At 63.9% G+C, this 55,328-nt stretch carries 55 protein-coding genes, 2 tRNA genes and 2 pseudogenes (1 of these 59 running past the window's edge); 38 read left to right on the forward strand and 21 right to left on the reverse strand.

What is annotated here, in order from left to right:
• Positions 1-72: 72 nt before the first annotated feature.
• Together SO180_RS23355 and thrS are read right to left on the reverse strand one after the other, a co-directional pair.
• A complete protein-coding gene (locus SO180_RS23355; protein ID WP_449381184.1) occupies positions 73-636 on the reverse strand; it encodes a nitroreductase family protein in 564 nt (187 codons plus the stop codon).
• Positions 637-729: 93 nt separating this feature from the next.
• A complete protein-coding gene (gene thrS / locus SO180_RS23360; RefSeq protein WP_449381185.1) occupies positions 730-2,772 on the reverse strand; it encodes a threonine--tRNA ligase in 2,043 nt (680 codons plus the stop codon).
• Positions 2,773-3,080: 308 nt separating this feature from the next.
• Between thrS and SO180_RS23365 the strand changes: the two genes are divergently transcribed.
• Positions 3,081-4,259 carry an MFS transporter gene (locus tag SO180_RS23365; RefSeq protein WP_449381186.1) on the forward strand — a complete coding sequence of 393 codons (1,179 nt, stop codon included), beginning with the start codon at positions 3,081-3,083 and terminating at the stop codon, positions 4,257-4,259.
• Positions 4,260-4,364: 105 nt separating this feature from the next.
• The gene (locus SO180_RS23370; RefSeq protein ID WP_449381187.1) at positions 4,365-4,760 is read left to right on the forward strand and encodes a hypothetical protein; all 396 of its coding nucleotides are present in this window, start codon (positions 4,365-4,367) and stop codon (positions 4,758-4,760) included.
• Positions 4,761-4,794: 34 nt separating this feature from the next.
• Here the strand turns inward: SO180_RS23370 and SO180_RS23375 are convergent, their stop codons facing one another.
• On the reverse strand, positions 4,795-5,187 hold the full coding sequence (locus tag SO180_RS23375) for a hypothetical protein (RefSeq protein ID WP_449381188.1): 393 nt from the start codon (positions 5,185-5,187) through the stop codon (positions 4,795-4,797).
• Positions 5,188-5,279: 92 nt separating this feature from the next.
• A complete protein-coding gene (locus tag SO180_RS23380; RefSeq protein ID WP_449381189.1) occupies positions 5,280-6,590 on the reverse strand; it encodes an alpha/beta hydrolase in 1,311 nt (436 codons plus the stop codon).
• A 347-nt stretch (positions 6,591-6,937) separates the two neighbouring features.
• On the opposite strand from SO180_RS23380, the gene SO180_RS23385 reads away from it, so the two are divergent.
• Both SO180_RS23385 and SO180_RS23390 read left to right on the forward strand, forming a co-directional pair.
• Positions 6,938-8,305, forward strand: a complete 1,368-nt coding sequence (locus SO180_RS23385) for an APC family permease (protein WP_449381190.1) — start codon at positions 6,938-6,940, stop codon at positions 8,303-8,305.
• A 2-nt stretch (positions 8,306-8,307) separates the two neighbouring features.
• Positions 8,308-9,519, forward strand: coding sequence for a hypothetical protein (locus SO180_RS23390; protein WP_449381191.1), 1,212 nt, complete (start codon positions 8,308-8,310; stop codon positions 9,517-9,519).
• 86 nt (positions 9,520-9,605) lie between these two features.
• Here the strand turns inward: SO180_RS23390 and SO180_RS23395 are convergent, their stop codons facing one another.
• On the reverse strand, positions 9,606-9,776 hold the full coding sequence (locus SO180_RS23395) for a hypothetical protein (protein ID WP_449381192.1): 171 nt from the start codon (positions 9,774-9,776) through the stop codon (positions 9,606-9,608).
• A gap of 103 nt (positions 9,777-9,879) precedes the next feature.
• Positions 9,880-10,218, reverse strand: coding sequence for a membrane protein insertion efficiency factor YidD (yidD, locus tag SO180_RS23400; RefSeq protein ID WP_449381193.1), 339 nt, complete (start codon positions 10,216-10,218; stop codon positions 9,880-9,882).
• Between the two features lie 228 nt (positions 10,219-10,446).
• Between yidD and SO180_RS23405 the strand changes: the two genes are divergently transcribed.
• Positions 10,447-11,346, forward strand: coding sequence for a COG3904 family protein (locus SO180_RS23405; RefSeq protein ID WP_449381194.1), 900 nt, complete (start codon positions 10,447-10,449; stop codon positions 11,344-11,346).
• A gap of 20 nt (positions 11,347-11,366) precedes the next feature.
• Here the strand turns inward: SO180_RS23405 and SO180_RS23410 are convergent, their stop codons facing one another.
• On the reverse strand, positions 11,367-11,822 hold the full coding sequence (locus tag SO180_RS23410; RefSeq protein ID WP_449381195.1) for an iron-sulfur cluster assembly scaffold protein: 456 nt from the start codon (positions 11,820-11,822) through the stop codon (positions 11,367-11,369).
• Between the two features lie 259 nt (positions 11,823-12,081).
• Between SO180_RS23410 and folE the strand changes: the two genes are divergently transcribed.
• The 4 genes from folE to SO180_RS23430 all read left to right on the forward strand — a co-directional run bounded on the left by folE (position 12,082) and on the right by SO180_RS23430 (position 15,782).
• Positions 12,082-12,771: a GTP cyclohydrolase I FolE gene (gene folE / locus SO180_RS23415; protein ID WP_449381196.1), complete on the forward strand. Its 690-nt coding sequence runs from the start codon at positions 12,082-12,084 to the stop codon at positions 12,769-12,771.
• Positions 12,772-12,900: 129 nt separating this feature from the next.
• Complete coding sequence (hisI, locus tag SO180_RS23420) at positions 12,901-13,323, forward strand: phosphoribosyl-AMP cyclohydrolase (RefSeq protein WP_449381197.1); 423 nt, start codon at positions 12,901-12,903, stop codon at positions 13,321-13,323.
• Between the two features lie 129 nt (positions 13,324-13,452).
• On the forward strand, positions 13,453-14,469 hold the full coding sequence (locus tag SO180_RS23425; RefSeq protein WP_449381198.1) for a lysozyme family protein: 1,017 nt from the start codon (positions 13,453-13,455) through the stop codon (positions 14,467-14,469).
• Between the two features lie 146 nt (positions 14,470-14,615).
• The gene (locus SO180_RS23430) at positions 14,616-15,782 is read left to right on the forward strand and encodes a DUF2336 domain-containing protein (protein WP_449381199.1); all 1,167 of its coding nucleotides are present in this window, start codon (positions 14,616-14,618) and stop codon (positions 15,780-15,782) included.
• Positions 15,783-15,911: 129 nt separating this feature from the next.
• Here SO180_RS23430 and SO180_RS23435 read toward each other — a convergent pair whose 3' ends face one another.
• The 3 genes from SO180_RS23435 to SO180_RS23445 form a co-directional block, all read right to left on the reverse strand.
• Positions 15,912-16,490 (reverse strand): Hpt domain-containing protein, encoded by a 579-nt coding sequence (locus SO180_RS23435; protein WP_449381200.1) that lies wholly within the window; start codon positions 16,488-16,490, stop codon positions 15,912-15,914.
• 30 nt (positions 16,491-16,520) lie between these two features.
• Positions 16,521-17,066: a response regulator gene (locus SO180_RS23440; RefSeq protein ID WP_027525630.1), complete on the reverse strand. Its 546-nt coding sequence runs from the start codon at positions 17,064-17,066 to the stop codon at positions 16,521-16,523.
• Between the two features lie 100 nt (positions 17,067-17,166).
• A complete protein-coding gene (locus tag SO180_RS23445; protein ID WP_449381201.1) occupies positions 17,167-17,946 on the reverse strand; it encodes an NAD kinase in 780 nt (259 codons plus the stop codon).
• 184 nt (positions 17,947-18,130) lie between these two features.
• Here SO180_RS23445 and SO180_RS23450 point away from each other — a divergent pair, with 184 nt between their 5' ends.
• Complete coding sequence (locus SO180_RS23450) at positions 18,131-19,696, forward strand: S10 family peptidase (protein ID WP_449381202.1); 1,566 nt, start codon at positions 18,131-18,133, stop codon at positions 19,694-19,696.
• On the opposite strand, the gene SO180_RS23455 is transcribed toward SO180_RS23450, so the two are convergent.
• Positions 19,686-21,071 (reverse strand): serine hydrolase domain-containing protein, encoded by a 1,386-nt coding sequence (locus SO180_RS23455; RefSeq protein WP_449381203.1) that lies wholly within the window; start codon positions 21,069-21,071, stop codon positions 19,686-19,688. The two genes, SO180_RS23450 and SO180_RS23455, sit on opposite strands and share 11 nt — an antisense overlap.
• 112 nt (positions 21,072-21,183) lie before the next feature.
• Positions 21,184-21,726, reverse strand: a complete 543-nt coding sequence (locus tag SO180_RS23460) for a tetratricopeptide repeat protein (protein WP_449381204.1) — start codon at positions 21,724-21,726, stop codon at positions 21,184-21,186.
• Positions 21,727-21,999: 273 nt separating this feature from the next.
• On the opposite strand from SO180_RS23460, the gene SO180_RS23465 reads away from it, so the two are divergent.
• From SO180_RS23465 to SO180_RS23480, 4 genes are all read left to right on the forward strand, one after another.
• Positions 22,000-22,344 carry a His-rich protein BRANT gene (locus SO180_RS23465; protein ID WP_449381205.1) on the forward strand — a complete coding sequence of 115 codons (345 nt, stop codon included), beginning with the start codon at positions 22,000-22,002 and terminating at the stop codon, positions 22,342-22,344.
• Between the two features lie 196 nt (positions 22,345-22,540).
• Positions 22,541-22,963, forward strand: a complete 423-nt coding sequence (locus SO180_RS23470; RefSeq protein WP_449381206.1) for a hypothetical protein — start codon at positions 22,541-22,543, stop codon at positions 22,961-22,963.
• Positions 22,964-23,250: 287 nt separating this feature from the next.
• Complete coding sequence (locus tag SO180_RS23475; protein ID WP_449381207.1) at positions 23,251-23,958, forward strand: outer membrane protein; 708 nt, start codon at positions 23,251-23,253, stop codon at positions 23,956-23,958.
• A gap of 190 nt (positions 23,959-24,148) precedes the next feature.
• A complete protein-coding gene (locus SO180_RS23480) occupies positions 24,149-24,388 on the forward strand; it encodes a hypothetical protein (RefSeq protein WP_449381208.1) in 240 nt (79 codons plus the stop codon).
• A gap of 9 nt (positions 24,389-24,397) precedes the next feature.
• On the opposite strand, the gene SO180_RS23485 is transcribed toward SO180_RS23480, so the two are convergent.
• Complete coding sequence (locus SO180_RS23485) at positions 24,398-24,652, reverse strand: hypothetical protein (protein ID WP_449381209.1); 255 nt, start codon at positions 24,650-24,652, stop codon at positions 24,398-24,400.
• Between the two features lie 290 nt (positions 24,653-24,942).
• On the reverse strand, positions 24,943-25,332 hold the full coding sequence (locus SO180_RS23490; protein WP_449381210.1) for a hypothetical protein: 390 nt from the start codon (positions 25,330-25,332) through the stop codon (positions 24,943-24,945).
• A 100-nt stretch (positions 25,333-25,432) separates the two neighbouring features.
• On the opposite strand from SO180_RS23490, the gene SO180_RS23495 reads away from it, so the two are divergent.
• The 4 genes and pseudogenes from SO180_RS23495 (at position 25,433) to SO180_RS23510 (ending at position 29,018) form a co-directional block, all read left to right on the forward strand.
• Entirely contained in the window at positions 25,433-25,597 is a 165-nt protein-coding gene (locus SO180_RS23495) for a hypothetical protein (protein WP_449381211.1), read from the forward strand.
• 84 nt (positions 25,598-25,681) lie between these two features.
• A complete protein-coding gene (locus SO180_RS23500) occupies positions 25,682-26,182 on the forward strand; it encodes a GNAT family N-acetyltransferase (RefSeq protein WP_449381212.1) in 501 nt (166 codons plus the stop codon).
• A 149-nt stretch (positions 26,183-26,331) separates the two neighbouring features.
• Positions 26,332-28,028: pseudogene (locus SO180_RS23505) on the forward strand (methyl-accepting chemotaxis protein).
• A gap of 270 nt (positions 28,029-28,298) precedes the next feature.
• Positions 28,299-29,018: a class I SAM-dependent methyltransferase gene (locus SO180_RS23510; protein ID WP_449381213.1), complete on the forward strand. Its 720-nt coding sequence runs from the start codon at positions 28,299-28,301 to the stop codon at positions 29,016-29,018.
• 14 nt (positions 29,019-29,032) lie between these two features.
• Here the strand turns inward: SO180_RS23510 and SO180_RS23515 are convergent, their stop codons facing one another.
• A complete protein-coding gene (locus SO180_RS23515) occupies positions 29,033-29,764 on the reverse strand; it encodes a dienelactone hydrolase family protein (RefSeq protein WP_449381214.1) in 732 nt (243 codons plus the stop codon).
• 105 nt (positions 29,765-29,869) lie between these two features.
• Here SO180_RS23515 and SO180_RS23520 point away from each other — a divergent pair, with 105 nt between their 5' ends.
• The 3 genes from SO180_RS23520 to SO180_RS23530 all read left to right on the forward strand — a co-directional run bounded on the left by SO180_RS23520 (position 29,870) and on the right by SO180_RS23530 (position 33,011).
• Complete coding sequence (locus SO180_RS23520; RefSeq protein ID WP_449381215.1) at positions 29,870-30,586, forward strand: class I SAM-dependent methyltransferase; 717 nt, start codon at positions 29,870-29,872, stop codon at positions 30,584-30,586.
• Positions 30,587-30,687: 101 nt separating this feature from the next.
• Positions 30,688-32,526 carry an outer membrane protein assembly factor BamB family protein gene (locus SO180_RS23525; protein WP_449381216.1) on the forward strand — a complete coding sequence of 613 codons (1,839 nt, stop codon included), beginning with the start codon at positions 30,688-30,690 and terminating at the stop codon, positions 32,524-32,526.
• A 311-nt stretch (positions 32,527-32,837) separates the two neighbouring features.
• Positions 32,838-33,011, forward strand: a complete 174-nt coding sequence (locus SO180_RS23530) for a hypothetical protein (protein ID WP_449381217.1) — start codon at positions 32,838-32,840, stop codon at positions 33,009-33,011.
• Positions 33,012-33,496: 485 nt separating this feature from the next.
• On the opposite strand, the pseudogene SO180_RS23535 reads toward SO180_RS23530, so the two are convergent.
• From SO180_RS23535 to SO180_RS23545, 3 genes and pseudogenes are all read right to left on the reverse strand, one after another.
• Positions 33,497-33,772, reverse strand: a pseudogene (locus SO180_RS23535) (septal ring lytic transglycosylase RlpA family protein); the annotation flags it as partial.
• Positions 33,773-34,328: 556 nt separating this feature from the next.
• A tRNA-Thr gene (locus SO180_RS23540) sits at positions 34,329-34,403 on the reverse strand.
• Between the two features lie 179 nt (positions 34,404-34,582).
• Positions 34,583-35,056 (reverse strand): hypothetical protein, encoded by a 474-nt coding sequence (locus SO180_RS23545; protein WP_449381218.1) that lies wholly within the window; start codon positions 35,054-35,056, stop codon positions 34,583-34,585.
• Positions 35,057-35,369: 313 nt separating this feature from the next.
• On the opposite strand from SO180_RS23545, the gene SO180_RS23550 reads away from it, so the two are divergent.
• Both SO180_RS23550 and SO180_RS23555 read left to right on the forward strand, forming a co-directional pair.
• Entirely contained in the window at positions 35,370-35,864 is a 495-nt protein-coding gene (locus tag SO180_RS23550) for a hypothetical protein (protein ID WP_449381219.1), read from the forward strand.
• A gap of 60 nt (positions 35,865-35,924) precedes the next feature.
• Positions 35,925-36,401, forward strand: coding sequence for a hypothetical protein (locus SO180_RS23555; protein WP_449381220.1), 477 nt, complete (start codon positions 35,925-35,927; stop codon positions 36,399-36,401).
• A gap of 74 nt (positions 36,402-36,475) precedes the next feature.
• On the opposite strand, the gene rlmB is transcribed toward SO180_RS23555, so the two are convergent.
• A complete protein-coding gene (gene rlmB, locus SO180_RS23560; protein ID WP_449381221.1) occupies positions 36,476-37,306 on the reverse strand; it encodes a 23S rRNA (guanosine(2251)-2'-O)-methyltransferase RlmB in 831 nt (276 codons plus the stop codon).
• 212 nt (positions 37,307-37,518) lie between these two features.
• Between rlmB and SO180_RS23565 the strand changes: the two genes are divergently transcribed.
• A tRNA-Tyr gene (locus SO180_RS23565) sits at positions 37,519-37,604 on the forward strand.
• 471 nt (positions 37,605-38,075) lie between these two features.
• Here the strand turns inward: SO180_RS23565 and SO180_RS23570 are convergent.
• Positions 38,076-38,969, reverse strand: coding sequence for a LysR substrate-binding domain-containing protein (locus SO180_RS23570; RefSeq protein WP_449381222.1), 894 nt, complete (start codon positions 38,967-38,969; stop codon positions 38,076-38,078).
• A 108-nt stretch (positions 38,970-39,077) separates the two neighbouring features.
• On the opposite strand from SO180_RS23570, the gene SO180_RS23575 reads away from it, so the two are divergent.
• The 7 genes from SO180_RS23575 (at position 39,078) to SO180_RS23605 (ending at position 47,759) form a co-directional block, all read left to right on the forward strand.
• Positions 39,078-39,827: an SDR family NAD(P)-dependent oxidoreductase gene (locus SO180_RS23575; RefSeq protein ID WP_449381223.1), complete on the forward strand. Its 750-nt coding sequence runs from the start codon at positions 39,078-39,080 to the stop codon at positions 39,825-39,827.
• A 14-nt stretch (positions 39,828-39,841) separates the two neighbouring features.
• Positions 39,842-40,690, forward strand: a complete 849-nt coding sequence (locus tag SO180_RS23580; protein ID WP_449381224.1) for a transketolase — start codon at positions 39,842-39,844, stop codon at positions 40,688-40,690.
• Complete coding sequence (locus tag SO180_RS23585) at positions 40,687-41,706, forward strand: transketolase family protein (protein ID WP_449381225.1); 1,020 nt, start codon at positions 40,687-40,689, stop codon at positions 41,704-41,706. The genes SO180_RS23580 and SO180_RS23585 overlap by 4 nt, the downstream gene beginning before the upstream one ends.
• Before the next feature lie 51 nt (positions 41,707-41,757).
• The gene (locus SO180_RS23590) at positions 41,758-42,783 is read left to right on the forward strand and encodes a TRAP transporter substrate-binding protein (protein WP_449381226.1); all 1,026 of its coding nucleotides are present in this window, start codon (positions 41,758-41,760) and stop codon (positions 42,781-42,783) included.
• Complete coding sequence (locus SO180_RS23595; RefSeq protein WP_449381227.1) at positions 42,780-44,648, forward strand: TRAP transporter large permease; 1,869 nt, start codon at positions 42,780-42,782, stop codon at positions 44,646-44,648. The genes SO180_RS23590 and SO180_RS23595 overlap by 4 nt, the downstream gene beginning before the upstream one ends.
• A 71-nt stretch (positions 44,649-44,719) precedes the next feature.
• Complete coding sequence (gene tkt, locus SO180_RS23600) at positions 44,720-46,765, forward strand: transketolase (protein WP_449381228.1); 2,046 nt, start codon at positions 44,720-44,722, stop codon at positions 46,763-46,765.
• 13 nt (positions 46,766-46,778) lie between these two features.
• A complete protein-coding gene (locus tag SO180_RS23605; protein ID WP_449381229.1) occupies positions 46,779-47,759 on the forward strand; it encodes a D-2-hydroxyacid dehydrogenase in 981 nt (326 codons plus the stop codon).
• Between the two features lie 25 nt (positions 47,760-47,784).
• On the opposite strand, the gene SO180_RS23610 is transcribed toward SO180_RS23605, so the two are convergent.
• A complete protein-coding gene (locus SO180_RS23610) occupies positions 47,785-48,681 on the reverse strand; it encodes a LysR substrate-binding domain-containing protein (protein ID WP_449381230.1) in 897 nt (298 codons plus the stop codon).
• Positions 48,682-48,952: 271 nt separating this feature from the next.
• Here SO180_RS23610 and SO180_RS23615 point away from each other — a divergent pair, with 271 nt between their 5' ends.
• The 7 genes in view from SO180_RS23615 to SO180_RS23645 are tightly spaced (at most 31 nt apart) and all read left to right on the forward strand, a layout consistent with a single transcriptional unit that may run on beyond the window.
• Positions 48,953-49,987 (forward strand): ABC transporter substrate-binding protein, encoded by a 1,035-nt coding sequence (locus tag SO180_RS23615; protein WP_449381231.1) that lies wholly within the window; start codon positions 48,953-48,955, stop codon positions 49,985-49,987.
• A 4-nt stretch (positions 49,988-49,991) separates the two neighbouring features.
• Positions 49,992-51,035 carry an ABC transporter ATP-binding protein gene (locus SO180_RS23620; RefSeq protein WP_449381232.1) on the forward strand — a complete coding sequence of 348 codons (1,044 nt, stop codon included), beginning with the start codon at positions 49,992-49,994 and terminating at the stop codon, positions 51,033-51,035.
• The gene (locus SO180_RS23625; protein ID WP_449381233.1) at positions 51,032-51,916 is read left to right on the forward strand and encodes an ABC transporter permease; all 885 of its coding nucleotides are present in this window, start codon (positions 51,032-51,034) and stop codon (positions 51,914-51,916) included. The genes SO180_RS23620 and SO180_RS23625 overlap by 4 nt, the downstream gene beginning before the upstream one ends.
• A complete protein-coding gene (locus SO180_RS23630; protein ID WP_449381234.1) occupies positions 51,913-52,719 on the forward strand; it encodes an ABC transporter permease in 807 nt (268 codons plus the stop codon). The genes SO180_RS23625 and SO180_RS23630 overlap by 4 nt, the downstream gene beginning before the upstream one ends.
• 8 nt (positions 52,720-52,727) lie before the next feature.
• Positions 52,728-53,864, forward strand: coding sequence for an NAD(P)/FAD-dependent oxidoreductase (locus SO180_RS23635; RefSeq protein WP_449381235.1), 1,137 nt, complete (start codon positions 52,728-52,730; stop codon positions 53,862-53,864).
• A 31-nt stretch (positions 53,865-53,895) separates the two neighbouring features.
• A complete protein-coding gene (locus tag SO180_RS23640; protein WP_449381236.1) occupies positions 53,896-54,192 on the forward strand; it encodes a (2Fe-2S)-binding protein in 297 nt (98 codons plus the stop codon).
• A protein-coding gene (locus tag SO180_RS23645) for an FAD/NAD(P)-dependent oxidoreductase (RefSeq protein ID WP_449381237.1) crosses the window boundary here: on the forward strand, positions 54,189-55,328 show its 5' portion. The gene runs 279 nt beyond the window's last position; 1,140 of the gene's 1,419 nt are visible here — the first part of the coding sequence; its start codon is at positions 54,189-54,191; the stop codon falls past the right edge of the window. Before SO180_RS23640 ends, SO180_RS23645 begins: the two co-directional genes overlap by 4 nt.

A 55,328-nucleotide genomic window follows, 5' to 3' on the forward strand; every position in this document is an offset into this window, starting at 1 on the left:
TGCGACGATGTCCGTGCTGTACTGCTCTCATCCAAAGACGTACCGTGCGGATGATTTTATGACACAGTAAGACTAAAACCGGGTCACGATCTCCGAAAGTGCCGGGCGAGGGCGGTCTTCGCTCGGCTTGGTCGGTCGGCCGATGTGGACGAGGCCGGCCAGCTTCTCGTCGGGCTTGAGCCCGAGCCCTTCCAGCACGTCGCGGTCGAAGGCAAACCAGCCGGTGAGCCAGCACGCGCCATAGCCGAGCGCAGTTGCGGCCGTGACGATGTTCATGACGCTGGCGCCGGCCGACAATTCCTGCTCCCAGGCCGGCACCTTGGGATGCGGCTTGGTGAAGCTGACGATCCCGATGACGAGCGGGGCGTCAGTCAGCCGCTTCCTTTCGACCTCGATCTCGGCCGCGGGTGCACCCGGATTCTTGCGCGCGAACACGCGCGCGATCACTTCGCCGGCGCGCATCCGGGCCTCGCCCTCGAAGACGATGAAGCGCCAAGGCGCAAGCTTGCCGTGATCCGGCACTCGCGCGCCGATGGTGAGGATCGTCTCGAGCTCGGACGGCGAGGGGCCAGGCCCCGCCATCTCGCGCGGCTTGACGGAGCGGCGGGTCTTCAGGAGGTCGATGGCGTCGGGCACGGAAGTTTCCTCTTCGGCTGGTCGTCGGGCATGCCTACCCGAGATAAGCATGCATGCCCGCAACCGAAAGCGAGTTTAGACCGATTTCAGCGATCAGGCCGCGCTGCGCGCCCGCTGGACGTCCGGTGGGGTTGCCTCATCGAGAAGCGCAGCCAGTGCCTCGGCCGTCGGCATCACCTTCTGGCCGTCGCTGCCGAGCCGACGGACGGAGACTGACTGCGTCTCGGCCTCCTTCTTGCCGACTACGAGCAGCGCCGGGATTTTCGCCAGGGAGTGCTCACGGACCTTGTAGTTGATCTTCTCGTTGCGCAGGTCGATCTCAACGCGCAAGCCGGCGCGGCGTGCCTGTTCCACCACCTGCTTGGCGTATTCGTCGGCTTCCGAGGTGATGGTGGTCACCACCACCTGCACCGGCGAGAGCCAGAGCGGGAAGTTGCCGGCATAGTGCTCGATCAGGATGCCGATGTACCGCTCCATCGAACCGCAGATCGCGCGGTGCACCATCACCGGCGGCTTCTTGCCGCCGTCATGATCGATATAGAACGCGCCGAACCGCTCCGGCAGGTTGAAGTCGACCTGCGTGGTGCCGCACTGCCAATCACGGCCGATGGCATCGCGCAGCACGTACTCGAACTTCGGCCCGTAGAACGCGCCTTCGCCCGGATTGATCTCGGTCTTGATGTGATTGTTCTGCGACTGGATCTCGCGCAGCACGGTCGCCATCACGCGCTCGGCATGATCCCACATCGCATCGGTGCCGACGCGCTTGTCGGGGCGGGTCGAAAGCTTCACGGTGAGGTCACCGGTGAAGCCGAAATCGGCATAGGTCGACAGGATCAGGTCGTTGATCTTGAGACACTCGTCGGCGAGCTGCTCCTCGGTGCAGAAGATGTGAGCATCGTCCTGGGTGAAGCCGCGCACGCGCATCAGGCCATGCATGGCGCCCGACGGCTCATAGCGATGCACCACGCCGAACTCGGCGAGCCGCATGGGCAGGTCGCGGTAGCTCTTCAGGCCATGCTTGAAGATCTGCACGTGGCCGGGGCAGTTCATCGGCTTCAGCGCAAACCAGCGCTTGTCCTCAGCCTCGTCGCCGGCGGACTGCGCCGCGAACATGTTTTCGCGATACCAGCCCCAATGGCCGGAGGTCTCCCACAGCACCTTGTCGAGGATCTGCGGGGCGTTGACCTCGCTATAGTCGCCGGTCAGGCGCCGGCGCATATAGGCGATGAGCTGCTGGAAGATAGTCCACCCCTTGGGGTGCCAGAACACGACGCCCGGACCTTCCTCCTGGAAGTGGAAGAGGTCGAGCTCGCGCCCGAGCTTGCGATGGTCGCGCTTCTCGGCTTCCTCGATCTGCTTGAGGTAAGCGTCGAGGTCCTCCTGCTTGGCAAAGGCGGTGCCGTAGATGCGGGTCAGCATCGGGTTGTTGGAATCGCCGCGCCAATAGGCGCCGGCCACCTTCATCAGTTTGAACGCGTTGCCGATCTTGCCGGTGGAGGTCATGTGCGGGCCGCGGCACAGATCGAACCAGTCGCCCTGGAAATAGATCTTGATCGGCTCATTGCCGGGAATGGCATCGACCAGCTCGACCTTGAAGGCCTCGCCCTTGTCGCGGAACACCTGTTTGGTCTTCTCGCGATCCCAGACTTCCTTCGTGAAGGGTTTGTCGCGCGCGATGATCTCGCGCATCTTTTTCTCGATCGCGGCAAAATCTTCCGGGGTGAACGGTTCGTTGCGGAAGAAGTCGTAATAGAAGCCGTTCTCGATCACCGGGCCGATGGTGACCTGAGTGCCCGGCCACAGAGCTTGCACGGCTTCCGCCAGCACGTGTGCGGCGTCATGCCGGATCAACTCCAGCGCGCGGGGATCGTCGCGGCCCACGAACTCGATCTTGGCATCGGCCTCGATGGGATCGTTGAGATCGGCGAGCGCGCCGTCGAGCGCCATCGCCACCGTGCGCTTGGCGAGCGACGGCGAGATGTCCTTGGCGATGTCGAGGCCGGTAATGCTCTTGTCGAATTGGCGCTTGGCGCCGTCGGGGAAGGTGAGGGTAATCTTCGCGGCCGGGGTCACGGGCTTCAAATTGCTGAGGCTGTACTGGAAACCGGATTCGGACTTGTGGTCGTCGGACATGGTATTTCTCCTGAAGCTCACTCCTGCGAACGAGCGCAGGTAAGCGGGAACGAGCGGTATATCAGGCGATTCGGCCTGTGCAATCGGGCAAAACGAGGAAATTGCCTGCGAATATCCCGTTTCGATACCCGACGCCAGACGCGATCTTGACGTTGCATGCCTCCACAGGTTGTTATTTCATGGGGCGTATCGGAGATGCCCGTGGTTTTGGGGTTGAACACGGCCGGTGCGCGCGGCGACATCGTGGATCCGGCGAAATAGATGGTCGGCCCTTCCATGCCCGGCCGGTGTTGCCTACATGCAGCTGCATGAAAGTCGATTCCGCCGCCCGCCGCTTTGCACCAACCGCCCTGATGCTTGGAAATGTCGTCACCGGCTGCTCGGTGTTGGCGCCGGCCGGGATGCTCCCGGAATTGTCGTCGGAGCTCGACATCAGCATCCGCACCGCGGGCCTTCTGATCACCTTCGGCGCCATCACGCTCTGCATCGGCTCGCCGCTGACGGCATGGCTGACCAGCCGGATCGAGCGGCGCATGCTGCTCACCATAACGCTCGCGCTGCTTGCCGTCGGCAATGTCGGTTCGGCCCTCGCACCTGACTATATGAGTCTGCTCGCCATTCGCCTGGTGATGCTCGCGATTGGCGCGCTCTATACGCCGCAGGCCGCAGGCACTGCGGCGATCATCGTACCGGTCGAAAAGCGTGGCAGCACGATCGCCTATGTGTTTCTCGGATGGTCGATTGCCGCGGCCGTCGGACTGCCGCTGATCACCTTCATCGCCAGCCGCTATGGTTGGCGGGCATCCTACGGCGCGATTGGCGGGCTCGGCTGCCTCAGCTTCCTCCTGTTGCTATGGCGCCTGCCGGCGGGACTGAAGGGCACGCCGGTCGACTTGCAGACCTGGGGCGAAGTCGGACGCAATCGCACCATCGTGCTGCTGCTTGCGATCACCATGTTGCAGATGTCCGGGCAGTTCGTGATCTTCACCTTCATGGGGCCGCTCTTGAATAAACTGACGGATGCCAGTCCCGATGCGATCGGTCTGGCCTTCGGCGTCTACGGCGTCTGCGGCTTCTTGGGCCTCCTCTTTGCCACGCGCATCGTCGATAGCTGGGGGCCCTACAGGACCTCGGTTCTGTTCACGAGCCTGCTGCTCGCGGGCGTCGCCGGATGGGCGCTGGGCGCCGGCAATTTTGCACTGATGGTCCTCTCGGTCGCGGTCTGGGGGCTGGGCTTTGCCTCGACCAACTCGATGCAGCAGGTGCGCCTGGTGGCAGCGGCGCCGTCGCTGGCGCCGGCCACCGTCTCGCTCAATACGTCCGTGCTCTATATCGGGCAGGCCGTGGGATCGGCAGCAGGCGGGGCCTTGTTCGCGCGCGATCTCTTGCACACCATCGGCTTCGTGGCGGCCGGCTTCGTCGTTCTCGCGCTCGCCGTCGTCGGGCTGACCCGGCCCCGGCAGGCCGTGGCGACGGTCGCGGCATAGTGCAAAGTCCCTCACATCCGGCTTTTCCCCTCAGCGGACGCTTGGCAAACCGCGCAGGAGGGCGCTAGAAGGCGAGGGGTGGGGGACCAACGAGAGCTGACTAAGATGAGGATGATTCTGGCGCTTGTCGCGGTGCTTTATTCGGCCGCCGCTTTTGCGCAAACCGACACGCCGATGGTTGGCGACAAGCCGCTGGTGCAGGTCAAGCCCAAGGGTGCCAGCAAGGGCACCAAGGAGGCGGCGGCCAAGGGCAAAACCGAGGCGGCTGCGCCCAAGGGCAAGCCGCAGTCCACCGCGGTCAGGCTGCAGGCCTGTCTCGATCTCGACGACGGCACCAAGGACCGGCTCAACTGCTACGACGAGGTGATCCCGCCGGCGCCGAAGCCGAAGCCCGCAAAAGCGAAGGGCGTTGCCGACTGCCGCTTCTTCAAGGAAGAGGACGAGCGCCTGGCCTGCTTCAACGGCTTTGCGGAAAGCATTCCGAAGCTGCCCAAGAATTAATTGCGCCCGATTAGGAGAGCGTGCTGATCCACAGCTAGTCGCTGATCCGGGTCAGCACCGCGCGGAAGGCGACACCTGGAAGCTGCAGCGCGCTGCCCTCGAACTCCGCCATCTCGCCGTCTTCACGGCCGCTGAGCGTGAGCGTGATCCTGTCGGTTCCGAACAGCGGGCGGAAGGTCGGATCGTCGTTATAGCGCTCGGTCGAGATCTTGACCTTGATGCTCTCGCCCTCGCCGGTGTAGGTGCCGACGAAGGCGAAAGCCGAATTGCCGCCGCGCAGCTTGCCGCCGGTCACATAGAGCACCCCGCACCCGGTGCCGTGCACGGTGTGAAAGTTCGCCTTGTAGAGTCCCTCACGCAACCTCGGTCCCTCAGAGAATCCCCAGTCCACGTTATGGGCATCGTCAGGGGAAACAATCCCGGGCATTCCGGGAGGCTCCGGCCATCAACATCACATTTTGATCAGCAAGCGAGATTCTTGAAGTCCGGGCATCCGCATGTCGGTACGCGCGGAAAACGCTAGCGACTTGAAGCCGACGAAGTGCTCGCAGCGACGCGCGTGAGTGCCAGCGACGGTGTCGCCGACATCTTGACCAGCACGTCCTTGAGTGGATTTTGCGTCCAGGCGCGGGTCACGTAGTCGCGATGCCTGATGCCGTCGCCGGTCTCGACGAACACCACGCTGCCGGGACGCAAGGGGCCGTCCATGTCCTCCGAGACGCTGATGCCCTTTTGCCGGAGCATGCTCATCAGCTCGCGATCGCGCTGCGCGGTGTAATGGGTATAGGAGCTGACGAAAAAGCCGGAGCGGTGCCGCTCGATCCATGAGGCGAACTTGTCGAGTTCGCCATAGACCGCGTCGAGCAGCACGACGCCGCGAACACGGTCGCTGATGCCGCCCACCTCGAGGCTCCAGGCGGTCGGCAGGAAACCGCCGCTATAGCCGACGACGACGATCGGCATGTTGGCGAAGGCGCGCGCGCTATCGGGATCGCCATAGAGGCGGGCGAGATGCTGGCTCGATTCCTCCATGAAGCGCTTGAGCCCGCCGGGCTGCCAGAACTTGCCGGCGCTGGAATCGGCGGCATCGACCGCCATCTGCGGTGCGAGCAGCACGGCGTTGGCGCCGGAGTCGGAGATCTGCTGCGGCACCAATTGCCGGTCGCGCACGTCGCGCTCCAGCGTCGCGCCGTTGCCGTGGAAGAACACCACGATCACGCCGGGCTTACGCACGTCGAAATGCTCGGGCACGTGCACGAGCACGCGGCTGTCATTGTAGGTTTCGTCCTGCCAGAACACGCGTCCCGAATAGCTGCGGTGGCCGCGGCGATCGCCCTTGGAGATGTTGAGGAAGGGAGCGTCGGAGGCGGGATTGTTGCCGAAATAGGGGAAGGCGGACGATTTCATGCTGATGAGCGTCGTCAGGTCGTCGCGTTGCGGACGTCGATAGGGCACCTGCGGCTCGAGCGAGGCGATCTTGTAGGGAGCGGGAGCCGGCTCCTGCACCGCGCGCTTCGGCGAGAAGTCCGACATCTGCCGTTGCAGGAAGCTTTCGCTTGCCGAGGGGAAGCGCTCCTTGAACTGCGGGGCCGGAAAACGATCCTCGAACGTGTCGCCGCTTGCGACTTGCGTGCTGGTCTTGGCAACGATCTGGGTATTGGATTGGGAGGTTGCCTGGGAGTTCGCCGCCAGCATCGCCGGGTTGGGCGCCTTGCCGCATTGAACCAGTGTCAGCGAGAGCGGCACCAAGACGGCGGCGAGGCCGATCCGCCAGGCAAGTCGAAACGCGCGACGATGCATGCCGGTCGATCTCGCCCGGTCAGCATTCATGGCTGTCTCGACTCTCGGATCGGCCCCGACCATCCACCCACTAACCCCAAGGCAATCGGCAATTCTTGAGCTAATTGAGCCGACTGTTGTTTAGGCGACGTTAAGCTTCCGGAGAAAACTCCCCACATCCGGACGCTCAAAATGACCACGCAATCGTGTCGCGATTGTGGGGAGGGGGAGCCGACTTTCGGCGCGCGACAGCAGGTTTATTGCTCGGGAAGGTGCATGTGTGGTGCTAAAATACCGCTTGCGCTTGCCTCATTTAGCCCTTGTTAACCCTGCTTGAATTGACTGGACCAATCTGCACGATGCTCGGGAGAGGCGAGAGGCCTCAGCTAAGGACGGCGATGACGGCATCAGATGCTGGAAGCGCGGCGTGGACGGGCCGACGTTTCGGAAGCGGGTCCGGCGTTTCCGTCCTCGTGGCGACCGCGATCGTCGTTGCCGACATGGTTGGCGTCGGTGTGTTCACGAGCCTCGGCTTCCAGGTCAAGGACATTCCGTCCGGCTTCTCGATCCTGCTGTTGTGGACGGTCGGCGGCATCGTCGCGCTGTGCGGCGTGTTCTCCTATAGCGAGCTCGGGGCGATGTTCCCGCGCTCGAGCGGCGAGTACAATTTTCTCGGGCGTGCCTATCATCCAGCATTCGGTTTTCTCGCCGGCTGGGTCTCGGCGACCGTCGGCTTTGCCGCGCCGGTTGCGCTCGCGGCGATGGCGTTCGGCCAATATGCGAAGTCGGTCATTCCGACGTTGCCGCCGATCCCGCTTGCCATCGGCGTGGTGTGGCTGGTGTCGATCGTTCAACTCACCGGCGTCAAGCACTCCTCGACCTTCCAGCTCGTCTCGACGGTTCTGAAAGTCATTCTGATCGTGGCTTTCCTGGTTGCGGGCTTTGTGATCGGGATGCAGCAACCGGTGTCATTCATGCCTGCGTCGGGCGACTTCGGCCACATTACCAGTGCGCCTTTCGCGATCGGGCTCGTCTTCGTGATGTACTCGTTCTCCGGCTGGAACGCGGCGACCTACATCATCGGCGAGCTGCACATGCCGCAGCAGAGCCTGCCGCGCGCGCTGCTCGGGGGCACGCTGATCGTGATGGTGCTCTATGTGGCGCTGAACGCGGTCTTTCTCTACGCAACCCCGATCGACAAGCTCGCCGGCCAGCTCGAGGTCGCGAGCATTGCCGGCACCGCTATCTTCGGCGATATCGGCGGCCGCATCGTCGGCACCATGATCTGCGTCGGCCTGATCTCCTCCATCAGCGCGATGATGTGGATCGGTCCGCGCGTCATGATGACCATGGGCGAGGACATTCCGGCGCTGCGCGTGTTCTCCCGAAGATCGGCGAGCGGCGCGCCGGCCTATGCGATCCTGTTTCAGCTCGCAGTCGCCAACCTCCTGCTCTTCACGCGCAGCTTCGAGGCGGTGCTCGACTTCATCCAGTTCGCATTGTTGTTCTGCTCGTTCTTCACCGTGCTGGGGGTGATCAAGCTGCGCTTCACGGATCCCGCCCTGCCGCGGCCCTATCGCGCCTGGGGGTACCCGGTCACGCCAGTGGTTTTCCTGCTCGTGACCGCGTTCATGATGTACTATTTGTTGACCGAGCGGCCGGTTCAGTCGCTGTCGAGCATGCTGATCATGCTCGCGGGCCTGTTGATCTACGCCATTTTCCGCAGGCGGCCGGATGCCGCTGCATCCTCACACCATCGCGAATAGACATGTTTCGACCCATGAAGATTGCGGCCGTCGCCTTCACCTTGTTCGCGGTCGTGGCCCCCGCATGTGCGGCCGGCACCGTCACCGCCGACGACACGGCGCGCTTCCTCGCGGGCATGCAGCCATCCGCGGAGTCACCGCTCGTGGCGCTGACCAGGGATCCGTCCTGGCAGCGCCACGCCAAGTTCTTTGATGGCGCCTTCGCCCAGCTCGAGCAGCGGCAGCTTTCCAGGATACGCGCCTGGTCGGAGGTCAATCTGGCCGCGCCCCGGCCGACCATGTTCTACATGTTCTCCGGGCCGGATTTCCTCTACGCCGACGCGTTCTATTCCAAGGCAAGCACCTACGTGCTTGGCGCGCTCGAGCCGGTCGGCAACGTTCCCGACCTGACGCGCGTACCGCGTGGGGCGATCGCGCCCGCGCTCTACAATGTCGAGCGCTCGCTCGGCTCGATCCTCAGCTTCAGCTTCTTCATCACCAAGCACATGAAGGTCGACTTGCACGCCAATGAGGTCAACGGCACCCTGCCGATCCTCTACGTTTTCCTGGCGCGTTCGGGGAAGACCATCCGCAACGTCGAGATGGTCTCGATCGACGACAAGGGCGGTCTGCATGCCGCAGGCGACAACGCAGGCCCGAACGCCACCCACGGTGTGCGCATCACATTCGTCGGCAGCGATGGCGAGGCGCGGACGCTCTATTACTTCTCGACCGATCTCTCCAATTCCGGCGCGCGCGCGGCCGGCTTCCTGAAGTTCTGCGAGACGCTCGGACCTGGCAACAGCCTGCTCAAGAGCGCCTCGTATCTCCTGCATGCCGGTAACTTCACGACGGTGCGCGACTGGCTGCTCGCCAACAGCGCCACCATCATCCAGGACGATTCCGGCATTCCGCTTGCGAGCTACAATGCGCGGCAATGGCGGTTTTTCCCATTCGGGCGCTATCTCGGCCCGATTGCGGAATTTCCCGGCCGGTATCAGGAACGCTATGCCGAGCTCTTCTCGCGGGCCCAGCCGATCGATTTCGGCATCGGCTATCGCTGGCGCATGAACGAATCGAACCTGCTGCTGTCGGTGAAGGTGCCGGGAAGCGAGATCGTGCCGGTCGAGACCACCTCGTCGGCCGAACCGCCGCCAAAGCCGGTGCGTCCGAAGCGGCCGCGTCCGCCTGAGCCAATCCCGCCGCCGCCCGGACGCTTTTTCTGGTTTCGCTAAAGCGCGACGAGATCGCGTTTTAGGTTATGGTTTTGAGCATGATCTTTTCGGAAAACCGCTTCACACTTTTCCGGATCATGCTCTGACTACCAGTGCACGCTCTGGCTCGGAACGATGAAGGCCGTCGTGCTTGGCGGAGTTGCGAAACTTGTTGCCAGATACCAGCCGGAGCCGAGGACGAGGGTGAGCAGCGCGATGATGGCGAGCAGGTCGATGGTCCTGCTGTCGTGACCGTGGGGGCTGATTTTCCAGCGCATTGTTGTTTCCTCCCGATGGGAGCATCACAACAACGCGATCGTAGTATCCGCGGTTCCCTGCACGTCAGAGCTGCATGGTACGCTTGGAAGCGGCGCAGCGAAATCAGGGCGCATTGACGCCGCGCCAACGTCCATAGCGCCAGGGCAGATACCAGCGTGCGCCTTGCGGGGCAGTCAGCGGCACGTTGTCGATGCCTGACGTTCCGAATGGGTGGCAGCGCAACAGCCGTGCGAGTGTCATCCAGCCACCGGCCCAGAGTCCGAAACGCTCGATCGCCTCATCGCCATAGACCGAGCAGGTCGGCAGGTGACGGCAGTTGTAGCCGACCAGCGGAGACAGCATGTGTCGGTACAGCCAGATCAGCGCGCGTCCGACGACGCGAGGCAGCCGCAGCAGCGAGGCGACGATGGTGCGACCTGATTCTGACGCTGAATGCTTCATGTGCGCCTTGCTGCGAAGCTATGCGAGGTGTTGCGCGGTTCCAGCGCAGGGAACAGCAAGCCGTTGCGCTGATGCCATATTTTGCATGCTTTTAGGGGGCAGTGCAGCAAGTAGCTATGGACGATCTGTATTCCCCCGGATACATTTTTTGTGACGCCTGTGTGATACAGAGTCGAACGTTGCATGGGGCTTGCCTGATCGCTTTTGAGGCTTGGGGAAGGAACCACGTTGAGACTTCTGAAGTCGCTTGACCTTCGCGGCTGGTTACTTGTGGGAACCGCTGCATGTTGTGTTGCGCTGACGGGCGCAGTCGCGACTTTCAGCTCTTCCGCACACGCTGGCGGTACGCTCGAAGAGCGCAAGTTGCCGATGAAATTTAGCTGGGTCGCATGCGAGCAGAACTGCCGCGGCTGGGTCAGCGCCGTCGGCATCATCACAGCCGATACGCCGAAAGACTTTGAGGATTTTGCCCGCGGCCGTCAGCTTGGCGGGGCGACCGTGGTGCTCGACTCCAGCGGTGGTTCCGTCAACGACGCCATCACGCTCGGACGGCGCTTCCGTAACCTCGGCCTTTTGACCACCGTCGGCATCAGCTTGCAGAATCGCGGCGGGCAGGGCGCGCGTCCAGCTATCGCGCCCGAGGCGTATTGCGAGTCGATGTGCGTATTCCTGCTGTTGGCCGGCAAGACACGCTACGTGCCGGAAGCAGCCCATGTTCGGGTGCATCAGATCTGGATGGGCGATCGCGCCGACGACGCGCGGGCCGCAAGCTACAGCGCGCAGGACCTGATGATCGTCGAGCGCGACATCGGCCGGCTCGCCAAGTACACTTTCGATATGGGCGGCGCCGGCGACTTGCTGTCGCTCGCGCTGAATGTGCCGCCATGGGAAGACCTGCACGAATTGGACGCGGCCGAGCTCAAGCTCACCAATGTAGTGACGACGGACGCAGCTTCCGACGTGCTGCCGCACATCGATGTCTCGGCCCCCGCGATGGCTGATGCTGCGCCGAAGGCGCAGGACCGCTTTGCGGCGGAACCGGAGCAGCCGGCCAGGTCGACCAAGACGGCGGAAGCGTTGGTCGCGACCGGCGGTGCGTCGGCGCCTGGTCCGGCGTCGCAGAAGTAAAACCGGACAATCGATCTGGTTTAGTCCTGCGCCGCAGCCGGCTGTTTCGTCTTCGCTTCGATCTGGCCGATAGCGTCGACGACGGCATCGAAGGTCAGCAGAGTCGAAGCGTGGCGCGCCTTGTAGTCACGGACCGGTTCGAGGAACTTGATCTCGGCCCATTTTCCGTCCGGCGGGTCGCCGTTTTCCTTCAGCATCTTGCGAACGGTTTCGCGTAACTCACGGAGTTCGCTGGCGGTCGAGCCAACCACGTGACTTGCCATGATGGATGAAGACGCCTGTCCGAGCGCGCAGGCCTTCACGTCGTGGGCGAAGTCGGTGACAGTGTCGCCGCTCATCTTGAGATCGACCTTCACGGTCGATCCGCAGAGCTTGGAATGGGCTGTGGCGCTGGCGTCGGGATCGGAGAGGCGGCCCAGACGGGGGATATTCCCGGCCAGTTCGATGATCCGCTTGTTATAGATGTCGTTCAGCATGTGATGGAGTCCGAGACCTTCCGGGCGGCTTCCGGCTGGATCGGCCTTGGCGGCCGCCGTCCTCGGTCTTATATAGGGTTGGAACTGGCGGAAAAACAGCCCGGTAGCCTTGTCGGCGGTGGTCGAGCACCTCGTATCCGACGTCGAGGCGGGGGGCGGTTGATCGCCAAACTTGGTTGTTCTCTCTCAGGCGTCCGGCGGCTCGACCGCCCCGTCTGCCGGTGACACTCCGGCCGCAAGGCCGTCGAACGGAGTTGACATGGACGCGTTGATCAAATCCATCCGCCCCAGCAAGCCTTCCGACAAGCAGGTCGATCGCCCTGCCGAGCTTGATCCTGCTGAATTTCTCGCGGCCGCCGTCCGCGCCGACCAGCCGCGCCCGGCGCGCGCCGAGGCCGAGCAGGCGGTGAAGACGCTGCTTGCCTATATCGGCGAGAACACGGATCGCGAGGGGCTGCTCGACACGCCGCGTCGCGTGGTCGAGGCCTTCGACGAGCTCTATCAGGGTTACCACCAGTGTCCGGCCGAGGTGCTGGACCGCACCTTTGGCGAGACCGCCGGCTACGACGACTTCGTGCTGGTGCGCGACATCGAGTTCACCTCGCAGTGCGAGCACCACATGATGCCGTTCTACGGCAAGGCACACATCGCCTATACGCCGGTCGAGCGCGTCGTTGGCCTCTCCAAGCTCGCGCGGCTGACCGACATTTTCGCCCGCAGGCTCCAGACCCAGGAGCATCTGACCGCGCAGATCGCGGCCGCGATCGACGAGATCCTAAAGCCCCGTGGCGTTGCGGTGCTGGTCGAGGCCGAGCATACCTGCATGTCGGTGCGCGGCGTCGCCAAGCATGGCGCGATGACGTTCACCAGCCGCTTCACTGGCATGTTCCGCGACAATCCGGCGGAGCAGGCCCGCTTCCTGTCCCTGGTGCGAGGCTCACCGCGCTGACCCTCGTTGAGCCAAAGCGCGATGATGTCAGACTGGCTGACATCATCGCGCTTTGATTTATTTTTTGAGCATGATCTTCTCGGAGAACCGCTGCACACTTTTCCAGATCATGCGCCAGCGAGGGGTCTCGTGTCCACGCACTCCCACGACATCGAGGAAGGGCTGAGCTTCCAGCCCAAATTCGACGCGGCCGGCCTCGTCACGTGCGTGGCGACGGATGCTGCGACCGGCGACGTGCTGATGGTCGCCCATATGAATGATGAGGCGTTGCGCAAAACGATTGCGACGGGTGAAGCCTGGTACTTCAGCCGCTCGCGCAATGCGTTATGGCGAAAGGGTGAGACGTCAGGTCAAACCCAGCACGTCGTCGAGATTCGCACGGATTGCGACCAGGACGCCGTCTGGATCCGGGTCGAGCAGGTCGGCGCAGCCTGCCACACCGGCCGCAGGTCCTGCTTCTACCGCAAGGTGGAAGCCGATGGTGGGAGCGCGAGGCTCGTCTTCGTCGAGGCTGAGCGGCTGTTCGATCCCGACGCGGTCTATAAGAAGTAATCTGATCGCGCCCCCCGGAAGCGCCGGGGGGCGTATTAACCCGGCATTAACCATACCTGTCCCACCGTGAGACGACATGGCGCCGAATTGCCGGCGTCACCAACGCCGCGCGGAGCGGGGCTGCCCAATATGTCGGTCGACAATTCTAGTGCCACGACGACGGCGGGGATCGACCCGTCGCGGGCGCGTGTGACCGGCGCGATCAAGCAGGCCTCCAATCTCACCGGCGTCAGCTTCGAATACATGCTGACCACCGCGAAGATGGAATCGGATTTCAATCCGACCGCGGGTGCATCGACCTCGTCTGCGCACGGGCTCTATCAGTTCATCGACCAGACCTGGCTCGGTACCGTGAAGGAGGCGGGCACACAGCTCGGCTACGGCAGTTATGCCGATGCCATCACCAAGACCTCCTCTGGCAGCTACACCGTCACCGACCCGACCATGCGGAGCTCGATCATGAAGCTGCGCGACGACCCCGAGGCCGCATCGAGCATGGCCGCGGTGCTGACGCAGTCGAATAGCTTCAAGCTGACCGGCCTGCTCGGCCGGCGTCCGAGCGACAGCGAACTCTACATGGCGCACTTCATGGGCGTCGGCGGCGCGGCCAAGCTGATCGCCAACGCGGAGGACAATCCGCAAGCCGTCGGTGCGCGGCTATTCCCTAATGCCGCCGCAGCCAACCGTTCGATCTTCTATGCCAAGGACGGCCGGGCGCGCAGCGTCTCGGAAGTCTATTCGGTGCTGGACTCGCGCTACGCCAGCGCCGCGAATTCGAAATCGACGCGGAGCGCGATCGCCATGTACGGCGACACTCCGTCGACGACGCAGGTCGCGAGCGCGAACGGTGTACAGCCAACGTCGCTGATCAACAACGCTGCCTATCTTCAGACCTTCCCGGATACGCGCGTGGCGACGCCAGTCAGCGTGACCTCGGCAACCACGGTGGCGGATAATTCGCCGAGTGCGCCGGCGTTTCGCTCGATCTATCAGCCCGGCGACAGCACGCAGCCGGTTTCGGCCACCGTGCAGAAATTGTGGGGCAATAACGCCTCACTCACCTCGGTTACGAATGCGACGCCCGACGTTCGCGCGCCGCAGCCGCTCGACCTCTTCAGCGATCGCAGCGGCACCTTCTCGGGCTAGGCTCGCGCTGCAAAATTTGCAGCCCTTAACAAAACGTCAATAAAACCAGTTGGTTATGGTGAACGCTTTGTTAAGCGTCGTGGTTTATTTTGTCTTGCGGGTGACGGGTGTCACCGTTTCGTTTGGTTGCGTAGGCCGGAAGCACCATGATCGTTCGGCAGTTTATCAATTGGATCAGGACTGCGTCCGCCGGTGAGCGGGCAGAGGCAACACGGGCGTTGGCCCGTGCCTGGTTGATTTCAGACCTTTCTCACGACGATCGCGTCGCCGCCGAAGGCGCGCTGTTGATGCTGCTCGACGATCCGTCGCCGCTGGTACGCCAGGCCATGGCGGAAGCCTTCGCGCGCTCGACCGAGGCCCCGGCGGCAATCGTCCAGGCGCTGTCGACCGACCAGCCGTCGGTCGCGCTTCCCGTGCTCGAACATTCACCGCTCCTGATCGATGCCGACCTCGTCGACATCGTCGCGACCGGCAATTGCGAGGTGCAATGCGCCATCGCCCGCCGCATCGCGCTGCCTGCGTCGGTCTGTGCCGCGATCGCCGAAGTCGGTTGCGCGGCAGCGGCGCTCGAGCTGATCGAAAATCCCTACGCCGAGCTCGCGCCGTTCTCCTGGGACCGTATCGTCGAGCGTCACGGCCATCTCGCCGCGATCCGCGAGGCGTTGCTGGTGCTCGAGGACCTGCCGGCGGCCACGCGCGCTGCGCTGGTCGCAAAGCTCTCCGAGACGCTGGCGCAGTTCGTGATCGCCCGCAACTGGCTGAGTGCCGATCGTGCCGAGCGTATCGCGACCGAGGCCCGCGACCGCTCTACCGTCAACATCGCGGCGCGCTCGCGCGGCGAGGACATGCAAGGCCTCGTGCGTCACCTGCGCGCGACCGGCCAGCTCACTGCAGGCCTGATCCTGCGCGCGCTATTGTCAGGCAATCTCGAATTGTTCAATGCGGCGCTTGCGGAATTGTCTGAGATGCCGCCGGCGCGCGTCGCGGCGCTGCTGCACGATCGCGGCGGAGCCAGCCTGCATGCGCTTCTGCGCCGGGCGGGCTTTCCGGAATCGACCTTCGCCGCGTTCCAGGTTGCGCTCGAGGCGTGCCACGAGAGCGGCTTTGTCGACACCTACGATGGCACCGCGCGGCTGCGCCGGCGCATGGTCGAGCGCGTGCTCACCCATTGCGAGACCGATCGCGGCGCGACCGAGCCGCTGCTCATCCTGCTGCGCCGCTTCGCGACGGAATCTGCGCGCGAGGAAGCGCGCCTGTTCTGCGACGAGCTCGTCGCGGAGGAGGCGCTCCAGGACGACCTGATCGCTGCGTAAGCTGAACCTCGAAGTGGTAGGGTGGGCAAAGCGAAGCGTGCCCACCGCTTCTGTTGAGAGTCGGGGCAAGATGGTGGGCACAGCGCAAGAGCGCCTCTGCCCGCCCTACGGCACCTTCAACGCGGAAAGTTATTCCCCCGGCACGATGCTCGGCGCCAGAATCGCTTCGAGATGCTCAGGGCGGTCGCGGTTGACGTGGGCGAGATAGTCGTCGGCAACCCTGCGCAAGCGACGACTGAGCTCGCCCGAGACGCTCAGGCTGTCGAGCTTGGTGTTCTCGTGCACGATGGCGTGGATGGCGTTGATGTGGTGCGAGAAGAGCTCGCCCGGCACCTTGGCAAGATCCGGCGCATGCTCGATGACACGGCACAGGCTTTCGGCGATGACCGCGGCGGACGGATAACCGAACGTCGCGGCATCGCCCTTGATGTCGTGGGCTGCACGAAACAGCTCGTCGCGCGCCTCCTTGGTAAAGCCGTCCTTCTGCACGACCGCGTAGGCCGCAGCCAGCCGTCCCGCTTCGATCGCCATCCAGTCCTTGAATTCCCCGGAGAGTCCGGCGAGCGCCTGCTCGGCGCGGCCGACCGGGTCGTCCATGTCCTTTTCCTCGACCCGGCGCAGCACCTTGCGCAGCGGATTGGGCTGCGTGATCACGTGATGGGTGGCGAAGGCCCTGACCTCGATGTCTCTGGGGCTGTTCCTGGCCATGATGCCTGCCTCGATGGTTGAGGGTTTCAGCTAGATGGAGGACCGCGCTTTGTCGAGCAGCGAGGGCTGCTGCAGCACCTCGTGCTTTTCGCCGACGCGGCGCTCGGGGCCCATATAGGCGGAGCTGGTGTTGCGGCGGCGATCGGGCCCGAAATAGGTCTTGGTCTTGATGAAGGGCCGGGGATTGGCGACCACGTTCAGGATGCGCTGGTAGAGTCCCTTGGCCGAGATCGGCTTGGCTAGAAACTCGGTGACGCCGGCATCGCGCGCCACGGTGACGCGGCGTTTTTCGGAGTGACCTGTCAGCATGATGATCGGCGCGTAGGGGTTACCCTTGGATTCCGGCTGCCGGATCATCTGCGCCAGCTCGAGCCCGTCGAAGATCGGCATCGCCCAGTCTGTGATAACGATGTCGGGCACGTAGTGGCTGTACATTTCGAGTGCCGTGGCGCCGTCCTCGGCCTCGTAGACCTCGCGCGCGCCGAAGGAATGCAACAGCGTCCGCAGAATGCGGCGCATATGCGGATTGTCGTCGCAGACGAGGAAGCGCAGCTTGTTGAAATCGATGCGGAACATGACGCCCAGGCCGAAGCGGTCAAACTTCGTTAACCATATCGCGTCTGAGGTTAACGAAGCGTTGCCCTCCCGCGGCCTGCGAGCAGGTTCTGATACAGCTCTAGTAGCCGAACTGCTCGCGCAGAATCCGCTCTTCCAGGCTGTGGCCAGGGTCGAACAGCATCCGCATCGAGATGGTCTTGTCGGACAGCACCTCGACGCGGCGGACGTCGCGTACCTCGTCATGGTCGGCGACCGCTGCGACCGGACGCTTCTCGCAATCGAGCACCTCGAACACGACATAGGCGGTGTTGGGGAGGAGGGCGCCGCGCCAGCGGCGCGGACGAAAGGGGCTGATCGGTGTGAGCGCGAGCAGGGCGGCATTGATCGGCAGGATGGGCCCCTGGGCGGAGAGATTGTACGCGGTCGAGCCAGCAGGCGTCGCCACCATGATGCCGTCGGCCATCAGCTCGGACATGCGCTCATGCTCGTCGACCAGGATCTTCAGCCGCGCCACCTGATAGGTCTGACGAAACAGGGCGACCTCGTTGATCGCGTGATGAATGTGCACCGCGCCCTGCACGTCGGTGGCGCGCATCAGCAGCGGATGGATCACGGACACATGGGCGGCCTCGAGGCGCACGCGCAGGTCGACCGTCGAGTATTCGTTCATCAGGAAGCCGACGGTGCCGCGGTGCATGCCGTAGATCGGCTTTCCCGTGCGCATGTTCTGGTGCAGCGTTTGCAGCATAAGTCCGTCGCCGCCGAGCGCCACGACGACGTCCGCTTCATCGGGCACGCAATTGCCGTACAACCCGGTCAGCTGCGTATAGGCTTCCTGGGCCTCAGTGCCCGCGCTGGCGACGAAGGCGATCCGATCATATCGCTTGGGCTTTGTCATGAAATTGCGAGGCTCGAAAGGGTCTGGCCGGCTCGAAAAAGTGTGCCGAGGTCGTCCTATACGACCTCGGCCGTTGTTGTCGAGCGCGACCCCGCGCCATGGCAAACGGTCAATAGGCCGTGATGCCGTGCCATTGTCGCAATCTTGTGCTACAGCCTGTAGCGGATAACAAGGAGTGACCAGCGTGACCATCACATCGGCGGCGCTTCGCCGCGGGGGGCTTTTGCTGGCGCTCCTCGCCTTTGCCACGCTCGGGCCGGCCCACGCGGACGACCCGCCGCAGCGTCCCGATGCCGCGACGCCCGCCGGACAGAAGGGTGGTCCCGGCGGGCGCGGCGGCCAGACGCCGAGCACGCCGTCCACCGCCGAGCAGCATCGCCTGCCACCGGACTCCACCACCCGGCAGACGGTCGAGCTGCCCGGGCGGACGCTCGCCTTCGCCGCCACAGCAGGCTCCATCCGCGTGTTCGACGACAAGGGCGAGCCGCAGGCCGAGATCGCCTATACCTCGTATCAGCTCGACGGCACCGACCGCGCCACGCGTCCTGTGACGTTCTTCTTCAACGGAGGGCCAGGCGCATCGTCGGCCTGGCTGCAGCTCGGCAATGCCGGTCCCTGGCGGCTGCCGATCAACGCCGACGAAGTCACGCCATCGACCTCTCCGGAGGTGAAGCCCAATGCGGAGACCTGGCTCGATTTCACCGACCTCGTCTTCATAGATCCGGTCGGGACCGGCTATAGCCGCTTCGTGGCGACAGGCGAGGATGTCCGCAGGCGGTTCTATTCCGTCGACGGCGATGTCAGCGCACTCGCGCTGGTCATCCGCCGCTGGCTCGAGAAGCACGACCGGCTGCTGTCGCCAAAATATGTCGCGGGCGAAAGCTATGGCGGCATTCGCGGGCCGAAGGTCGTGCGCCAGTTGCAGATGCAGCAGGGCGTCGGCGTCAACGGTCTGATCATGATCTCGCCGCTGTTCGACTTCCGCGAGTTCACCGGCACGAGCCTCCTGCAATATGTCGCAACGCTGCCGAGCTATGTCGCGACCGTGCGCGAAGCCAAGGGGCCGGTGAAACGGGCCGATCTCGCCGACATCGAAGCCTACGCGCGCGGCGAGTTCCTGGCCGATCTCGTCAAAGGCGAGGCGGACAGGGAGGCGGCCACACGGCTGTCCGACAAGGTCGCCACGCTGACGGGAATCGACCAGGCGGTGAGCCGCAGGCTCGCGGGCCGCTTCGACGTCGGCGAATTCCGCCGCGAGCTCGACCGCAAGAACGGCAAGGTGACCGGCCGCTACGATGCCTCCGTGCGCGGCTTTGATCCCTATCCGGATTCCAGCAGCTTCCGTTTCGGCGATCCCTCTGGCGACACGCTTCAGGCGCCGCTGACCAGCGCCGCCGTCGATCTCCTCACGCGCAAGCTGAACTGGCGGCCGGACGGCTCGTATGAGGTGCTCAATGGCGCGGTCGAACGGGCCTGGGATTTCGGCCACGGCATCAATCCCGCGCAGTCGGTGTCGGAGCTGCGCCAGATCCTGGCAACAGACGCGAAGATGACGGTGTTGGTTGGACACGGCCTGTTCGATCTGGCCACACCTTATTTCGGCTCGCAGATCGTGCTCGACCAGTTGCCCGCCTTTGCCTCAGCGCCGCGCGTCAAGCTCGTGGTCTATCCCGGCGGCCACATGTTCTACTCGCGCGATGGCTCGCGGCAGGCGTTTCGCGCCGAGGTCGAGGCGATGATCAAACAGTAGGCCGGCGTTTCCGCGGCGTATATTTGCGCGCGATCTCGTTGGCGACAACGCTCTCCGGCTTGACGTTGATGCCGCCGAGCCAGATGCCGCGGACCTTGCCGCGCGTGTTGCGGATGCGGCGCACCGGCTCGCCATGGCTGGCGTAGCCGGCGGCTGCGGCGAAGGTGCCGGAATCGCGGCCGGTGACTTCGATCTCGGCAGCATCCATGAACGGATTGTTGAAGTGCGGATTGGCGACCACGACGCGGTTGCCCATCGGCACGAGATCGACCGCGCCCCAGATCGTCCACCAGCGGCCGGTCCAGTCGCGCACACGCCGGTTAGGCGTCCCACGGTTCTGGAACGCGCGCAGGATCTGCATCGCGCCGTCCATCCAGATCGGCGCGGCGCCGTCGATGCAGTTGCTGAGCATCGTGATCGCGAGCTCGCAGGCCGGAATGGAGCACGTCCTTGAGACGTAGCCCTGGAAGCCACCGCTATGACCGAACCAGTCCCAGCCGTCGTCTCTGCTGGCGTTGACGCCGAGGCCGTAATAGCACTCGAAACCCTGCGGAATACGCCAATGATGCCGCGTCATTTCCCGCCGGCTCGCGACCGACAGCACGCTCTTCCTTGCATTGGGTGCGAGCTGCGCGAAGAAGCGCGCCGTGTCGGCGGCGGTTGCGACGAAGCCGGCGGCCGCCGTCATCGCGTGGGTGAGGTTATCGCCCGGAATCACGCAGCGCTCGCCGAGCGGTAGCCTGCGCGTGTGGCCGCGGGCGAACGGTGCGCCCTTGGCAGGCGGCGCGCTCGGCTCGGTTTCGCGTAGGCCGGCGGCTGCTATGATCTCGCGCTTGATCCAGGCGGGGTAGGGCTCTTTCGTGACGGCTTCGATCACGAGCCCGATCAGGCCAAAGCCGTGATTGGAGTATTTGAAGCGCGTGCCGGGTTCGATCGCGGTGGGCATTTGCAGCTCCGCCAACAGCTCCTTCTCGTCGAGATAGGGACGGCTGTCGATGAACTGGCCGGAGTCGGCGCCGTCGCGCGTCAGGCCGGCACTATGGGAGAGCAACTGGGCGATCGTCGTCTCGGCAACCCGCGGATGCAGGCTGCCGACATATTGGCCCACCGGGTCGTCGAGCCGCAGCTTGCGCTGCTCGCGCAGTTTCAGGATGCCAGCGGCGGTGAAGCTCTTGGAATGGGAGGCGATGCGAAAGCGGTGCCGCGGCGTCAGCTTCTCGCCGGTGTCGAGATTCGCAAGGCCGAACGCATGCTCAGCGACGACTTCGCCGCGATGGGCGATCGCGATGATGAGGCCTGGCTGCTGAGATCCGATCAGTTGAAATTCGATCCATGAGCCGATGTAGTCGATCGCGGCTCGTAACCACGCATCCATTGCCCACCATACGCGAAGGAGAAGCCCTTTTGCGAAGGCTAGCCGACAAAACAGAGCCGGCGCAACCCCCGAGGGTTGCACCGGCTCATCGGTCTCTAAAGTGGAGCAGCCCTCAGTAGACGAGCGTCGCGCCCGTCGGCTTGTCGAGCGCCGCGGCAAGCGAGCGATATTCCTCGCTGCCGGTGCCGACGAGCGAGGCAATCTTGTTCAGGTGATACTGCGCCTGTTCGCGGTTGCCCTGTTCGAGCTGCCAGAGCCCGTAATACTGCCAGGTGCGCACGTGGTTCGCATCGTCCTTGAGGGCCAGCTCGTAATAGGCCTGCGACTGCTTGTAGTCGCCGAGCTTGCGGTAGGAGTAGCCGATCAGGTTGGCGACGTCGGCGACGTCGTCGCGCTTGAGCGTCTTGAGCTGGTCGATCGCGCTCGCATAGTCGTGGCGATCATAGATTGTGGTGTAGGCCGTGCGATAGGCGGCGAGGAATTTGGGATCGCTGACAGAGGAGCTCTTCTTCTTTTTCTTGGTCGGCGTCGTATCTGATGACCCGGAGCCGGAGGGGCTATCGCTGCCGTTGGCATAGGCGCTCTGAATTGCCGGCACGGCGACCAGCGTCATGCAGAGGAGTGCCGGAACCAGAAGCTTTGCAACTTTGCTCATCTATCTCTCCCGTATGGAATGCGGCGATCCTACACGATTGCCTCAAGACGGGAACACCCGCGGCGCAAAAACATTCCCGGCCGTTCGGCTTATTCACGGAACAGAGGTGACCCGGCCGCCGGCCGGAAACATGACAAAGATGTCATCGAGATGAATGGAAGCCATTCGCGTGCTTCAGAATGGGTTCAGTGCGCCCCGCCTAACGTCTGTCCCATGATCGAAGGGTCGGCGAGAGGGCGCCGCCTCAAGATCCTTCAAAGAGGAGACAACACCATGTTGAAGACCATTTCCGCAGCCTTCCTTGCAGCTTCCGTCATCGCCGCTCCGGCCTTCGCCGCGGAGTCCGGCAAGACCGCCACGCAGGCCCCGGTGATCAAGTCGGAGCAGGGCGTCAAGGCTGACGCCAAGACCAGCGTCAAGACCGACGCGAAGACTGGTGCCAAACTCGACACCAAGACGAAGGCGATGAACGCGAACGCCGCCATCGCTCCGAGCGAGCACAAGTCGGTCCACAAGCATCGTCATCATCACAAGATGCTTTCGGCCAAGAAGCAGCCGAAGGCCCAGCCCGACGTCTCCAAGCCGGGCGCGCCGGTGACGACCGAGAAGCGCAGCTAGCAACTGGTCCCGCGCGGTGGCGACCCACATTGCCCCGCCACCGCGCGCAGGGTTCAGGCCGGCCCGACTGCCATCGGCCTCGCGAAAGCGTGAACGATGGAGGCGGGCCGGTTAAGCCGTTTTGGAAGCGAGAAGCGAATTCCCTCGGCCCGACCTTGCCGCTAGAACGAACGTTGCGTCGGGTCGAGAGGGAGTCGTGGGGGAATTGGCAAAACGCGTGAGCGTCCTGGTGCTGCCGCTGGTACTTGCGGCCTGCTTCGGTAGCGACGGAGGCCGGCCGTCCATGGTGGACGATGCGGGAAATCCAGCGCAGCAGCCCTTTCCGGACAATTTCCGCAGCGAAGCGCTCGCCATCATGCGCAGCTATCTGAACGACCCGGTCGGCGTGCGCGACGCCGCCATGGCGGATCCGGTGCTGCGCACGGTCGGTGGCCGGCCATTCTATGTGAGCTGTCTGCACTTCACCCCGCGCGAGAGCGATGGCAGCTACAGGGCGATGCGCGAGCGGGCGATCATCTACGTCAATGGACGCGCCGACCGTGTCACCGAGCGGGCCGGCGAGATGTGCGCGGGTGCGGTTTACGCACCCTTTCCAGAACTGGAAAAGATGACGCGGTAGCGCAAAGCACGTCTTCACCTGTGCCTGCTAGGACAGGAGCGGCTGGAAGCCTCTGATCACATTTCGGGGAGCCTTGAACGGGGTTGTTTGTTCTTGCGACAAATAGTTACGGCAGTGTGCGCGCGAGCGAAAAAATCTGTCGTGACGAGGGAACGCTGGGGAACAAAAAGCCGTTGTTGCGGGCCTCATTAGACACCGAACGATCAAGGCTCCGGCATCGCCGCGAAGCAACCAAATTCAGGCCACGTTGTTTGCTGAGGGTGAATTCGAGATAACGGGGATCATCCATGAAGACGTTCTTGCTTGGCGCAGCCACTGTGCTCGCGCTGGCAGCGCCAGCCGCCGCAGCCGACATTCCGGCGCGTCCTTACACCAAGGCCCCGGAGTATACGCCGCCGCAGGTGATCTATAACTGGACCGGTTTCTACATCGGTGGCCATGTCGGCGGTGCGTTCGCCGGCGACAACACCTTCCAGTCGACCGACGCCCGCTTCCTCGGTGGCGTGCAGGGCGGCTTCGACTATCAGTTCGCGCCCAATTGGGTCGTGGGTCTCGAGGCCCAGTACTCGTGGCTGCCGTCCAACAATAATGGCGTCCTGTTTCCGGCCGGCACGCTCGTGACCTCCAACACCGACCAGCTCGGCTCGGTCACCGGCCGCATCGGTTACACCTGGGGCCCGGCGCTGGTCTACGCCAAGGGCGGCTATGCCTGGCGCAACAACAATTTCGGCGCCAGCGTCGGCGGCGTACCCACCGCGGTCAGCACCACCGGCAACAACAAGGACGGTTACACCGTGGGTGCCGGGCTCGAATACATGTTCGCGCCGAACTGGTCGGCCAAGGCCGAGTACCAGTATTATAATTTCGGCAGCACCACCGTCACCGCCGGCCCGGCCGACGTCGTCGGCGTCCGCGGCAAGGAGGACGAGCATACCGTCAAGGTCGGCGTGAACTACCGCTTCGGCTGGGGCGGTCCGGCGGCCACGCGCTACTGATCCTCAGGCAGCAAACGACACACTGCAAAGGCCGGCTCCGCCGGCCTTTGTTTTTTCGGAAGCTCGTCTCACCAGCACGGTCTCACCAGCGTCATGGGCATGCGGTAAAGCAAAAATAATTTTTGCCTCTTAGGGAACACGCTGCCGGAACGCGTTATTATTGATTGCCGGGCTGGGTGGGATGACGAACATGCGTATCTTGGCGTCGGTGGTGATCTCGTTATTCGTCACGCTGCCGTGCTCGGCACAGACGATCCTCAAATCCGAACCGCTGGTATTGGCGCCCTATGAGGTGGCCTTCGTGCAGGATTTCTCCTGCGGACTGGGCCGGGTGCTGAAGGTCACGGGCGCGATCCGCGGCCTGCATCGGCGCAAGGCGTGCGTGGTGTTGTCGGGCGAGCAGGCATCGCTAGCGGTCGCAACGCCCTGATGCGCATCTTCACGAATTGAACTGCAGCTCCAATCGGGATTGCCGCTCGGCGTCTGACTTGTTCTTGGCCGGATCCTCATCGGGACCAATGCGGCACGGCTTGATTTCGTAGTCATTGTCCAGGACGCGGCGCGGCCCCGGCCTGTCCTCGTCGGTGGCGACGTCCACGACCAGACCACTCTGCTGCGCGAATTTCCAGACATCGGCCTCGCTTGGGTAGGCCTTGCTGAGTTGGGCGTCGTTGCAAAACAGCGCGTACGGCATCGGTCCTGCCTCCCGCAACGGCCTTAACGCTTGAGCGGATTGAGGGTTTCAGCCTGGCTTTATTGGACGGCGAGTGATCACGGATCCGTGAATGGGACGTCCGGGCGTGAGTCGTAAACGAGTCCTGAATCCCAGGAAAAAGAATCCTTGGGACTCCTCGGCTGGAATCAGCGGATGTTTCTGGCCATGACGACTGGCCTGAAAACCTCCTGCGAGCACATGCTCCTGCCGCTCATACTGGCGCTGTTCGGCGCCTGTGCGGCCAATCTGCTGCTGGTCTGGTCCTGGCTCTAGTGGCCTGAGGCCGGCGGCCGAGGCGGGGGAGTGCTGATGGCGTCCCTGACCTTGGCGAGGGTCGACTGGCAAAACTCCTCGCGCTCGCGCTCGAAACGCTCCTGATGCTTGCGGAAGTTGGCAACCCGCGCCTGCACTTCGCTGCGGAAATCGCCCGATCTCCTGGGCGGCGCGACTTGGAAGGCCTGGGGCGGCGGCTCCGCCTGCGGCGGCTGCTCGACCTCACGGGTCTCTTCGACCGCCATCACGGAAGCGACCTCCACGGCCGTCGGAGGGGGCACGGAATCAGGCCCCGTCGGGAGCTGCTCCTCCTTCCGACCGGTCACGGATTGAACAAAGGCCAATGTCTGCGCGATCAGCGCATCGCGTTCCCTGATCCACTTCATGGTCCACCTCTGCCCGCCCTATTCCAGCAAACCGGCTGCTCCGAATCAAGGCATGCTTGCAGGGATTGCATATTTTTCCCGATCGCACGAAACTGTGGCAATGAAACCGAAGGACGAATGGCTGGAAGAGGCCGAGGGCCTGCGCCTAGTGCGCGCATTTCTGTTGCTGCCGCCCGACAAGCGGCGGCTCGTGCTCCAGTTCGCCGATGATCTGGCGCGCGCGCAGGACCGCCACGAGGAGAGGACGGAAGCGTCCCCGACCTGAGCAACGACGGCGCCCTCGCTCAGGCTGTAGCTGTATCTACGCACAGCTTGCGCGTTCGTGCGGCCTCGGTTCTTATTTGGCGCCATGACCGAGATAGAAACGGCCGAGATAGAGACCTCCATCGTCAACCCCGACACGCCTGATATCGATATCTGCGCGCGCTGGCGCGCGGAGACGTTTGCGGTGCTCGAGGCGACCGTCGAGCAGGAGCGACGCACGCTCAATCGGTTCGCGGCGGACCAGACGCGGCAGGTAGCCTTGATCGCCAAGCGCGGGACGGTGCCGGTCGGCACCTGCCTGCTGGTGCCTTCCGAAATCGAGCCCAATCACCAGGTCTCGCCGTGGCTTGCAGGATTGTTCGTGGCGCCCGAGCATCGGCGGCATGGGGCAGGCGCCGCTCTGGTGCGCGCGATCGAGGCGCAGGCCTGCCTGCGCGGCTTTGCACGGATCTTCCTCTACACGACCAGCGCCGCGGGGTTTTATCAGCGGCTCGGCTGGGACCTTGTCGAGCACACCGACTGGAAGGGCTTTGGACGTACCGCTTTCATGTCGCGTGCGATCCAGCCGATGTCGCCACAGACATAGAAAAATTACACGAAGCTTACAAAGCCCGCACCAAAAGCCATCTTCCCGTAATTTTACGCGCGGCATTTTGTATCAAATCTTAACGTCCGTCGGTTCCATTGGGTTCCGCGCCGGGAACGCTGTGGATGCTCCAAATCGGATGAATTGTGATGCGCTTTTTGAATAATCTGAAAATTCTTGAAAGTCGGTCTGATCGTTACGGTGCTGGGCTGTGCGCTCCTGGGCGTTGCGGCATTCAGCGCCGTCCAGCTTTCCTCGACGGTGGACAATTTCGCGGAGCTGTCGGACGCACAGTCGGCGGCGCTAAGCCTCACCCGCGCGCAGCGCCGAATGGAGACCTATCACGCTGCCCTTTATGCCGTGATGACCGAGACTTCCGAGGAGGGGAACGCCAGGCGGCTGAAAATCGCTAGCGAAAATCGCGGCTCGATTCCCGGCTTTCTCGAAGCCGCGATCAAGGAGGATGCAGGCCGTGCCGGCGAAATCCGCGCCATCGGCGACAAGCTGAAGGGCGTGTTTGCCGCGTGCGATCCGGTGCTGGAGGCTGGCGCCAAGGCAAGCACACCGGAAGAGAATGCCAGGGTCGCCGATCGCGCCCACAAGGAATGCGATCCGGCGCTGGACGTTGCGCTTGCCGACATCGCGAAGTTCGCAGCCGAGACCGCCGAGCGCGTCATCAAGCGCAAGGAAGAGATCGGCCTTCAGGCCCACGCTTCCACTACGACCGTGATCGGTGTCAGCGCCGCCGGTCTGCTCCTCGGCGTCGTCATCGCGCTCTTCATCGGCCTCAAGGCGATGTCGCAGCCGATTGCCCGGCTCAAGCTTGCGATGGAAGGATTGGCCCGGAACGATCTTTCAACCGAGGTGCCCGAGAAGGACCGTCGCGACGAGATCGGCGAGATGGCGAAGACGGTCGAGATTTTCAAGACCAATGCGCTCGAGGTCGAGCGCCTCAAGAAGGCCCAGGAGGACACCGAGCGGCAGGCCGCCGCGCAGCGCCGGCGCGATATGGTCGATCTTGCCGACGGATTCGAGCGCGCAGTCGGCGAGATCATCGACACTGTCGGCTCCGCCTCCACCGAGCTCGAAGCGTCCTCCTCGACGCTCGCGACCACGGCGCAGCGTGCGCAGCAACTCACCCTCGGTCGTCGCGGTGGCCTCCGGCGAAGCCACCGGCAACGTTCAGTCGGTCGCCACCGCGACCGAGGAGCTGTCGTCCTCGGTCAACGAGATCAGCCGCCAGGTACAGGAATCCGCGCGGATGGCGATCGATGCGGTGGGCCAGGCGCGCTCGACCACCGAGCGGGTCAGCCAGCTCTCGACCGCGGCCACACGGATCGGCGACGTGGTCGAGTTGATCAACACGATTGCCGGCCAGACCAATCTGCTTGCGCTGAACGCCACCATCGAGGCAGCGCGGGCCGGTGAGGCCGGCCGCGGCTTTGCGGTCGTCGCCTCCGAGGTCAAATCGTTGGCCGAGCAGACCGCGAAGGCGACCGGCGAGATCAGTCAGCAGATTTCCGGCATACAGACCGCCACCCAGGATTCGGTGACGGCGATCCGCGAGATCTCGGCGACCATCGAGCGGCTGTCGGAGGTGTCCTCGACGATTGCCGCGGCGGTCGAAGAGCAGGGCGCCGCGACGCAGGAGATCGCACGCAACGTTCAGCAGGCCGCCCACGGCACCCACCAGGTGTCCTCGAATATCAATGACGTGCAGCGCGGCGCCGCCGAGACCGGCTCGGCGTCCTCGCAGGTGCTCTCGACCGCGAAGATGCTGGCGACCGACAGCAACCGGCTGAAGCTCGAAGTCGGCAAATTCCTCTCGACGGTGCGCGCCGGCTAAATCCGGCAGCGCAAATGACCCGGCGGCCCTTGCGCCGCCGGGTGCGCCGCACAGCTTATGGCGGAGTCATCAAAAGAGCCAACACGACCGCGAACAGCATGCCCGTCGCAACGACGGCGGCGACCGCACCAGCGGTGATCTTGGCTCTCTCTCGGGCGGTGACAGGGCGCATGCGGCACGCAAATTAGCTCATGTTGAACTTCGATCCAACGTGTGGTTAATGGCCGTCCCCGCGAAGCAGCGGTCAACATCCATTCCTCAAGGACATCCATGAGCGACGATGTCAGCGACGGCTGGGCAGCTTCTGCTTCCGCATGGATCGTGGAGCAGGGGGACGACGGGGACTACGGCCGCCGCTTCGTGCTGGACGCGCCGATGCGGGCGCGGATCGAGGGACGCGGCTTCCATCGTGCGCTGGATGTCGGCTGCGGAGAGGGGCGCTTCTGCCGCATCATGCAGCGTGCCGGCATCGCAACCACCGGCATCGATCCGACCGAGGCGCTGCTCGCGCGCGCCAGAGAGTTGGACCCGCATGGCGACTATCGGCTCGGCCGCGCCGAAACGATGGATGTCGATGCGTCCTTCGACCTGGTTGTCAGCTATCTCAGCCTGATCGATATACCGGATCTCGGCACGGGAATCGCGAAGATGGTGGCGGCGCTGCGGCCGGGCGGCATGCTCCTGATCGCGAATTTGACGAGCTTCAACACCGCCGGCCCGCCGGAAGGATGGATCCGCGATGGCGGGGGTACCTTGCGATTCCCGATCGATCACTACATGGACGAGCGGGCGAACTGGATTGCCTGGCGCGGCATCCGGATCCAGAACTGGCACCGTCCGCTGAGCACCTACATGACGCTGCTGCTCGATCATGGTCTGCAGTTGCGCCTGTTCAGCGAGCCTCAGCCCACGGGCGGGGATCCCGAAAGGAACGCGTTGCATCGCCGCGTACCCTATTTCCACATTATGGAGTGGCAGAAGCCGGCTTGAGGGGCTTGCGTGATTCAGCCCGCGAGCCTTGCCTGAAAGAACCGGCTGATGCGGTCGATCGCATCCGCGGTCATCGGATCGGTGTCGGAGAAGTCAAAGCCGTGCGGCTTGCCGGGATAGGGCACGAACTCGGCTTCCGCCCCGACGGATTTCGCGAGCTCGATCAATTTCTTTCCGTTCGCGATCGGCACGTTCTGGTCGGCCTCGCCGTGCAGCTCGATCATCGGCGGCAGGTGCTTGACCTTGCCGGCCATCGCATCGGGCATGCCGCCATAGAGCACGGCGAGCGCGGCGATGCGCTCGTCGCGCGCGGCCGTGTTGGCGGCGATGAAGCCGCCGAGCGAAAAGCCCAAGAGGCCGACACGCCCCGAGCTGTCGGGCTGCCCCAGGATGGTTGTCACGGTGGCGGAGACCGTGTCCGACCAGCCGTCGAACCGCGTCGCCTCGAAAGTCTCGCGGCTCGCCTTCGTGCTGGTCTTGGAGATGAGCGTCGCGGTGTCGCGCTCGGTCATGTAGCGGAGCAAATAGGCATCGATGCCCTTGGCCGAAAGCGCGTCGGCGTACCGCTCATAGGCGCGACGCCTGAGCTCGATGCCGCGCGAGCCGTGGAGCAGAATCACTGCGGGGCGTTTTCCGGAAACTTCCGCGGCATAGCGCGTCAAGGTGTCGTTACCGGGCTCGGCGCGTGCCGCAGGCGACAGCGAGAGCAAGGCCAGACCTGCAAGGGTGGTTCGTCGCGTGATCATCACTCGGCTCTCTTCAAGAAGGATTCCGATCGGGAAGCGCCGCCTGTATAATGCGCCTGCGACGGAAATTTGACTTGCCGTACATCTTTCTCGAGGCCTTGCCCGATGATCCCGGATCGTCCGCCCGTGCTCGCCCATCAGCGCTTCGTTGCCGATCGCGAGAACTTTGCCGGTCTCGATCTTGCCGGACGGTTCGAGCGCATCGTCCGTACCAATCTGTGGGGCGCTCCGACCTCGGTCTCGGGGCTCGGCTCCGAAGACCCGGCCACAGCCGCGATCAAGGGAGCGCTGCCGCCTTTGCTGCGACGGCTCGGCGTGCGCTCGCTGCTCGATGCGCCGTGCGGGGATGCCGGCTGGATCGGCAGATGCGGGCTCGATGTCGACTACATCGGAGTCGATATCGTGCCGTCACTGATCGAAGCCAACCGCAGGCAGGTTGCGCAGGGCGAACTCCTGGGTCGTTTCATTAGCGCTGACATCACGCGAGACGAGCTGCCTCAGGCCGACGTCATTCTGTGCCGGGATTGTTTGGTGCACCTGAGCTTTCAGAACATCTCCCGCGCCCTGGGACGTTTCCGCGCCAGTGGTGCGCGTTTCCTGCTGGCCACCACTTTTCCGGCGTGGCAGGACAACCTCGACTGCGAGGATGGCGACTGGCGCGCATTGAATCTCGAGCGAGCGCCGTTCGGCTGGCCTGCGCCGCTGGAGGTGATCAACGAACGCTGCGAGGAGGGCGGAGGCGGCTGGCGAGACAAGAGCCTCGGGCTGTGGCGGCTCGCCGATCTGTCCGGTGAGACAGGAGACACTGGAAGGGCCGTTTGACCGATGTCGCCACGACGTCGGTTGCGCTCGTCGATGCCTTCGCACTACACTTCCTCTTGCGTGATGGAATTTCGCCTCGCTGCTCCTGCCCGGGGGGAACGATGAAGCTGGACGCGATCGTGGCCTTGTTGCTGATCTCCTGTGGCGCTCCTGCGATCGCGCAGGATGGCGCCGCGCTTTACGCCACACATTGCGCGCAGTGCCACGACGGCAGCGACGCACAGAGCCGGGTGCCGCCTCGCAGCGCGATGCAGGCGATGTCGTTCGAGCATGTGCTGGCAGCGCTCAGCACCGGCAGCATGGCCGCGATGGCGCAGGGGCGCAGCGATGACGAGCGCAAGGCGATCGCATCCTTTGTCACCGGCAAGCTGGCCGTTAGCGGCGGGGCCGCGGCGGCCGACGCGTCCGGCCGCTGCACGCAAGCCGTCACCGCCTTTCCGCAAAGCATCGACGGGCCGCGCTGGAATGGCTGGGGCGCCGATCTCAACAACAGCCGCTTCCAGCCGGCGGGAATGGCCGGGCTGACGGCGGAGCAGGTGCCGCATCTGACGTTGAAATGGGTGTATGCATTTCCCGGCGCGACACTCGCCTTCGCGCAGCCGACGGTCGCCGGCGGGCTGCTGTTCGTTGGCGGCGCCGATCGCAAGGTGCGGGCGCTGGATGCGAAGCGCGGCTGCACGGTGTGGACATTTGCACCGGACCTCGCGGTCCGCGCGGCGATCAGCTTCGGGCAGGTCCCGGGCACGGATCAGTTCGCGGTATTTTTCGGCGATGGCCGCGCCAGCGCCTATGCCGTCAATGCGCTGACCGGCGCACTGATCTGGAAAGTGAACGTCGAAGAGCATCCGGCCGCCCGGATCACCGGCGCTCCGGTGCTTTATTCCGGCGTGCTTTACGTGCCGGTCTCTTCGATCGAGGAGGTAGCCGGATCGCAGCCGAACTACGAATGCTGCACCTTCCGCGGCAGCCTCGTCGCGCTGGAGGCGGCGACCGGCAAGCTGATCTGGAAGGCCTACACGATCCCCGAGGTGCCGCAGCCGACGACGAGGAATGCGCGCGGCACGCAGCTCTATGGTCCGTCCGGCGCCGCTATCTGGTCGGCGCCGACGATCGACACCGAGCGGAACGCGATCTATGTCGCGACCAGCAATTCCTATTCGGACCCGCCGGCCGCAACCAGCGATGCGGTGCTTGCGTTCGAGCTCGCAAGCGGACGGCTGCTTTGGAAGCAGCAGGCGACGCCGAAGGATGCCTTTGTCGTGGCCTGCTTCGCCGCAGACCAGACCAATTGTCCTGACGCTCACGGTCCGGATCATGATTTCGGCCAGTCGCCGATCCTGGTGAAGATGCGCGACGGCAAGCGCGTCCTCGTCATCGGCCAGAAATCGGGCGTCGTGCACGCGCTCGATCCGGATAGCGAGGGCAAGATCCTCTGGCAGACGCGGATCGGGAAGGGTGGTCCGCTGGGTGGCACCGAGTGGGGCTCGGCCGCGGACCAGGACCGCATCTATGTCGCGATCTCCGACGTGCGTTTCCTGCGCGATGGCACGCGGCGGCTCGACTCCACGCAGGGCGGCGGGCTGTTCGCACTCGATCTTGCGAGCGGTAAAGTCTCGATGGAGGTGGCACCGGTGCCTTGCGGCGAGCGCCCGCAATGCAGCCCCGCGCTGTCGGCTGCCATCAGCATCATTCCCGGCGTCGTGTTCTCCGGCGGCGTCAGCGGCTACCTACGCGCCTATGCGACCGCGGATGCAAAACTGCTTTGGGAGTTCGACACCTCGCGGGACTACAAGGCCATCAACGGCGTTGCGGCGTCCGGCGGCGCGATCGACGGCCCGGGTCCGGTGATCGTCGACGGCATGCTTTACAGCAACTCCGGCTACGGCCAATGGAGCGGCGTCGCCGGCAACGTGTTGCTGGCGTTCGAGGTGGGGAAGTGAAATTGGGTAAGGCCTGCGACGTATCAGCGGGCGCAGCCGGATTCACATAGGCAAGTGCGGGAACCGGCGAAGCAGAGCACCCTTCTCGACGTGCCGCTTCAACACCGGCGCGGACGTGCGGCCTCAGCATTAAGCCTCCACCAGGGCCCCCAGATGCTGAGGCCGTTCTTTATGCTCGTCTCCAGACTGTGCTGCTTCGGGACGAACGCCAGTCGGCATTATTTACAAGCTGTGAACCATGAAAAATGATCGGAAAATTTTAGCGAAACGATCTGCGGGCCCTTTGCGTCAGTCTGCTGGAGGGTGCAGCGATGGACACAGATGCAGGTTTCGACGAGCGTGAAAGCGAGATCGCCCGCTACAGGATTTTGGCGCAGGAGGTGACGGACCCGCTCGCCGCGCGTCTGTTGCACCACATCGTCATTGATCTCGAAGCCGACCTGCTGCGCGAGCGCGCAGCGAGGGCAGTCAAGTCGGATGGATGAGGTGGTACGAGAAACGATGAACCGCGGGTTCGGCGAAGACACTGAATGGGCCGCGCAGGTATCGCTGAGACAGCTTGCGAATGCGCCTTTCAGTGCGGCTTCCGAAACCGGCGGTAGCTCTGTTGACGTGGTGAAGCTAGCGAGAGGTCTTCATCGCCAAGGATGACAGGAACGAGTTCGTCTCGCACAACGCGCTCCATCAGTATTTGAACGAGCTTGGTACGCGAAACCCCACGCCGCTTCGCTGCGTCTTGTAGATACTCGACTTCCAAGGAAACTACGACGTTCTTAATTGTCATTCGCCATCCCCCAAAGGTTCTTGTTCTAGGTACCCTTGCGACGAAATGCGGTGAGAATTGGCTTCTACTGGGGCCTAGTAAGATCCAACATGAGGCAGTTTATGGCCGGCCTGAAGCGTGCCCCGTACCAATTGAGGCGGCGATGCACCTTCTTAGCAGGCTGCCGGAGGTCGTCGGCAGTGTCCCCTAAAGCACCTCAGCGCGAACTTGGGCCACTCCGCGATCCGTGATCCCAAGGATGCGCGCGGCGGCAGTCGAGAGATCGAGCACGCGGCCACGAACGAACGGGCCACGGTCATTAATGGTGACGATGACGCTACTTCCGCCATGGGTCACGCGGACCTTGGTGCCGAACGGAAGGCTGCGATGCGCTGCGGTTAGAAGATTCTGATTGAAGGAAGAGCCGCTCGCTGTCTTTCCTTTTGAATACGAATAGTAGGAGGCTTTCCCGGAGAAGCCTCGGTTGGAAGGTCGAGCGTGTAAGCGAGCCTCCGGCTCTCGTGTCGCCTCCTGTTCAGTCGATGTTTGTACTTGCCGCTGATCCTGCTTTGTCTCGGCAGGAGCTGGCTCTGCGTGTGCCTTTGGAATGAGGGACCATCTATCATCGAAGGTCTGTGCTGCAGCAGGGCTCGCGAGTATCCCCACCCAAGCCGGGACTGTCGCAATAGCGACCATTCCAAAAAGCAGGTGCATGATCGGACCTCTCAAAAAATCGAAATGCAAAGGCCCAATGCAAACTCATCGAGGTGTGTTCCTGACACGCAGGAATTCGCTTGCCGAGAGGTGAATGCTTACCGCCAGCTCGCAGGATGTCAGAAGGCTATCGACAACCTCACAGGAGCGGTCGAGAAAGGACTGTTCGAAGCTGAGGAGATAGCGTCGGTTGGAGCACGCGCCGAGAAGGCCCGGCTAGAGGGCGAGTTGGCAGCCACCGACGAAACATTGTTTCCGTCGACCTTCACCCGCTATGGGGGGGGGAACCGGTCTGTAGGTAAGGCCGCATTGTCGGCTAGACCGATGGTGCCGGCTGAGGGGATTGAACCCCCGACCTTCGGTTTACAAAACCGCTGCTCTACCGCTGAGCTAAGCCGGCCACTTTCCGGGAAAATGCCACCGGCATGGCGCCGGCGGGTCCGCTTGGGTGCGGTCGCAATATCAGACTTGTCTGAAAAGAGCCAGAACCCGCCGACGCTGTCTCAAGGGAGCCGCAGCTCGATCGAAAAAAAGGCGGCCCGAGGGCCGCCTGTATCATTCGGGCTGAAAAGAAAGGCGTTATTGGCAGAGGTGCCGGCGGCCGTCATCGCCCTTGACCCAGGTGCCGGGCCTGCAAACGATGCCGTTACGGGCCGCATAGGTGTTCCAGTCGCCGTGCCAGGCGGGACCACCTTGGTCATAAGAGGCGTAGGAATTGTTCCAACCTCCGAACGGTGCTGTTGCGATAGCGCCTGCGGTGCCAACGGCCGCGCCAGTGACGGCGGCCGCGGTGCCGACGGCAGCGCCGGCGGCAGCGCCTGCCGCATCGGCCGGCCAGAAGCCGGTCTGATCATTCGGATTTGCCTGACGATAGGCGGCATGGCGGTGACGATAGTGCCGGTCAGTCGCCGTGCCAGGCGTCATGGCCTGGCAGGCGGGATCTTGGAAGAGACCCGCGCAGCGCGGGTTGTCGGTCATGGTTTGCGCGAAGGTGGGTGTCGCCAGCGCGGACGCGAGAAGGGCCGCCGCGCCAAGAAGTTTGAGGCTCGTCATGGCATTTGCTCCATGTGGTTGAGACCTTGGGTAAGTACGACGTCCGGCCGTGGTTCCGCGGATTGTCGCATGTGGGGTCACATCGACGTGAACCCGCGCAGGATGTTTGTTTGCTGCTACGCAACCGCACTGCAATGGATCATGCGATGGGCGCCTCGGATGGCTGCCGTTAACGCTTCGATAGCGCCGACGAGCGCATTTGACCGCCCGCCCATCCTTACGCGTTAGGCTTACCGGAATTTCAGCGGCAGGCCTTAACACTCTAACCGTGGTGATCGGATAGGTTCTCGGCCGATTAACCCGGGACCTTCTTATGCGCGCTGTCGCGCTGCTTGCGCTTTTGGTCGGACTGCCCGCGACGGCGCTTGCCGGCGAGGGTTTCGATATCGTGATTCCAGGCCGTCCCGGCGTGCCCATCATCATCAATGGCATCGATGCCTCCTATACCGTCGTTGAAGGCGAATGGGGGCTGGCGAAGAACGTGCAGGTGCAGCCCACCATCTATGGCGGGCGCTACGTCGGCGAACGGCAGCCGAGCGATGTCGGCCATTATTATCCAAGCATGGGCTTGCAGCCCGGCTATGGCCGCCTCGAGGTCGAGCCGCCCGCGAACCGCAAGGTGCCGCAACCAGCAGAGAGCTACTACCGGAGCTGGGGCGTGCAATCGGCGCCGCTGCCGCCTCAGGTGGATGTGCCGGCCAATCCGCCGCCGGTGATCCTTGCACCGCAGATCGACGTCGATCCGCATCGTCGTGTTCGCCCGTCGCCTCACGCGCAGGTGCCCGGCAATCATGAGCTGCACAGGTAAGTCCAGGCAGATCAACACCCAAGCAAAATCCAACAAACGGAAAATCTACAGGAGAGAGTAATGCGTCAGATGATTTCAGGATTGGTCGCGGCGGCGGCCGTGATGGTGATGGGGGCGGCGCCTGCCATGGCCTGCGGCTGGAGCCCCTGTGCGGCGCCGGTTGCACCGGTCTATTCGGGCTGCAACACCGGCTGCGGCGGCTGGGGCTTTGATCGCCTCGCCGACCCGGCCACGCAGTATTACTACGTCAACCAGGGCCCGACCTACACCGGCCCAGGCGCCTTCGCGCCGTATCCGACCTATCAGGAAGACGCAGTCGTGAACTACGGCCCGCGGTCTTACGGCTATGGCGCAACCGTCGCAGCGCGCGCCTATCCCTACTATCACCGCCGGCCGTATTACCGTCCGTATCGCTACGGCTACGGTCCGCGCTACGGCTATCTGCCGCGCGTGCACTATGGCTACGGCCCGCGCTATGGCTATCGTTACGCGCCGTACCACTACCACGGCCAGCGCGTGCTGCGCCGCTATTACTGATCCCTGATCAGTTGAGCTGAATCACGACACGCCCGTTCGCAACATGCGAACGGGCGTTTTGCTTTGTCTTGAATTCAGCGCTTCATCAGCCCGAGCCGACTCGCGCCGACGTACAACGACAGCGCGGCGGCGTTGGAGACGTTGAGGCTCTTGATCTCGCCGGGCATGTCGAGCCTCGCCACCACGCTACATGTCTCGCGCGTCAATTGCCTGAGGCCCTTGCCTTCGGCGCCGAGCACCAGCGCAAGCGGCTCGCGCAGAGCGACCTCGGAGAGATCCTCGCTGCCTTGGCTGTCGAGCCCGACGGTCTGGAAGCCGCGCTCATTGAGCGCGGTCAGGGCGCGGGCGAGATTTTGCACGGTCACGATCGGCACGAGCTCGAGCGCGCCGGAAGCGGCTTTCGCCAGCACGCCAGTCGCCTCGGGGCTGTGGCGCGCGGTGGTGACGATCGCCTTCACCGCGAAGGCCGCGGCGGAGCGCAGGATCGCGCCGACATTGTGGGGATCTGTGATCTGATCGAGCACCAGCACCATGCCTTCCTGCTCCAGGGCCTCGATGTCAGGCGAGGGCAGGGGATCGGCCTCTGCGAGCAGGCCCTGGTGCACGGCATCCGGCGAGAGCAGCCGGTCGATCTCCTGGGGACGGACGATCTCGGGGGCGATGCGGGTTTCAATGTTCTCTTCAGCGAGGCGTCTCGCCGCATTCTCGGTCAGGGTGAGCTTGCGGATCCGCCGTTCGGGGTTTTGCAGCGCCATCGTGACCGTGTGCCAACCATAGAGGATGACCGGTCCGTCGGAGTGCGAATCGCGGTCGCGCCAGGTGGGCCGGGACGCGGATTTTGCGCCTTTGTTGAAGGGCTTAGCCCCGCCGCGCCGAGGTCTTTGAGCAAACTTGCGATCGTTCATGGGCTCGCTTGTCTCACGGGTTCCGAAAGTTAGCAATTTGGGTGTCCAAAGAGGCGATTTTAGCTGCTTAGCTCGGTTGACTTTGCCCCATCGCTTCGCCCATAAACGCGCCCGGCCGCGCCCCGTGTCCCTTCGGGCAGTTGCGGTTTTCACGTCTCCATGGCCGTTTCGGTCCGCCGGCAAGGTCCGGTCCGATTGTGCTGCCGTCGAGCGGGGGAGTGTCCCGAGTGGCAAAGGGAGCTGACTGTAAATCAGCCGCCTCATGGCTTCGCAGGTTCGAGTCCTGCCTCCCCCACCATGTTGATTCTATTTCGTAAATTTACTTTCCTGGCCTGCTGAGCGGTAAGGAAGCTACGCGACCTTTTGCCTGTGGGTCACATTGTGCAGCAGGTCAACCGATCGTCTCAGCAGAGGGTACGGTTAGTTTTTTGCGCTCGGCGGCTCCATGCTTCTCTGCAGGAGCAACCGCACCTAGGTCCCCGATTCCAGATTTGCAGCCTGGTGCGCCCATACTGGAGCAACGGCAACAGCGAACGGGCGTGGCGCTTGCCGGCTTCCTCGCCGTGTCCCGGACTTTGCACATGATGGGAGCCAACTACGAACCCACTGGGCTGCGATAGTCTTCCGCATCCTCGGATGTCGGGTTGAAGCTTTCTCACGGGCGCACCGGTGCTGCCGTCGCCGAGCCGCTCACTGCGCCGTCGCTTAAAGTTCCATGGACTGGTTTCTCGATCGTCGCGTTTCGCGCTGATCGAGCAATGGAGGGCTGCTAACGTGTTTGGACCCCATGAGTTAGTTTCAACTCCTTTGCAATCCACCTGGTAAACGTACGGACCGATCGCCTGTGCTTGGCCTGCGGCGGGCACACGAGGTAGTGGCCGACATAGGTGACGTCGCGAGCGCGCCCGGCGAGCGGTGCGACCAGCTGGCCGGTCGCGAGCTCGCGTTCGGCTAGCCGCGTCGATTCCAGGGTGACCCCGAGCCCGTCGGTGGCCGCGGCGATAGCCATGAAGCTGCGGTCGAACCGAAATCCGCCGGGGCTCGGTGCGGACAGGCCGTTTGTGGCGAACCAGGCGTTCCAGCGAACGCGCTTCTGCTCGCTTTCGATGAGCACCAGTTTCAAGAGGTCGGCAGGCTCACGGATCGCGCCGGCGAGAGACGGTGCGCACATAGGACGGATCGTCTCTTCGCCAAGAGGCAATACGGACAAGCCCTCCTGCCGCGGCGGCCCATAGCAGATATCGACGTCGAACTCGTCGTTGCGAAAGTGGGGATAGTCGACGCCAGCGGCGAGGCGCACCTCGAGTTCGGGATGGCCTTCAATCAGGCTTCGCAGGCGCGGCATCAGCCATTGCGCCGCCATGCTCGGCGCGCAGTGGATTCGCAACAGGTTTGACGAGCGCGCGCTTGCGACCTCGAGGCCGTGTCGCAGCTCGTCGAATCCACTCGAGACGCGACGCAACAGCTCATCGCCCGCCAGGTTGAGCCGCACTTTGCGGCCGTCGCGCTCGAACAGCGTTGTTCCGATCTGGTCCTCGAAGGCACGGATCGCGTGGCTGACCGCGCTCGGCGTCAGGCCCAATTCGCTTGCTGCCGCGCGGAATGATCTGGTGCGGGCGGCCGCCTCGAACACTCGCAATGCGCTGAGCGGAAGCTTGGACATGCCATAGGTGAACACAATTCACCTATTGATGCAAATTCCATGTATTTTCCAGCCTCTCCCTCCCAAACATAGTCAGCGGCAATCGAAACAAGATCTCACGGAGGGAACATGCTTTTGGCAGGCAAAACTGCGATCATTTCTGGAGCCGCCGGCCTGCGCGGGATCGGCTTCGCAACTGCAAAAACATTCGCAAAGAACGGCGCGCGCGTCGCAATCCTCGACATCGATGCCAAGAGTGCGGCAGGTGCCGCGGCCGAGCTCGGCAAGGACCACATCGGGTTGGCCTGCGACGTGACGAACAAAGCCGACTGTGAGCGCGCTGTCTCCGACGTGCTCAAGGCCTTCGGCCAGATCGACATCCTGATCAACAACGCCGGCATCACCCAACCGGTCAAGGTCTGGGACATTTCGTCCGAGGACTGGGATCGCATCCAGGACGTCAATCTGCGCGGCGTGCTCTTTCTCTCGCAGGCGGTCATGCCGCATATGCGCGATCGCAAATCCGGTGCGATCGCCTGTATGTCGTCGGTTTCGGCTCAGCGCGGCGGTGGCATTCTTGGCGGCGCGCATTATTCGGCGGCGAAGGCCGGCGTGCTCGGTCTTGCCAAGGCGATGGCGCGCGAACTGGGTCCCGACGGCATCCGCGTCAATTGCGTGACGCCCGGTCTGATCCAGACCGACATCAACGCCGGCAAGATATCCGAGGAGAAGCGCAAGGAGATTATTGACGGCATTCCGCTCGGCCGGCTCGGCGTGCCGCAGGACGTCGCCAACATCTATCTGTTCCTGGCTTCCGACCTCTCTGCCTACACGACGGGCGCCGTCATCGACGTCAACGGCGGCATGCTCATCCACTGAACGAGGGGACGGTCATGGCTGAAGCCGCAATGCGTACCAACGAGCCCGACATTGCCGAACGTGCCTACCGCATCCGGCGCAATGCGCTTCGGATGGGTGAGGTTCAAGGGCAGGGCTATATCGCCCAGGCACTCGATATCGCCGACGTGCTGGCCGTCGCCTACTTCCACGCGATGCGCTACCGACCTGAAGATCCCGCTTGGGAGGGGCGTGACCGCTTCCTGCTTTCGAATGGCCATTACGCCATTGCGCTCTATGCGGCGCTGATCGAGGCCGGAATTGTTCCGGATGCGGAGCTCGAGACGTACGGTTTTGACGACAGTCGGCTGCCGATGTCGGGCATGGCCAGCTACACGCCTGGCATGGAGATGTCCGGCGGTTCACTCGGACTTGGCCTCAGCATCGCGGTCGGCATGTGCCTCGGCCTCAAGCGCAAGGGTTCTGACAGCCGCGTCTACACGCTGTTCTCCGACGGCGAGCTCGACGAGGGCTCGAAGTGGGAGGCCATGATGTCGGCAGCCCACTACAAGCTCGATAACCTCATCGCCGTCGTCGACGTCAACAATCAGCAGGCCGATGGCCCCTCGGGGCAGATGATGGGCTTCGAGCCGCTGGCTGACAAGATCCGCGCGTTCGGCTGGTTCGTGCAACGGGTCGACGGCAACGATCTCAACGCCGTCGTTGCCGCCTTCGATGCAGCCAAGGCGCATGATGGCGCAAGGCCACGCATGATCATCGCCGACACGCTTATGGGCAAGGGTGTTCCTTTCCTGGAAGCGCGCGAGCGCAATCACTTCATGCGGGTGGATCAGCACGAATGGCAGCTAGCGCTGCAAGCTCTGGACGCAGGGAGGCAAGCATGAAGCCGGCCACAACGACAGCTGCGGCGGCAGCCAAGGACAAGCCGCGGCTTACCACCTCGGCCATGATTGCCTCGATTGCCGGCGAAGGACAGGCGACGAAGCCGGCTCCGTTCGGCCATGCGCTGGTCGAGCTTGCGCGCCAGCGAGCCGACATCGTCGGCATGACCGCCGATCTCGGCAAGTACACCGACCTTCACGTGTTCGCGAAGGAATTTCCGCACCGCTACTACCAGATGGGCATGGCCGAGCAGCTCCTGTTCGGTGCTGCATCCGGTCTCGCTGCGGAAGGGTTCACGCCGTTCGTCACGACCTACGCCGTTTTCGCCTCTCGCCGCGCCTATGATTTCATCCACCAGACGATCGCGGAGGAGGATCGCAACGTCAAGATTGCTTGCGCGTTGCCAGGCCTGACCTCCGGTTACGGGCCAAGTCACCAGGCCGCCGAGGATCTGGCACTGTTCCGCGCGATGCCGAACATGACCGTCATCGATCCCTGCGACGCCCACGAGATCGAGCAGGTGGTGCCGGCGATCGCGGCGCATCAAGGCCCGGTCTACATGCGGTTGTTGCGCGGGCAGGTGCCGCTCGTGCTCGAAGAATACGGCTACAGATTCGAGCTCGGCAAGGCCAAGCATTTGCGCGACGGCACCGACGTGCTCATCATCTCCTCGGGCCTGCTCACGATGCGGGCTCTGGAAGCCGCCAAGCAGCTCGAATCCGACCGCGTCGACGTGGCCGTGCTGCACGTGCCAACCATCAAGCCGCTCGACACAGAAACGATCGTGGAGGCGTGCCGCAAGCCGGGTCGTATCGTCGTGGTCGCCGAGAACCACACCGTGATCGGTGGATTGGGCGAGGCGGTGGCGGCGGCCCTGATGCGGGCGCGCGTCCATCCTGCTTTCCACCAGATCGGCTTGCCCGACGAATTCCTCGCCGCAGGCGCGCTGCCGACGTTGCATGATCGCTACGGCATTTCGACGGAGGCGATATGCGCCTCCATCAAAAGCTGGAGATGAAGGACACAACCTTCACGACAGACCAATAATCAAACAAACAGGGAGAAGGAAATGACCAAGGAAGCGAAGAGGGGCTTGACGCGTCGTGCTGCGTTGGCCATGGGCGCCGCCATACCCCTTGTCTCCATCATCTCGCGGCGCGGCGACGCCGCCGAATTCACCCTCAAATTCGCGACCGGTCAGGACCCCTCGCATCCCGTGAACAAGCGGGCGCGCGAAGCCATCGACCGGATCAAGCAGGCGACCGGCGGCCGCGTCGAGATCAACCTGTTTCCGGCCAATCAGCTCGGCTCCGATACCGATCTTCTCGGTCAAATCCGCAACGGCGCCGTCGACTATCTGAACATCGGCGCTTCGGTTCTCGCCACGCTGGTGCCAGGCGTCGGCATCGTCAACACCGGCTTCGCCTTCAGCTCCTACGATGCCGTGTGGAAGGCGATGGACGGCGATCTCGGAAATTTCGTCAAGGGCGAGATCGAGAAGCTGGGCGTTCTTCAGGTCTGCAAGTCCTGGGACAACGGATTCCGCCAGCTCACGTCCTCCACCCGCGAGATCAAGACCCCGGATGACCTCAAGGGCTTCAAGATGCGCGTCCCCGCGGCGCCGATCCTGACCAGCCTGTTCCAAGCGCTCGGCGCAGGTCCGACGCCGATCAATTTCAACGAGGTGTACTCCGCGCTGCAAACCAAGGTGGTCGAAGGGCAGGAGAATCCGCTGGCGATCATTTCGACGGCCAAGCTCTACGAGGTGCAGAAATATTGCTGCCTCACGAGCCACGTATGGGATGCCTATCTCATCCTGGGCAACCGCCGCTCGTTCTCGCGCCTGCCGTCCGACGCGCAGGAGATCGTGACGCGCGAATTGAACAAGGCGGCCGATGACGAGCGTGCCGACATCGCCGCGCTGTCGAAGTCGCTGCGCGACGAACTGGCGGCCAAGGGTCTCAACTTCGTCGAGGTCGACAAGGGCGCCTTCCGCACGACGCTCGGCAAGACCAGCTTCTACAAGGATTGGCGCGAAAAGTTTGGTGAGAAGGGCTGGACGCTGCTCGAGCAGGCAGTAGGCAAATTGGGATGAGCGCCATCCACGCCGACGACCCCGTGGCCGGAAGCATGAGCTCCGGCCTGGTGGTCAAGCTCGACCGGCTGCTCGCTTTGGTCACCGAGCCGCTCGCGGCGTTCGCCGTTGCGGCCGAGATCGTCATCCTGCTCACGGGCGTGATCGCGCGATTCGTCTTCAATCATCCCCTGACATGGTCGGATGAGCTCGCGTCGATCACATTCCTCTGGCTGGCCATGCTGGGTTCGGCCATTGCGTTGCGACGCGGCCAGCACATGCGCATGACCGCGCTGGTGGAGCGCACCGCCGGCGCGAGGCGGGAGTTGCTGGAGGCGCTGGCGACCATGGCGCCCGCGCTGTTCCTGCTCTTCATTCTTTCGCCATCCTTCGATTTTGCGGAGGACCAGGCTTTCGTTCACACCCCAGCGCTTGGTCTGAACGACGCCTTGCGCGCCGCGGCGGTGCCTGTGGGTGTCGTGCTCATGCTCGCCGGTACACTTGTTCGGAGCCTTCGCCTCGGAGCCTTGCAGCTTGCTCTGGCGGTTGCGATTCTCGCTGCTTTCGCGGCGGGACTCTATCTCCTCACGCCCTGGATCGTCGCGATCGGCAACTGGAACCTGTTGCTGTTCTTCACGCTGCTGCTCGGCCTCTGCGTGCTCGCAGGCGTGCCGATTGCCTTCTGCTTCGGCCTGTCGACGGTCGCCTATCTCGTGGTCGCGACCACGACGCCGTTGCAGGTCATCCCTGGCCGCATCGATGAGGGCGTGAGCTCGCTCATCCTGCTCGCCGTGCCGTTGTTCATCCTGCTCGGCTACCTGATCGTGATGACGCGCATGGCGTCATCCATGGTGAAGTTCCTGGCAGCGCTGGTCGGTCACGTCGAAGGTGGCCTGGCCTACGTGCTGCTCGGTGCAATGCTGCTCGTCTCCGGCATTTCGGGCGCCAAGACCGCGGACATGGCTGCTGTGGCACCCGTGCTGTTCCCGGACATGAAGCGACGAGGCATTCACGAGGGCGAGCTCGTGTCGCTGCTAGCGGCATCCGGCGCGATGGCCGAAACGATTCCGCCGTCGATCGTGCTCATCATCATCGGATCGGTGACGGGCGTCTCCATTGCGGCCCTGTTCACCGGCGGCATTCTTCCCGGCGTCGTTCTGGCGTTGGCCTTGGCCTTTGTTGCGCGGCGGCGGATGTCCGAGGGCACTGGTGCGGACCGCGGCGTGACGACGGCGCGCGAAATCGGGCGCACATTCCTCGTCGCTGCGCCCGCGCTGATGCTTCCCGTGCTGATCCGCGTCGCGGTCAGCGAAGGCGTGGCGACGGCGACGGAAGTGGCGACCATCGGCATCGCCTATGCCTTCGTCGTGGGAATCATCGTCTACCGTTCGTTCGACTGGCGCCAGCTTTATCCGGCCCTGGTCGGCACAGCGGCACTTTCGGGAACCATCCTGTTCATCATTGGCGCGGCGACCTGCATGTCCTGGGCGTTGACGCAATCGAACTTCTCCCATGCGCTCGCGGGCGCGCTGGCGCAGGCTCCTGGCGGACGGTACGGCTTCCTTCTCTGCTCGATCGTGCTCTTCGTCGTGCTTGGCAGCGTGCTCGAGGGAATCCCGGCAATGGTGCTGTTCGGTCCGTTGCTGTTTCCCGTCGCCAAGCAACTGGGCGTGCACGAGGTGCACTATGCCATGGTGGTGATCCTGGCGATGGGCATCGGATTGTTCGCGCCGCCCTTCGGCCTCGGCTACTACGCGGCCTGCTCGATTGGACAGGTCGATCCGAACTCCGGCCTCAAGCGCATCTGGAGCTATCTCGCTGCGCTCGTTGTCGGTCTCGTGGTCGTCGCCTTCGTTCCCTGGATCTCGACGGGATTTCTTCCCTGATGCGCTGAACGCGCACTTAACCCAGGCGACGCCGGTCTCACCGGTGCCGCCCGCAACAGGTGTCATCGCCAATGTCGATCAGTCCTTCGATCACCTCAGACACGTCGCGCGCTCCCGCTGACCTGCACAAGCGCATGGCCGACGCGATCCGCTTCTTGTCGCTCGATGCGGTCGAGCGCGCAGCGGATGGCCATCCCGGCGCTCCGCTCGGTTGCGCGGAGATCGCAACCGCGCTGTTCACGCGTCACATCAAGTGCAATCCGGCCGATCCGCTTTGGCCGGATCGCGACCGGTTCGTTCTGTCGAACGGCCATGGCTCGATGCTGATCTATTCGCTGCTGCACCTGTCCGGCTATGCCGGCTTTCCGATCGAACAGATCAAGCAGTTTCGCGAGCTCGGCTCGCACACCCACGGCCATCCCGAGCGGGCGCCCGATCTCGGCATCGAGGTCACGACCGGCCCGCTCGGACAGGGCATCGCCAACGCGGTCGGCATGGCCGTGGCGGAAGCCTGGCTGAGTGCGACCTTCGGCGAGGAAATCGTCAATCATCGCACCTACGCCATCGTCGGCGACGGTTGCCTTCAAGAAGGCATCGCTCACGAGGTCATTTCGCTCGCCGGTCATCTGCGCCTGGGGAAGCTTTGCTTTCTGTGGGACGACAATCGCATGACCGATGACGGTCACACGGATTTCGCGATCTCCGAGGACGTGCGCGGGCGTTTCCGCATCGCCGGTTGGCAGGTCATCGATGCCGACGGTCATGATGTGGATCAGGTCTCGGCGGCACTGCTATTGGCCGCATGCGACCCGCGCCCGACCATGATCGCCTGCCGCACCACCATCGGCAAGGGATTGCCGCGGCTCGAGGGCAAGCGCGGCGCGCATGGCGGGCGCGTGTTCGCCAAGGATCTGGAAGAGGCGCGCGCGGCCGCGGGCTGGACGGAAGGACCGTTCGAGATTCCCCGCGACGTCACGGAAGCCTGGAAGAACGGCGTCACCGATCGCAACCGGCCCGCCTACGAGTCGTGGCGCGCCCGTGTGGCCGCCATGCAGCCGGAGAAGCGCGCCATGTTTGAGCGCGCGATGGCCGGCGAGCTTCCGGAGGGATGGAGCGATGCGCTGGCCGCGTGGCGCCGCAAGATGGCGGCCGAAGGTCCGATCCGCTCCACCAACGAGGCGACCGCCGATATCGTTGCGCTGCTCGCCGAGACGATCCCCGAGCTGATTTCCGGCGCCCCCGACCTCGAAGGCCCGACCAATTGCAAGCGTACCTTGCAGGCATTCACGTCCGCAGATCCCGCCGGCCGTTACGTGCACTACGGCATCCGCGAGCACGCCATGGGTGCGATGATGAACGGCATGGCCGCGCATGGCGGCGTGTTGCCTCTCGGCGCCACCTATCTGGTTTTCTCTGACTACATGCGGCCGGCGCTGCGGATGGCCGCGCTGATGGAATTGCCGGTCGTTACGGTCTACAGCCACGATTCCATCGGCATCGGCAAGAACGGGCCGACCCACCAGCCGGTCGAATTCCTGGCCTCGCTGCGCGCGATGCCGAACATGGCGGTGTTCCGCCCCGCCGATCATGTGGAAGCCGCCGAATGCTGGGAGCTCGCGTTGCGCCGCAGGCTCGGCCCGTCGTCGATGATCTGCTCGCGGCAGGGCCTGCCGCCGGTTCGCACTGGGGATAGCTCCGCCAATCTTTGCTCGCGTGGAGCCTATGTGCTTGTCGAGGCCGATGGCGCGCGATGCGCCACGCTGCTGGCAACGGGCTCGGAGGTCCAGATCGCGCTTGCGGCGCGGCTTGTCCTGCAGGCGCAGGGGGTACCCACCGCGGTGGTCTCCATGCCGTGCTGGGAACTGTTCGAGGAGCAGGATGAAGCTTATCGGGCAGGCGTTCTCGGCAAGGGCGTGCGGGTCGCGGTCGAGGCGGCGGTGCGGCTCGGTTGGGACCACTGGATCGGAGACCGGGGCGGATTTGTCGGCATGTCCTCTTTCGGCGCGTCAGGCCCGGCCGATGCATTGTTCGTCCATTTCGGCATTACCGCCGAGAAGGTTGCGGGAATGGCATTGGGATTGCTTCGCGATAAGCTGACCGCTGCCTTGGACAACTGACCGCGAGAGCAAGATGGCCAACCTATCGGAACCAGTCCGTATCGTATTTCTTGACCGGGACACGATGCCGCCGGAGATTCGACTTCGGCCGCCGTCGTTTCGGCACGAAGTTCAGGAGTACGCAACGACCGCGCCGCAGGACATCGCGAGCCGGATAGCGGACGCCCACATCGTGATTACCAACAAGGTGCCTGTTCGACGCGCGGAATTGCGGGCGGCGCCGCAATTGCGCTTGATCGCGGTTGCGGCCACGGGATACGACGTCGTCGATATCCATGCCTGCGAAGAGCGCGGCGTTGCCGTCTCGAACATTCGCGGCTATGCGGTCAATACGGTCCCGGAGCACACTTTCGCACTGATATTCGCGCTTCGTCGCAGCCTGACTGCTTATCGTGATTCAGTCCGCAACGGCCGATGGCTCGAATCCGGCCAGTTCTGCTATTTCGACTTTCCCATTCGCGATCTGGCCGGCTCGACGCTCGGCATCATCGGTGACGGCGCACTCGGTCGTTCCGTTGCGGATATCGGCCGCGCGCTCGGAATGCGCGTGCTGTTTTCCACCTATAAGGGCGTGGAGGGGATGGGTCCCCTCTACACACCCTTTGAGGAGGTGCTGCGTACGTCGGACGTCATCACCTTGCACGCGCCATTGATGCCGGCGACACGTAACATGATCGCTGCGGGCGAATTCGCCGTGATGGAACGGCGCCCGCTTCTGATCAATACCGCGCGCGGCGGCCTCGTCGACGAGACCGCGCTCGGCGATGCCCTTCGCTCCGGCAAGATCTCCGGGGCAGGTTTCGACGTCGCGACTGTCGAACCGCCCTCAGCCGATCATCCGCTGATGCAATTGGTCGGATTGCCGAACTTCATTCTGACCCCGCACGTGGCCTGGGCGAGCCACGAGGCCGTGCAGGCTCTCGCCGACCAGCTCGTCGACAACATCGAGGCCTTCTGGAACGGCGCTCCGCGCAATCTTGTCACAGCAGCATAACGTCGAACAAGCGACGAAGAGCGAGCTACGCCTCCATCCCCTCCAGTGCACGCCGCAGCGCCTCGACCAGATCGAGCGCCACCGGTGAGGGGCTGCGCTGCGCGGGAAAGACGGCGGAGAATTCGAAGTCGATGCGCGGCAGGAAGCGACGCACGATGACGCCGCGGGTCGAAAATTCCTGCGCGGTGAAGGGATCGCAGATCGCAACCCCGAGTCCCGACGACACCATTCCGCACATGATCTCCGACAGCGTGGTCTCGACGCGCAGCACGCGGCTGACGTCGTTGCGGTGGAAGACCTGGTCGACGAGATGCCGGCTCGCAGATCCCGCCGAGAGCGATATGAAGGTCTCGCCCTCGAAATCGCGCGGCTCCAATACGTCCTTTTCTGCCAGGCGATGTCCGGCCGGCAGCACCGCGACGCGCGCCAGCGCCGGCAGCCGCAGGCCCGGCAGACCGGCAGCGATCGGCACTTCGGCAAAACCGATATCACACTGATTGTTCAGCACCCAGTCCACCACGATCGGCGAGATCACGCCGAAGAAGGCGAGGTTGAGGTTGGGCCGCTCTTTCAGGAAATGCCCGGCGAGCCGCGGCAGGTAGCCGTTCGCGAGCGCCGGCAGCGCGGCGATCCGCAATGAGCCGGTGCGACGGCCGCGAATCTCCTCGGCGGCGGCAGCGATACGCTCGAGGCCCACGAAGGACCGCTCCACTTCGGTGTAGAGCGCCGTTGCGGCTGCGGTCGGCACGAGCCCGGTGCCACGGCGCTCGAACAGCTCCATCTTCAAGAGGGCCTGGAGGTCGCGGAGCAACCGGCTGACCGCCGGCTGCGTCACGACCATCAACCTCGCGGCCTCGGTCACGCTGCCGGTCAGCATCATCGCGCGGAAGGCTTCCACTTGCCGCGAATTGATCCGCGCCATTCCGGCCTCTCTTCATAACATTTCGGCATGCAGAAGGTGCCATTATTCATTGGACGATGGAAGTGTAGCTCTGCGATCTTTTTCATCAGCGCTGAAGTCAGCCCGCTTTTTCGGCAGATCGGGGCCTAAAGCCCGCCGATCGCATCAAAACCCGTGAGCAGGGGCCGGAGCCCTGGTCGGATCGGGATTTTGCGCCGAAGGGAACGCGGGCGCGCTTCGGTCGTCTGATCGTCGACACGTCACCTCATCCCGGTCTTGGAGATTGGTCCTTATGAAGACACTCAGCCTTCTCACAGCGGTCACCATCGCGGCGCTCGCCGCGGCCCCGTCGGTCGTCTCGGCACAGCAGAAGACGCTCTATGTCGCCGGTTATGGCGGCTCGTTCGAGAAGACGATCCGCGACGAGGTGATCCCGAATTTCGAGAAGGAGAACGGCGTCAAGGTCGAATACGTCGCCGGCAACTCCACGGATACGCTCGCCAAGCTTCAGGCGCAGAAGGGCAATCAGCAGATTGATGTCGCGATCGTCGACGACGGCCCGATGTACCAGGCGATCCAGCTCGGCTTTTGCGGCAAGCTCGACGGCCTGCCGTCCGACCTCTATGACGCCGCGCGCTTCAAGGACGATAGTGCAGTCGCGATCGGTCTCGTCGCGACTGGGTTGATGTACAACACCAAGGTGTTTGCGGAGAAGGGCTGGGCGCCGCCGACCTCGTGGAACGATCTGAAGGATCCGAAATACGCCAAGCAGCTCGTCATCCCGCCGATCAACAACACCTACGGCCTGGAGGCGCTGGTGATGCTCGCCAAGATGAACGGCGGCGGCGAGTCGAACGTCGATGCGGGCTTCAAGATCTTCAAGAACGACATCAATCCGAATGTGCTCGCCTATGAACCGTCGCCGGGCAAGATGACCGAGCTGTTCCAGTCCGGCCAGGCCGTCATCGCGGTGTGGGGCACGGGACGTGTGCAGAGCTTTGCCAATACCGGCTTCCCTGTCGACTTCGTCTATCCGAAGGAGGGCGCTGCAACGCTCCTGACGACCGCCTGTCCGATCGCCAAGTCCACTGCTTCGCCGCTCGCGGCGAGCTTCATCAAGATGCTGCTCGATCCCAAAATCCAGCTCGTTATGCTGAAGGACTATGGCTACGGCCCGGTGCTGAAATCGCTCGTCGTCCCGCCGGAGCTCGGCAAGATGGCGCCGATCGGCGAGCGCGCGGCCAAGCTCTATAATCCTGACTGGACCGTCATCAACGAGAAGCGCGAGGAATGGACCAAGCGGTGGAACCGCGAGGTCGAGCGCTAACGCGATGGCCTTCCTCGAGCTCGATCGCGTCGGCAAGCAGTTCGGCTCGCAAACCGTTGTCGACGATTTCAGCCTTGCGGTGGAGAGGGGTGAGTTCATCTCGTTCCTCGGTCCCTCCGGCTGCGGCAAGACCACGACGCTCCAGATGATCGCGGGCTTCCTGGAGCCGTCGCGCGGTGCGATCCGGCTGGAGGGGCGCGATCTGACCAGGGTGCATCCAGCGAAACGTGGCCTCGGCATCGTGTTCCAGAGCTACGCGCTGTTTCCGCACATGACCGCCGCCGAGAACGTCGCCTTTGGTCTGGAGATGCGTGGCGTGCCGAGGGACAAACGCACGGAGCGCGTTCGCGCGGCGCTGGGGATGGTCGGGCTTGCCGGTTTTGAGGAGCGCTATCCGCGGCGCATGTCGGGCGGCCAGCAGCAGCGCGTGGCGCTGGCGCGGGCGCTGGTGATCCAGCCGAGCGTATTGCTGCTCGACGAGCCGCTATCGAACCTTGATGCCAAGCTGCGCGAGGAGATGCAGATCGAGCTGCGCCAGATCCAGCGCACCATCGGCACCACCACGATCCTCGTCACCCACGACCAGAACGAGGCGATGTCGTTGTCCGACCGCATCGTCGTGATGAGCCAGGGCAAGATCGAGCAGATCGGCACGCCGCAACAGACCTATGAGCGGCCGGCATCGGCCTTCGTGTCGCAGTTCCTCGGCAAGACCAACGATTTCGCCGCGACCGTCGATCGGACGGCTCAGCCTGCGCGGCTGGTCGCCGGCTCCTGGCAGGCGCCGGCCCCGGCAGGCGCGAGCGGCGTGGTGACGATCAGCCTTCGCCCCGAGCGGATCAGCTTTGCTGATGTTGGCCTGGCGGCAAAGATCGTCACGCGGATTTTCCAGGGCAATCACTGGCTGTTCCAGTGCGAGACCGAGTGCGGACCGGCGATCGTGATCCGGCAGAATGATGGGACGCCGCAGCCGGGCGAAGGCGAGGCGGTCCATCTCACATGGCGCGTGGAAGACATGAGCCTGCGCGGAAGCGGAGGCGCCGTATGACCGCCGCCGGCACGTCAACGCAATCTGCCGAGACGCGCGCGTCCTGGGCGCTGACGTTGCCCGCGCTGATGCTGTTCGTCGGCGTGCTGGTGATCCCGCTTCTCATGACCGTGATGCTCTCGTTCCACGACTGGGGCCAGTACAAGGGCATCGAGCCGGTCTTCATCCTGAAGAACTGGCAGGAGATCGCGAGCGATCCCTATTACGCCGAGATGTTCTGGCGGACGTTCCGCATCGCGCTGCTGGCAACGCTGATCACCGCCGTGCTCGGCGCGCCAGAGGCCTATATCCTCAACCGTATGAGCGGACGCTGGAAAGGCATCTTCCTGCTCCTGATTCTCGGGCCCCTTCTGATTTCGGTAGTGGCGCGCACGCTCGGCTGGGCGCTGCTATTCGGCGGCAATAATGGCCTCGTCAACAAGCTCCTGATGTCTCTCGGTCTGATCCGCGCGCCGCTGCCCTTCATGTTCACCGAGACCGGCATGGTCGTAGCGCTCGCGCATGTGATGATGCCATTCATGGTGCTCTCGGTCTGGGCAGCGCTCCAGCGCGTCGACCCGCAGATCGAGAACGCCGCGATGTCGCTCGGGGCCGGCGCCTTCACCATCATCCGCCGCATCATCCTGCCGCAGATCATGCCCGGTGTGCTCTCGGGCGCGATCATCGTGTTCTCGCTGTCGGCGAGCGCGTTCGCAACGCCGGCGATCATCGGCGGTCGTAGGCTGAAGGTCGCGGCAACGCTCGCCTATGACGAGTTCCTCAACACGTTGAACTGGCCGCTCGGTGCGGCGGTCGCGGTGCTGCTGCTGCTCGCGCTGGTGCTGATCGTCGTCGGCAGCAATGCGCTGATCGAGCGCCGCTATGCCGAGGTGTTCCGATGAGGACGAACGGCCCGCTCGCGCTCACCTTTCACACGCTCTTCGTCGTCTTCATGCTGGCGCCGATCGTGGTGGTCTGCCTCGTCGCCTTCACGCCCGAGGGGTTCCTCTCGCTGCCGACCAACGGCTTCTCGCTGCGCTGGTTCAGGACGATCGCGAGCTATCCGGAATTCGTGCACGCGTTCTGGGTCAGCCTCGGGCTCGGGATGGTGTCCTCCTTCGTTGCGCTGATGTTTGCCGTGCCGGCGGCACTGGCGATTGCGCGCTACAGATTTGTAGGCCGCGATGCGCTGGCAGCGCTGTTCCTGTCGCCACTGATGATCCCGCACGTGGTGCTCGGCATCGCCTTCCTGCGCTTCTTCACCTCGCTCGGGCTCGGTGGCACCTTTGCGGCGCTGCTGATCGCCCATGTCATCGTGGTGTTTCCCTTCGCACTCCGCCTGACGCTGGCGGCGGCGACCGGCATGGATCGCTCGGTCGAGATGGCTGCGGTCTCGCTTGGTGCCGGCGGCTTTACGCTGTTTCGCCGCGTGACACTGCCGCTGATCCTGCCCGGCGTGATCAGCGGGTGGGCACTCGCCTTCATCCAGTCCTTCGACGATCTGACGATGACCGTCTTCCTGGCGGCGCCAGGCACTGAAACATTGCCGGTCAGGATGTTCCTCTATATCCAGGACAACATCGATCCGCTCGTGACATCCGTCTCAGCGAGCGTCATCGCAGTCACCATGACTGCCCTCATCCTGCTCGACCGCTTCTACGGGCTCGACCGCGTGCTCGCAGGCAAGAGCGATCCCGGGCGATAGGAGAACGCATGCACAGGGAATATGACGTCGCCGTCGTTGGCGGCGGACTGCTCGGCTCCGCCATTGCCTGGGGGCTCGGCCGGCTCGGCAAGAGCGTCGCCGTGCTCGACGAGGGCGACATCGCCAAGCGCGCCTCGCGCGCGAACTTTGCGCTGGTGTGGGTGCAGAGCAAAGGGCTCGGCATGCCCGCCTATACCGTGTGGACGGTGCGCGCGGCGCGGGCCTGGCCAATGCTTGCCGCCGAATTGAAGGATCAGACCGGCCTTGACGTCTGCCTCCAACAGTATGGCGGCTTTCATCTGACGCTCGGCGAGGACGAGTACGAGCAGCGCACCCAGCTCGTCACGCGCATGCACAACCAGGTTGGCGCGGCCGATTACAGGATGGAGATGCTGCCGGCCTCAGAGGTGAAGAAGATGCTGCCGCTGATCGGCCCGGAGGTGTCGGGCGGCAGCTTCTGTCCGTTCGACGGTCACGTCAATTCGCTCCGTACTTTTCGCGCGTTCCATACCGGCTTCAAGGCGTTCGGTATCGACTATTTTCCGGAGCGCCCGGTCTCGGCGATCACGAAGAGCGGCGGCGAATTCGGCCTGACAACGCCGCAAGGCGAAATCCGCGCCCACAAGATCGTGCTTGCCGCGGGCAATGCCAACCAGACGCTGGCGCCGATGGTCGGCCTCTTCGCGCCGATGGGGCCGACGCGCGGCCAGATCGTGGTGACCGAGCGCACCGTGCCGTTCCTGCCGCATCCGCTGACGACCATCCGCCAGACAGACGAGGGCACTGTCATGATCGGCGACAGCAAGGAAGACGAGCTCGACGATCGCGCGCTGAGACATTCGATCAGCTCCGTGATGGCGGACCGCGCGCAGCGGATGTTCCCGCATCTGGCGCGGCTCAACGTCGTCAGGAGCTGGGCCGGCATCCGAGTCATGCCGCAGGACGGCTTTCCAATCTACGACCAGTCGGAAACTCATCCCGGCGCGTTCGTCGCCTGCTGTCATTCCGGCGTGACGCTCGCCTCCAACCACGCCTTCGAGCTTGCCCGCATGGTCGCAGGCGGCGCGCTCGAGCCGGAGCTGGTCGGCGCGTTCTCAGCGTGCCGCTTCGGAGGCGAGGGCGCAACGAACGACAGTGGCTACTAGCGACTTCAGAGAAGGAGCCAAGAGGCATCCAATGTTCAGACGATCCGATCAGGACAAGCGTCCATCGTTGCAGATCTTCGTCGACGGCGTTGCCGTCGAGGCGCGCGAGGGCGATACCGTATCCGCCGCGCTGCTCGTCTCGGGGCGTGACGTGCGCCGCGCGACCGCGGTGAGCGGTGCGCCGCGGCTGCCCTATTGCATGATGGGCGTGTGCTTCGACTGCCTCGTCACCATCGATGGCGTCGGCAATCGCCAGGGCTGCCTGGTGCCGGTCGCCGCCGGCATGCAGATCGAAATTCAGAAGGGCAAAAGGGAGGTCGGCCGATGAACACGACGCCTCAGCGCGACGCTTACGATGTCGTCGTCATCGGGGCAGGGCCGGCCGGTCTTGCTGCGACCGCGACCGCGTCGGCAGCAGGCCTGTCGACGCTGCTACTCGACGAGAACCCGGGCCCTGGCGGCCAGGTCTGGCGCGCCATCGCGTCGACGCCCGTGACAGCGCGCGACCAGCTCGGCGCCGATTATTGGGCAGGTGCCGAACTCGTTGGCGAGGTGCGGTCCAGCAAGGCCGAGATTATCCATCGCGCAACCGTGTGGAGTCTCGATCGTCATCGCGAGATCGGGATTTCTGTCGGCGGCGCATCCACCTTCGTCAAGGCGCGGCGCGTCATCCTTGCGACCGGCGCGCTGGAGCGGCCGTTTCCGATTCCGGGCTGGACACTGCCGGGCGTGATGACCGCGGGCGCCGCACAGACCATGCTGAAGTCGTCGGCGCTGGTGCCTGATTGCCGCACGGTGATCGCGGGGCAGGGGCCACTGCTGTGGTTGCTCGCAGCGCAGATCCTGCGCCTTGGCGGTCGTATCGATCGCATTCTCGATACGACCGAACGCAAGAACTACCTGGCCGCGCTGCCTCACGCCTTCAGCTTCCTGACGTCGCCTTACTTTGCGAAGGGCCTTGCGATGATGCGCGAGGTGAAGGCCGAGGTACAGGTGGTGACTGGGGTCACCGAGCTTGCCGCGGCCGGCGAGGGTCGGCTTGCCAGCGTAAGCCATGTCGCAGGCAGCCGTCGCGAGACGATCCCAGCGGACCTTCTTCTCCTGCATCAGGGCGTCGTGCCCAACGTCAATCTCGCGATGGCGGCGGGCGTTGAACATCGCTGGGATGACCTGCAACTCTGCTGGTCGCCGATGCTCGATGCCAATGGCGGCACCTCGATCGAAGGCATCGCGATCGCCGGTGACGGCGCCGGTATTGGCGGCGCAAACGCCGCGGTGGTTCGCGGCCGCATCGCTGCACGGGCTGCAGTCGAGGCGCTTGCGCCTGCAGCCGCCGCGAAGCTCTCGTCGATGGCCGCGCTGCGTGCCGATCTGGCCAAAGCCGAGCGCGGTCGCGTCTTCCTCGACACGCTGTTCCGTCCCGCGCGGCAATTCCGCATTCCCGCAGGCGACACCATCGTCTGC

The sequence above is a fragment of the Bradyrhizobium sp. UFLA05-112 genome (genome assembly GCF_053572325.1).

Coding starts and splice junctions, on each gene's coding strand:
- SO180_RS23495 (WP_449381211.1), top strand. CDS start 25,433: ATGAAACCGAAGGACGAATGGCTGGAAGAGGCCGAGGGCCTGCGCCTA.
- rlmB (WP_449381221.1), bottom strand. CDS start 37,306: ATGAACGATCGCAAGTTTGCTCAAAGACCTCGGCGCGGCGGGGCTAAG.
- SO180_RS23570 (WP_449381222.1), bottom strand. CDS start 38,969: ATGTCCAAGCTTCCGCTCAGCGCATTGCGAGTGTTCGAGGCGGCCGCC.
- SO180_RS23380 (WP_449381189.1), bottom strand. CDS start 6,590: ATGAATGCTGACCGGGCGAGATCGACCGGCATGCATCGTCGCGCGTTT.
- SO180_RS23425 (WP_449381198.1), top strand. CDS start 13,453: ATGTCGGTCGACAATTCTAGTGCCACGACGACGGCGGGGATCGACCCG.
- SO180_RS23575 (WP_449381223.1), top strand. CDS start 39,078: ATGCTTTTGGCAGGCAAAACTGCGATCATTTCTGGAGCCGCCGGCCTG.
- SO180_RS23390 (WP_449381191.1), top strand. CDS start 8,308: ATGTTTCGACCCATGAAGATTGCGGCCGTCGCCTTCACCTTGTTCGCG.
- SO180_RS23620 (WP_449381232.1), top strand. CDS start 49,992: ATGGCCTTCCTCGAGCTCGATCGCGTCGGCAAGCAGTTCGGCTCGCAA.
- SO180_RS23635 (WP_449381235.1), top strand. CDS start 52,728: ATGCACAGGGAATATGACGTCGCCGTCGTTGGCGGCGGACTGCTCGGC.
- SO180_RS23595 (WP_449381227.1), top strand. CDS start 42,780: ATGAGCGCCATCCACGCCGACGACCCCGTGGCCGGAAGCATGAGCTCC.
- SO180_RS23460 (WP_449381204.1), bottom strand. CDS start 21,726: ATGAGCAAAGTTGCAAAGCTTCTGGTTCCGGCACTCCTCTGCATGACG.
- SO180_RS23395 (WP_449381192.1), bottom strand. CDS start 9,776: ATGCGCTGGAAAATCAGCCCCCACGGTCACGACAGCAGGACCATCGAC.
- SO180_RS23410 (WP_449381195.1), bottom strand. CDS start 11,822: ATGCTGAACGACATCTATAACAAGCGGATCATCGAACTGGCCGGGAAT.
- SO180_RS23515 (WP_449381214.1), bottom strand. CDS start 29,764: ATGATCACGCGACGAACCACCCTTGCAGGTCTGGCCTTGCTCTCGCTG.
- SO180_RS23610 (WP_449381230.1), bottom strand. CDS start 48,681: ATGGCGCGGATCAATTCGCGGCAAGTGGAAGCCTTCCGCGCGATGATG.
- SO180_RS23555 (WP_449381220.1), top strand. CDS start 35,925: ATGCGTCAGATGATTTCAGGATTGGTCGCGGCGGCGGCCGTGATGGTG.
- SO180_RS23520 (WP_449381215.1), top strand. CDS start 29,870: ATGATCCCGGATCGTCCGCCCGTGCTCGCCCATCAGCGCTTCGTTGCC.
- SO180_RS23475 (WP_449381207.1), top strand. CDS start 23,251: ATGAAGACGTTCTTGCTTGGCGCAGCCACTGTGCTCGCGCTGGCAGCG.
- SO180_RS23615 (WP_449381231.1), top strand. CDS start 48,953: ATGAAGACACTCAGCCTTCTCACAGCGGTCACCATCGCGGCGCTCGCC.
- SO180_RS23580 (WP_449381224.1), top strand. CDS start 39,842: ATGGCTGAAGCCGCAATGCGTACCAACGAGCCCGACATTGCCGAACGT.
- SO180_RS23640 (WP_449381236.1), top strand. CDS start 53,896: ATGTTCAGACGATCCGATCAGGACAAGCGTCCATCGTTGCAGATCTTC.
- SO180_RS23485 (WP_449381209.1), bottom strand. CDS start 24,652: ATGCCGTACGCGCTGTTTTGCAACGACGCCCAACTCAGCAAGGCCTAC.
- SO180_RS23445 (WP_449381201.1), bottom strand. CDS start 17,946: ATGACAAAGCCCAAGCGATATGATCGGATCGCCTTCGTCGCCAGCGCG.
- SO180_RS23435 (WP_449381200.1), bottom strand. CDS start 16,490: ATGGCCAGGAACAGCCCCAGAGACATCGAGGTCAGGGCCTTCGCCACC.
- SO180_RS23545 (WP_449381218.1), bottom strand. CDS start 35,056: ATGACGAGCCTCAAACTTCTTGGCGCGGCGGCCCTTCTCGCGTCCGCG.
- SO180_RS23585 (WP_449381225.1), top strand. CDS start 40,687: ATGAAGCCGGCCACAACGACAGCTGCGGCGGCAGCCAAGGACAAGCCG.
- thrS (WP_449381185.1), bottom strand. CDS start 2,772: ATGTCCGACGACCACAAGTCCGAATCCGGTTTCCAGTACAGCCTCAGC.
- SO180_RS23370 (WP_449381187.1), top strand. CDS start 4,365: ATGAGGATGATTCTGGCGCTTGTCGCGGTGCTTTATTCGGCCGCCGCT.
- SO180_RS23375 (WP_449381188.1), bottom strand. CDS start 5,187: ATGCCCGGGATTGTTTCCCCTGACGATGCCCATAACGTGGACTGGGGA.
- SO180_RS23605 (WP_449381229.1), top strand. CDS start 46,779: ATGGCCAACCTATCGGAACCAGTCCGTATCGTATTTCTTGACCGGGAC.
- tkt (WP_449381228.1), top strand. CDS start 44,720: ATGTCGATCAGTCCTTCGATCACCTCAGACACGTCGCGCGCTCCCGCT.
- SO180_RS23630 (WP_449381234.1), top strand. CDS start 51,913: ATGAGGACGAACGGCCCGCTCGCGCTCACCTTTCACACGCTCTTCGTC.
- SO180_RS23530 (WP_449381217.1), top strand. CDS start 32,838: ATGGACACAGATGCAGGTTTCGACGAGCGTGAAAGCGAGATCGCCCGC.
- SO180_RS23465 (WP_449381205.1), top strand. CDS start 22,000: ATGTTGAAGACCATTTCCGCAGCCTTCCTTGCAGCTTCCGTCATCGCC.
- SO180_RS23525 (WP_449381216.1), top strand. CDS start 30,688: ATGAAGCTGGACGCGATCGTGGCCTTGTTGCTGATCTCCTGTGGCGCT.
- SO180_RS23480 (WP_449381208.1), top strand. CDS start 24,149: ATGCGTATCTTGGCGTCGGTGGTGATCTCGTTATTCGTCACGCTGCCG.
- SO180_RS23510 (WP_449381213.1), top strand. CDS start 28,299: ATGAGCGACGATGTCAGCGACGGCTGGGCAGCTTCTGCTTCCGCATGG.
- SO180_RS23440 (WP_027525630.1), bottom strand. CDS start 17,066: ATGTTCCGCATCGATTTCAACAAGCTGCGCTTCCTCGTCTGCGACGAC.
- SO180_RS23365 (WP_449381186.1), top strand. CDS start 3,081: ATGAAAGTCGATTCCGCCGCCCGCCGCTTTGCACCAACCGCCCTGATG.
- SO180_RS23455 (WP_449381203.1), bottom strand. CDS start 21,071: ATGGATGCGTGGTTACGAGCCGCGATCGACTACATCGGCTCATGGATC.
- yidD (WP_449381193.1), bottom strand. CDS start 10,218: ATGAAGCATTCAGCGTCAGAATCAGGTCGCACCATCGTCGCCTCGCTG.
- SO180_RS23490 (WP_449381210.1), bottom strand. CDS start 25,332: ATGAAGTGGATCAGGGAACGCGATGCGCTGATCGCGCAGACATTGGCC.
- folE (WP_449381196.1), top strand. CDS start 12,082: ATGGACGCGTTGATCAAATCCATCCGCCCCAGCAAGCCTTCCGACAAG.
- SO180_RS23625 (WP_449381233.1), top strand. CDS start 51,032: ATGACCGCCGCCGGCACGTCAACGCAATCTGCCGAGACGCGCGCGTCC.
- SO180_RS23385 (WP_449381190.1), top strand. CDS start 6,938: ATGACGGCATCAGATGCTGGAAGCGCGGCGTGGACGGGCCGACGTTTC.
- SO180_RS23550 (WP_449381219.1), top strand. CDS start 35,370: ATGCGCGCTGTCGCGCTGCTTGCGCTTTTGGTCGGACTGCCCGCGACG.
- SO180_RS23430 (WP_449381199.1), top strand. CDS start 14,616: ATGATCGTTCGGCAGTTTATCAATTGGATCAGGACTGCGTCCGCCGGT.
- SO180_RS23500 (WP_449381212.1), top strand. CDS start 25,682: ATGACCGAGATAGAAACGGCCGAGATAGAGACCTCCATCGTCAACCCC.
- SO180_RS23590 (WP_449381226.1), top strand. CDS start 41,758: ATGACCAAGGAAGCGAAGAGGGGCTTGACGCGTCGTGCTGCGTTGGCC.